This window comes from Salinactinospora qingdaonensis (genome assembly GCF_039539445.1).
GTDB lineage: Bacteria > Actinomycetota > Actinomycetes > Streptosporangiales > Streptosporangiaceae > Salinactinospora > Salinactinospora qingdaonensis.
Window position 1 is genome coordinate 1 of sequence record NZ_BAABDD010000034.1, and the last position, 47,798, is coordinate 47,798.

Sequence of the window (47,798 nt, forward strand, 5' to 3'; positions counted from 1 at the left end):
CCCCCCTCGCGGGGCTGCTCCAGCAACTCCTGGACCGCCACCAACACCGCCCCCAACGGCATCCCCACCGCCACCGCCAACTCGACCACCGACACCCCCGGCCACGCCCGCTCCCACACCCCACGCACCACCGAGCCCACCCCTACCGGCCCCGGGTTCGCCTGGGAGGCCAGCGGGTCCACAAGGGAATGCACCAACACCGGCTCACGCGCAAACCCGCCCCCATACCGCGAAGCGGTTCGTGACCCGACACAACCAGGTGAGGCCATAACTGGAATCTCCGTTTCCGTCAACAACACGCAAGAAAAAGAAGCAGGACTACAACCGTCGAGCGCGAGCGCCCCCTCGCAGCCGGGTGACGTCTCGCGCCCCCATATCCGTCCGCCGTTGTCTCCGCGAAGCGTTCCGAGGCTCACCTCCCCGCCCCCGAGCCCCCGGCTTCGGTTCGCTGCCGCAGGTGCTCACGCACCTGCGGTGTCAGGGCGTGCCCCGCGTCTTCGACCAGCCGCATCATCTGATAAGCCACAACCTTCAAATCAGCCTGCACGCCGGCCAGCACCGCCAGATGGGAGCCGTCGCTGATGCCCATCACCACCAGATGACCCCCGCCCATGCGCACGATCACCTGCTCACAGCCGCCCTTGCCGAACAACCGGGCCGCCCCCGCGGCCAGGCTGTGCAGCCCACTGACGATCGCGCTCAACCGCTCAGCAGCCTCACGCGCAAACCCGTGAGAACCGGTCAACAACAACCCATCGCTGGAAACCACCACCGCATGCTCAACCCCCGACACCCCACCCACGAAGTTCGAGACAAGCCAGGCGAGTTCTTCGCTTTCAACGGCTGCCGATGACGTGGTCACCCTCGCCTCCTCACCTTGCGCGGCTGTTCTGTGTTTCCGTGCGAAGGGGGCGCGTGGTCTTGTCCGGGCCTGTGATCTCGCATGCCAACGAGTCTCGTGCTCGTCCTGGTTACGGTGCGAGACAATGGCTTGAGGAATTGGCGTTCAAACAGTTGAAAGTCGTGGCTGAGGAGATTGAGGAGTGGTGTGTCGAAATTGCGGGCGTGACCGGCCACGGTGTGGCTGCATCCCGGAGGGGTTTTGGCAGTCCCCTGAGGCCATCGCGGCACTGACGCGGCTCGACATGGCCGCGCTCATCGGGCTGCTGCGTCGCTACAGTGACCTCTCCCAAAGCGCGCTTGCCCGCCTGATGGGGCTTTCTCCCGGCATGGTGTCGATGCTGGAATCGGGACAAACCCAACTCACCAACATCACCAAAATCTGGTCCGCCCTGGAAGCGCTGCAAGCCCCACGCCTGGTCCCCGAGTCTGTGGCCGAAGCCCCCAACGTCAGCGAGGAAAACCAGGCTTCTTCCACTGACGACGATCCCACTTCAGTACTTTCTCGCCTGCTCCCCCCGGCAGATGCGCTCGAACCGCTGGCTGCCAAAACCGGTCGACGCCTTGGCGCAAGCACGGTCGAGGACCTCACCGCCCGAGTACACGGTCTACGGCTGGCCGACGACGTGCTGGCCGGAGGCGATTTGATCCAGCCCGCCCGCCGAGAACTCAACACCGCCCTGCACCTTTACAACCACAGCACCCACACTGAAGAGGTCGGCCAAGCACTCCTGTCCGCGATCGCCGAGCTAGCCCAAATCGTGGGCTGGATCCTCAGCGACGCTGGCGGCCATACCGAAGCCGAGCGCATCTACCGCCTCGGACTCACCGCCGCCCGCCAAGCCGGAAACAGCACGCTCGCAGGAAACATTGCGGGGTCACTGGCCTACCAGTGGAGCAATACAGGCCAGCCTCAACAGGCAGTGGAATTAGCAACCGCCGCCCTCACCGAAGCCGGATCCCACGTCCATCCCACAGCGCGCGCCCTGTTTTTCGACCGTCTGGCCTGGAGCCACGCCCAAGCCGGTGACGCCCAAGCAGCCATCCGTGCCCTCAGTCACGCCCACGAAGCCCTTGCCGCCGACGCTTCCGATCAGGCGCCGGAGTGGGCCTACTGGGTTAACGATGCCGAACTGAAGGTCATGGACGCTCGCGTCTACACCGAACTGCGCCGCCCTTTGCGCGCCGTGCCTTTGCTCTCGGAAGCCCTCGACCGCTACGACGCCACTCACGCCCGCGAACTCGCGTTGTATCTGTCGTGGCTGGCCGTGGCCTATGCCGACGCTAATGAACCCGAACAGGCCGTGGCCGTCGCCGATCACATGCTCACCCTTTCCGCCGATCTCGCTAGCGACCGGATCAGCCAACGCGCCCGCGTCGTCCTCGACCGCCTCGTCCGGTTTAGCCAGATAAGTGAGGTGCATAATTTTCTCGAACGCGCATCCGCATCTTCATCGGTACGATCAGCGGAGTCATAGCCTTGGAAACACTCTCCTTGGTGGCTGGCCGAGACGGTCGAATGCTTCAAGCGGAGTCAGGGAGCGTTGCCTATGAGGCGACGTTTCGTGCTTAGGAACCTGGAGTGGTCATTGGATTCGGGGGAGGTTCCCAAGCGCGAAACGGACAAGGAGTGATGAAATGCTGCTGGGTCAGGGGGCTTTGTGCTCAGAGGACCGGTGTTTTCCCTGCTCAGTCAGCTGGCAGTCACCCTCCGGGGTGGCTGAGGATCGCAACGTAAAGTTCCCGGATCGCCGCCTTAGCTGCGGGAGGGCAGTCACCCTCCGGGGTGGCTGAGGATCGCAACGGGGATCTCGTCTTCGGCGTAGCGCTCGGTCAGCCGTGGCAGTCACCCTCCGGGGTGGCTGAGGATCGCGATCAAGAGATGGGTGTGCCTCGGTTTGTGGGGTTGGCTTGCTGGGTTTCAGACGTCCCCTATCGATAGGGGGACCAGCGGGTGTGGGTGTCGTTGGCGCGTAGGGTGCGGTAGCGGTGTTCCCATTGTTTGCGAATCCTCGGGGTGGCTTCTGCGAGGTTGGGCAGGACCGAGGTCACGAGTTGGAGTTCGCGCAGTCGTCGTAGGCTGGCGAAGCCGGGCCAGGTGAGGACGTCGAAGCCGTAGCTTTTGGCCAGGGGAGTGTGGGCGTCGGTGGCGTAGTCCATGCGGAGTTTGCCCACTGCGGCCGGGGTTAGGTCCCATTCGCGGGGGCCGTGGCTGACGCCGTCGAAGTCGCAGATGACCGGGCCGCTGGGGCCGGGGATGAGGTTGCCCAGGAACGGATCGCCGTGGATGACCCCCGCGGGGAGGGCGTAGTCCAGTTCAGCGAGTTCGTCTTCCAGTTCCTCGCAGCGGGTTCGGAGCCAGTCCAGGTCGCCTGCGGGGACACCGGTCGCGTCGTCGATGCGGGTGTGGATCTTGCCGAGAAGGTTCCACCGGGGGAGGTCGAACGGTGGTTCCGGGAGGGCGTGGATGCTTCGGATGATGGCGCCCAGGTCCTGGCCGGTGGGTGCTGGTCCGGTGGCGGGGACGTGGTGCCACAGGGTGGCCGCGTGCTCGTCTACGCACACGGGCTGGTCGACGCCTTCCAGCAGGCGCACCGCGGGAATGTCGTGGTCGGCGAACCAGCGGGCGGCGTGGACGACGGTGGTGATGCGTTCTCGTACGGTTCGCGATCCGGCGATGCGCACCACGACCGGGTGGTGGGGGAGGCGGAAGGCGGCGTTGTTGGTGAACTTGATCAGCTCGGCGCCCGTGGGGTCCAGGTTCGCCTGCTCGCAGATGGCCGCGAGGATGTTTTGGAGCCGTTGTTCGGTGAGCGCTTTGCCGGCGGTCGGCGCGGCGGAGGATTCACTCATGTCGGGCGAATGTTAGCAACGCGCTCGGCAAGATCTTGTGCTTCGCCTCCTGGGGTTGCTACGGCGGCCGTGCGGATGGGTTCGAGTCGGTCTACGACTCGGCCTGACCGCAGGGACAATGCCAGATCGACGGCCTGGTGCCCCGTCGTGACTCCGATGTCGGTGTCGCCGTTGCGGAGGTGGGCGGTGGCCAGGGCGGAGAGTTCGAAGGCCCGGCTTCGACTCATGTCATCGTCGCGGCGTGATAGTGCACGGTGCAGGTTGTCCGTGGAGCGGGTGTAGGAGCGCGGAGACTGGGTGGGCAGGGAGGCGCTGGCCACCCCCGTCATGGCGAGCAGGTCGGCCTCGCCGAAGAACTGGACCCAGTGTGGGGCGTGGTTGTGGTCGGCTCGGGCGAAGCTGTCCTGGGCGCGGTCGAGGCAATGCTGGGAGCGTGTCTCCTCGTCGAGTAGGGCATGGGCCCACGCTTCGTTGGCGCACAGCAGTGCAACGGTCAGGTGGCAGGTGGAAGCTTGTGCCTCCAGTTGTCCAAGCTGGAAGAACTTCAGGGCGTCCTCGGTGAGGCCAAGGTGGAGGTGCAGCCGTCCCATGCGGTAGAGGATGGTGGCCGAAAGCGACGGAGCGTTGGCTTGCTTGGCGGCCCGTAGGGCGAGGGCGAAGTGGTGGCGGGCGGTGGGGTGGGAGCCGATGTCGAAATCGACCCATCCTGCCAGGTTGTGCAGGTCCGCGAGCGTCATCCGCAGCCGACGGGCGACGTCGCTGGCGTGGTCTTGCTGTAGGTAGTGGTGGGCTCGTTGCACGTAGGCATCCACCGCGTCTTTCGTGACACCGCCGCCGAAACGGTAGTCGGAGGCGCGCAGGGTAGCGATCATGGCGTCTAGATGGTCGACGTCGACGTGGGTGACCTGGGCGGGGATGGGCACCGCCGCCGGTTGCCAACCGGCGCTTTGGTCGGCTGATTCGGCGGTGTCGAGGATGCCGACGGTGATGTGGGCAGCCTCGGCCAGCAGCCAGCGTCCCTGGCTGTCCTTCTCGGCCTCGCCACTGTGGCCGAGGGGGAAGGGCGAGTCCACGACTCCCGCCGGCTGCTTGCCTTTTCGTGGGGGGAGGTGAGCCCTCGCGGTGCCCTCTTGGCTGACTCCGAGTCCTTCGAGGCCGCGCCGCACCTTGCTGAGGTTTTGCAGCGGATGGCCGGATTCGAGCTTGGACACGCTTGCCTGGGAGATGTCCATCAGTCGCGCGATGGACTCTTGTGTCAGACGGGCGCGAGACCGCAGCAACTGCACGATGGTGACCAGGTCCAAGTTGCTGGCTGCCCGAGCTGTGTCCGGCTGTTGCCAGAAGTCCTGGGGGATGCACACGCAGGTGCGTATACGCCTGATTGTCCCCTCACGGGAACGACCGCAGTTTCTGCAGGTCACTATGGCCACCACCCTTCAGCGGCGTGATTATTCCGCTTGTAATAGCCCCCGCTGTCCCACCGGTGAACACTTGGGACCACGACATGGTCGCTGTGGGCAAGGAAGATCAATACGTCTGCAGGTTGGGGTTTCCGAAGCGGGACGGATGCCGACGATCGTCTCGGATCGGGGCGCCCAACAGGGTCGCATGCTTTGCCGTTGCTCGCGCGCCGTGTATCGAAACGGACGATCCGAAAAAATCAGGAAAGGAAGAACGTGAATACAGCGCACGGTTCTGACACCCGTGCTGACGAAGCGGCTGCCGAAAATTCTCCCGTATCTGAGTTGCGCGAGGCGATGATCACGGAGTTGCGTGATCTTTCCGCGCTCACTGACGCCAGGGTTGAAGGCGCGTTCCGCTCGGTGGAGCGGCATCGGTTCACTCCTGGGGTGTCCCTGGAGGTCGCTTACGCGGCCAACAGTCCGGTGATCACCGACTACGACGACCAGGGCCAGGCCCGCAGCGCGATCTCGGCGGCCAGCATCCAGGCGACGATGCTGGAACAAGCCGATATCCGGCCGGGCATGCGGGTGCTGGAGATCGGCTCGGGCGGCTACAACGCGGCCTTGATCCGCGAACTGGTCGGCCCCACCGGGCGGGTCGTCACCCTTGACATCGACCCGGCGGTGGTCGAACGCGCCCGGGCCTGCCTGCACCAGACCGGCTACGACGACGTGTCCGTGCGCCTTGGCGACGCCGAGGAGGGAGTCGCCGACACGGCGCCCTATGACCGCATCCTCGTCACCGTGGGCGCCTGGGACATTCCACCCGCCTGGATCGACCAGCTCGCCGCCGATGGCAGGATCGTCGTTGCGTTGCGCATGCGAGGCGCGACGCGCTCGGTGGTGTTCGAACGCGAGGACGATCATCTGGTCAGCCGGCAGCACCACCTGTGCGGCTTCGTCCCCATCCAGGGCATCGGCGCCCACACCGAACGTCGGGTCGCCATCGACGGCGACGAGGTCGTGCTGCGCACCGACGATGACGCCCCGATCGACGCCGACCGACTCCGGGCAGCGCTGGGTATGCCCCGTCTGGAGCAGTGGACGGGGGTGGAGCTCACCAACATCGGCGACCTCGACCTGTACCTGGCCACCATGATCCCGACCTTCGGGCTGTTGACGGCCTCGCACAGTGCGGTGCAACGTGACGTGGTCTCGGCGACGACGCTGCGGGGGGCGCCGACGTCTGTTTCCGACGATGGGTTCGCCTACCGGATCAAACGCCGCAGCGGCGGTGACCACTTCGAACTCGGGGTACATGCCTACGGCCCCGATGCCGCCCACCTCGCAGAGGAGTATACGGAGCTGATCCGCGCCTGGTACCGCGACCACTGCCACGGCCCGGGGGCGCGTATCCGGGTCTATCCCGCCGGAACCACACCGCTCGATCTCGACGCCGATCGCCTCATCCCCAAAAAGCACACCCACGTCCACGTTTCCTGGAATTGACAGAAACGGAGCCACACCATATGGAAACACCGACTGATGGGCCGCTGGGCGAATTCGATCTCGATGTGAGCACCATCGAACGCGGAGTGACCGCTGATGAACTCCTGCAAGTAACCGGCGACGGCTGCGGGCACACCTGCGAGAGCGCCTGTAATACCTGCCCCTGACTTTCCGGAATCCTCTCTGTATAGCGCGAAAAACCCGGTGGCCGAATCGTGTGTTCGGCCACCGGCGGCGGTTCTTGGGACAGCAAGTTGGTGGTGTGAATGTACCGTTGCGTCGACGCCGCGATCGTGCGGGCGAGCGCGCATTCCCCGGACCTATGGGGGGTCGAGGGCCCGGATTTGGAACAGGCCGGCGTGGAGGAGCGGCGGCAGTGGTTGGGCCGCGTGTGGTCGCAGGCCGACTTCGCTGCGGCCGTCGAGCACACAAGCCCCGTGCTGGGCCGGCAGGTCGGCAAAGTGGTGCGAGGAGAGCGGCAGGAACCGCGGCGTGTGCGTCGAGTGACGCTGTCCGTGCTGCGCTACCTGCTGCGTGCCACCGCCCGTCCCACGCCGGTCGGTCTTTTTGCCGGCGTGGCACCGGCACACCTGGGCACCGAGGTTCCGCCGCGCTGGGAGGGTGACCATCGCGTGCTGGCGCGTGCGGAAACCTCTGAGGTGGACGATGTCATCGCACGCTTGGAGGACGAGCCCCGACTGCGCAGCCACCTGATGGTGGTCACCAACAACACCGCCGTCGTGCGTGACGAACGGATTGTCCTGCCGCTGCAGCGTCCCCTCCGGCGTAGCGCGGGTGAGGCGCCGCAGGAGGTCACGGTCCGTTACACGCACGCGGTCGCCACCGCTTTGCGCACCGCCGCCACTCCCGTGACATTCGGGCACGTGACAGCCACAGTCGCCGCCGAATTCCCCGCGGTCTCCGAAACGGTGATCACTGGCATGCTGACCGACCTGGTCGAACGCGGCCTGCTGCTGACGAACGTGCGGCCCCCGATGACGGTGACAAACCCGCTCGCCCACGTCGCTGGTGAGGCGGCCAACGTCGGGGCGGCGGCGTTGCCCGAGGTATCGCCGCTGCTGAGCGAGTTGGGTCGCCGCCACCGCCCCAGCCGAAGCGACGACCCCCCGGTGCGGTTCAGGGAGCGAAAACCGGCGCCCGGGCCACAAAGCCGCACCACCCTGCCGCCGGCCACCAGCCCAGTGGATCTCGCCCTGAACTGCACCGTCGACGTCCCCCGCGCTGTCGTCACCGAAATCGAGCACGCAGCTACGACACTGGCTCGCCTCACTCCGCAGCCCCACGGGGCGCCCACCTGGCGCGATTACCATCGTCGCTTTCTGGAACGCTACGGGCTCGGCGCCGTGGTCGACCTGCGGGAGCTCACAAACCCGGACACTGGTCTGGGATATCCCGCCGGCTATCTGGGGTCGTGCCTGCCCGAACCACCGGCCCCACCTCGGTCTGCCCGGGAGGAACACCTCCTGCGTCTGGCCCAAGAGGCCACCGCCGACCGCTGCACGGAGATCGTCGTAGACGACGACCGCCTGAGCCAGATGGCCGCGACGCAGCCAGACATCTCTTTCCCACCGCAGTTGGAACTGACGTTCAGGCTGCACGCATCGACATACGGCCAACTGACCCGCGGCGACTTCACCTTAGCGATCACCGGCGTTTCCCCGACCGCGGGCACCATGACCGGACGGTTTCTGGACCTCTTGCCGAGTCGGGACCGAGCCCGTATGGCAGCCGCCTACAGAAGCATGCCCACGGTGACGCACGGCGCCCTCCCGGTACAGGTCTCGGCCGCTCCGCTGTACCCCCGGGCTGAGAACGTGGCACGCAGCCCCCAAGTCCTGCCGCGTGTGGTGTCCGTAGCCGAGCACCGCACGGCTGGCAGCGACGTCGTCGGCCCGGACGACTTGGCGGTTACGGCCACCCGCGACCGCCTCGTGCTCCTCTCCCGTGCCTGGGACCGGGTCGTCGAACCGATCACCTTCAACGCCGTGGAACCCACGCGCACCACCCACCCGCTCGTGCGGTTTTTGACCGAGCTGCCCACTGGTGGCAGCGCCACCTGCCCCCCGTTCTCTTGGGGTGTCGCCGACGAGCTGGTTCACCTCCCTCGCCTGCGGTACCGCCGCACCGTCCTGGCCCCTGCCCGATGGCGCCTGTCCAGCACCGACCTGCCCCCGCCAGAGATTGCCAACGACGCATGGGAAGCTGCCCTGGAATCCTGGCGCAGCAGGTGGGACGTTCCTTCGACGGTGCATCTGGGCGCCGGCGACCGCCGGCTCCGCCTGAACCTCGACACCCCCGCCCACCGGCACCTGCTGCGCACCGAACTCGACCGCAACGGGCAGGCGACCCTACGCGAAGCACCCACCCGCCAAGACCTCGGCTGGTTCGGCGGGCGCCCACACGAGATCGTCGTCCCCCTGGCCACCACCCGAGCACCGCGCCCCGAACCTCCAGCGCACACCATCACGCGAGCCAAAACCGCCACCCGCCACGTGGCTCACCTGCCCGGGGGCGGCGACTGGCTCTACGCCAAGCTGTACATGACAGAGGAGCGCCAAGACCAGATCCTGCCCCGCCATCTGCCGCGTCTGCTCGCGCAATGGCCCCACAATCCGCAGTGGTGGTACGTGCGCTACCGCGACCCGAGCCCGCACCTACGGGTGCGGGTGGCGTTGTCCAACTCAGCCGACTTCGGCGCTCTCGCACGTGACATCGCCGCCTGGTTCGACGGCCTGCGCCGTCGAGGACTGGTCCAGGACCTCCAGTTCGCCACCTACCACCCCGAGCACGGCCGGTTCGGCAACGGCGCCGCCATGGCCGCCGCCGAACGGGTCTTCGCGGAAGACTCGGCCGCTGCCCTGGCCCAACTGGCCACAACCGGCCCGGTCGAACGCCATGCCCTCACCGCCGCGAGCATGATCGACATCGCCCGCCAAGCCACCGGCGACACCGAGACCGCACTGCAATGGCTGATCGACCACCCGGTGCACACCCCGCCGGCCCCACCCGACCGGGAGCTTCGGGAGAGAGCCTTGAGGCTGGCCGATCCCCACACGGGATGGCACGAGGTCGGCGCTCTCGACAACGGGGCAGCCGTCCAACGCGCGTGGCACCGGCGCAGCCAAGCGCTGGCCGACTACGCCATCACCATCCCCGACCTCACTGAACTCCTGCCCGACCTCCTGCACCTGCACCACGTCCGGATGGCGGGAGTCGATCCCGCGGCTGAACGCGCCAGTACCCACCTCGCGCGCGCCGTGGCCCTTGGGTGGACGAGCCGGCTGCAAGGAGCATCGTGACCATCGGAACCACCGTCGATCTACACACCCGGTTGGCAACAACCTTGGAGATCCCGCCACCCGGCCAGGCGGAGGCACGCCTGGCCCAGTCACTGGCCTACGGAGCCGCCGGCGTCGCCCTGCTGCACATCGAACGCGCCCGAGCCGGGGACGCCGATTGGGCGCCCGCCCACGCATGGCTCACCGCGGCCACCCAGAACAGCCTCAGTGCAGGGGCCAGCGCTGGCCTCTCCTATGGCGTGCCCGCCGTGGCGTTTGCGACCCGGGCCGCCGCGGACCGCCCGGGCAAGCTCCATCGAGCGCTGACCAGTCTCGACACGAGCGTCACCACCCTGACACGCCAACGCCTCGCCACAGCCCACGCCCGCATCGACCGAGGCGCCCTGCCCTGGGTCGGCGAGTTCGACGCCATCCACGGCCTGTGCGGCATCGGCGTCTACCTGCTCAACCGTGATCCCCACGCCGCCATCACCCGCCAGGTGCTTGCCTACCTGGTCCGGTTGAGCGAACCCGTCACCCATGACGGGGAGGTACTGCCCGGCTGGTGGGCCGCCGGCAGCCCGCGCGGCCGTCTATCGCCCGGCTTCGTCCAAGGCCACGCCAACACCGGCATGGCTCACGGCGTCGGCGGGGTTCTGGCGCTGCTCTCCCTCGCGCTACGTGAGGGAGTCGCGGTGTGCGGGCACCGGGAAGCCATCGACCGGATCTGCGGATGGTTGGACCGGTGGCGTCAAGACGACCCAGTCGGCCCGTGGTGGCCCTACTGGATCACCCGAGGCCAGCTCCGCGGCGAGGACCCGTTGCCGACGACGCCGGCCCGCCCCTCCTGGTGCTACGGGACGGCCGGCATCGCCCGCGCCCAGCAGCTCGCCGCCCTGGCAACCGGCGACCGCCAACGCCAACGCATCGCCGAAAAGGCCCTGGTGGGCTGTTTCACCGACCTGCGGCAACACCACGCCCTGTCCGATGTGGGGCTGTGCCACGGGAAAGCCGGCGTGGCCCACATCGCCGCCGTCGCCGCGCGGGATGCCGACTCCGACGAACAACTCGCCCACCACGCACGGGAACTATTCGCCGCCCTCGCCCGCGACGCTGTGCGCAAGCTACCGGAACCTCCCGGCGGGGCGGGGCTGCTCGACGGACGTGCCGGCATTGCTCTTGCCCTGCGGTCGGCCCATGCCTCCCACCGCAGTATCAGCGGCTGGGACACCTGCCTTCTGATCGACTGACCCCACGAGGAGTCCACTGATGAGCCATCCCCTCGGCGAGTGGCCGCAAGCGCTGATCACGTTTCCCAACCGGGAGATCGCCGAGAGCGTGGCAGCCCGATCCCTGCTTCCGGCACTCGATCAGGAGCAATCAGAAGGGCGCATCGAGCAGTGGTTCCTCACCCGCAAGTCACCCCAGTGGCGCCTGCGCTATCACGGCCCCGGCGCCGACCGTCGACTCCTCGGTGCCCTTCTCGACGACCTCACCAGCCGGGGGGCGATCACCGCCTGGGTGGAGGGTACCTACGAACCCGAGACCATGGCCTTCGGCGGCCCCGCAGCCATGCGCATCGCTCACGCGCTCTTTCACACCGACAGCCGCCACATCCTCCACTACCTCACAGAAGCAGGGGCCGGCTCCACCTCCGACCGCCGGCTCGGGCGGCGCGAACTCGCCCTGCTGCTGACCACCGCCCTGATGCGAGCGGCGAACCAGGACATCTACGAACAGGCCGACGTGTGGAAACGAGTGGCCGACCACCGCCCCGTTCCCACAGCCACCATGGCCACCGCCCTCCACAACGCCAGCGGGACTGTGCACCGCCTGCTGACCGTCGATACCGGCTCAAGCACAGAGCTGGCTACCGCCGGAGCCCTACGCCCCCATGCCCCATGGCTGCGCGCATTCGAAGAAGCTGGCTACGCCTTAGGTGCCCTCGTCAACACCGGAGAGATCGAGCGTGGTCTTCGAGGGGTGCTGGCCCATCACGTGCTGTTCCACTTCAACCGCATCGGGCTGCCCACCTCAACCCAAGGAGGACTCGCCCACACCGCCGCCACGGTCGTCTTCGGTCCGCCACCTTCGTCCACGTCCGTCTCGTGAAGGAGGCCTGTGCTCCATACCCGCATCCACTCCACAGCACCGCATTCGGCTGACCGAGCCTCCGAGTGGTTTCCCCTCCTGCCCAGGCACAAACCCGCCTGCCGTGCGCTGGCCGAACGCATAGGCGAACTGCGCGACCTGACCCAGACGACCGCAGGCGCGACGACCTACCGCCACATCGCCCAGGCGGCCGAAGCCCACAACAAGGCGGCGCTCATCGCCAGCGACTGTGGCCTGCCCACCCTCGCTCACCGCCTGTGCTGGCGCCAGTTCACCCTATTCCAGCGATCAGCACCCCTGGCCGGGGACACGGCACGACTCGCGCTCCAACCCCTCATCAACCTCGCCCGACTCGCGATCCGCGCCGGAGACGGCATGCGTGCCCACCACATTCTCCGCCAGATCCACAGCGGCGTCACAAGCCAGAACACCCGCACTATCGACAATCGCACCGTCGACTTTCACACGTTCCTCCGCGACCCAGCCGACCTACCGGAAATCCACCGGTTTCTATGGACCGTCCTACTCGCCGACGGCACCCGCGCTCTGACCCGTGCGGGTCGGTGGAACGAGGTCAAACAGCACCTGGAACGCCACAAAGGCATCGGTAGCCGCATGCTCGACGGCCGCCAAGTCGCCATCCTGTGCCGCGCCACCTCCGGCGCCCACGAAGCCGCCCTAGCACTGATCGACAGCAGCACAACTTCTGAGGCGTGGGAGAGGGCCGTCGCCGCATGCCTGCGCACCCTGTGTCTGCACAAGGCCAACCGCGAGAGCAACCAGGCCGCCGTCGCGATGGTCGACACCTACCTTGACCTGCCAGCCGACACCCCCATCGCCTTCCATACACGCCTCGGGCTGTGTGTCCTGGACTTGACCGACACGCGCACCCAGCGGCGAGCAGACATCGCAAGCCGTGTCCTTCGCCGAGTACTCGCCTACGGTGACGCCGACAGCGCCGCGCACCTGCTCGACCACCCGGCCTGCGAAACCGCAACGGACCAGACAGAACGCGCCGCTCTGGCCAGCATCATCGCCCGATCGGGCCTACGGCAGGGCTGGATCGCCGAGGACTTGGCCAAGGACCTCTTTTCCGCGGTGACTACAAGCGAAGAAAACCTGGCCCGTGGTCTCCAACAGCAGGCACATGAACGTTGAGATCAGTCGACTTCCGCGAGAAGTCCGAGGTACACAACCGCGCTGTTCGTAATCACCATAAGCCCGCCCGCATCGATAATCTGGCCATGTGGAAGCCGCCGTCCCGTGCTTCGGCCAACGCGGATATAACTCCTGGGTGGGCCTCCCCGCATCCCCAGACACAGCGTGGAGATCAAGGACATACGTACAGTCAAAACCTCCAGCCAACCCTGGTACGAACCAATGTTCCAGAACCTTTACCTCCAGACAAAGCGAAGGAGGGACGTGGGGTAGCTTCGGAGAAGCGTTTCCCATAGGGCGGCGTTTGTGCTTAGGAACCTGGAGCGATCATCGGTTCCCCGGGAGGTTCCCAAGCGCAAAACGGACAAGGAGGCAGGAAATGCTGCTGGGTAGGGGTTCTCTGTACTCTGGGCACAGGAGTTTTCCCTGTTCAGTCAGCGTGGCAGCCACCCTCCGGGGTGACTGAGGATCGCAACGAGTCGCGGTGGGACATGGCCCGTGCCCGTCAGGGTGGCAGCCACCCTCCGGGGTGACTGAGGATCGCAACCCTGCTGTCCAGCGGCGGTGACAACGACGGCGCATGGTGGCAGCCACCCTCCGGGGTGACTGAGGATCGCAACCGCGCAAGCGGAGCTCGACCGCAAAACGAAGTGACCCGTGGCAGCCACCCTCCGGGGTGACTGAGGATCGCAACGTCGCACATCAGATCGTGGACGCCGACCGCGCCGGCTGTGGCAGCCACCCTCCGGGGTGACTGAGGATCGCAACGGCGCCACTTCAGGCGCCACCCCGCTCCTCGTAGCCGTGGCAGCCACCCTCCGGGGTGACTGAGGATCGCAACACCGGCTCCTGGCGGAAGCGGAAAAGGCCCGCGCGGTGGCAGCCACCCTCCGGGGTGACTGAGGATCGCAACTTCGGCGGCTGAGGAGATCATGCCGAACATCTGATGTGGCAGCCACCCTCCGGGGTGACTGAGGATCGCAACTCTCGCGGTGGCGCAACGGTTTCGGGGCCGTCGGTGGTGGCAGCCACCCTCCGGGGTGACTGAGGATCGCAACATCTGCTATGCGGCGAGGTTTGCGAGGCTGCTGTGGTGGCAGCCACCCTCCGGGGTGACTGAGGATCGCAACGGCGAGGTGGTGTGGTCGCGCCAGTGGGGCCGCTAGTGGCAGCCACCCTCCGGGGTGACTGAGGATCGCAACCGCTGGTCTCGGTGTCGCCGGTGCCCCAGAACGCATGTGGCAGCCACCCTCCGGGGTGACTGAGGATCGCAACGTCATGTCAGGGCAGGGTCAGGCTGCTGGTGTGGCGGTGGCAGCCACCCTCCGGGGTGACTGAGGATCGCAACCCTCGGCACCGCCGCCCACAAACTCGTCCTCGACGTGGCAGCCACCCTCCGGGGTGACTGAGGATCGCAACGTCTGCGCTGAGGTGCTGCCGGACGGTCGCGACCGGTGGCAGCCACCCTCCGGGGTGACTGAGGATCGCAACCGCTGGTCTCGGTGTCGCCGGTGCCCCAGAACGCATGTGGCAGCCACCCTCCGGGGTGACTGAGGATCGCAACTCCGCGCCCCTGTCCTACGACGTGGGGTGGCGCGACGTGGCAGCCACCCTCCGGGGTGACTGAGGATCGCAACCTGCGCGGATGGCGCGGCCTCCAGCCCACACCAAGTGGCAGCCACCCTCCGGGGTGACTGAGGATCGCAACGTCCTCGGCGCCGCGGGCGACGGCGCGCACCTGGTGTGGCAGCCACCCTCCGGGGTGACTGAGGATCGCAACCAACTCGGCGGCGTACTGCTGGGCGGCCTCGGTCGCCTGTGGCAGCCACCCTCCGGGGCTGAGGAGCGCAACCATTGAGGACGCCAACCGAACGATGCGCCAGTTCGGAAGTAGGACAGGCTGAGGCCATCGGTGCGTGTGCTGTTGATAGCCGGCGCTGAAGGCCCTGCCTCAAATTCCGCCTATTTCTGGATATCACTAAGCCGCTTTTGGCATGTATCCGCATTTTGTTCCATGGCAGCGTTTTCAGCATGTCATCCCTCGGTTTCTCCTGTTGGGGGTGGGTTTCAAGCACTTGAATGGCGATCTTCAAACCATTGCATGGAACACAGGTGAGGTTACGGAGAGACTCGTTGTCGAAAGCAGGGAAGAACATCCCTAAGGGCTTCTTTACTGCGGGCTCAGAAAGATCAGCCGACTTGGGATGCCGTAGCTCTCAGGGGCGGGGCTCCCGGTGAGAAGGTGAGATGACGACGGTCGTAATCCTTGACTGTTACACGGTGGAGCCGAGCGGGCTGGGTGTTCCGCCGTACCTCTCGTCGTATGCCCGCTTGGCGTTCAGTGCTGTAAGCAGGGCATATCCCAAGGCCAAGGTTCGGTATCTGACCATTGACGATGTGCGTTGGTGCCTTCAAGAAGAGGAGAGCACCTTGGAGGCACCGCTGACCGACGCTCGAACATACTCGGCGACCGTCAACCGCGAGCAGTCACTGAAGCTGCTGAGGGATGCGGCCATGGTGGTGGTGATCGCAGGGGACGCGGTGCCTTCGGTGCACCTACATGCGGTGAACGGTTCCCCGGAAGAGATCATCAGGGCACTGTCATGCGCGCGCGGACGCCGAGTTTTACTCGGGCCGCTGGCCTCCCACCTCGCCCAGGAGCCACACCGTTTCGCCGGGCTATTCGATGCGATTCACACCCACACCGTCACTTCCGGGGATGTAGTCATGGGAAGCCGCTCTCCGGCGGACTACACACGGCTCGCTGAAGACCGGGCCGGGTTCACCGGCTTGATGGAACAAATTGCCTGGACCCCGATAGCCGAGATCGAACTGTACCGGGGGTGCACTCGACGCCAGTTTTGTTCATTTTGCAACGAGCCGGCCAAGAGCGCAGCGGTGGTTTTCCGGACCGTTGACGACGTCGTGGCAGAAGTGGAGGAGCTTTACTCCGCGGGAGTGCGCCACTTCCGCTTGGGCCAGCAAACCTGCTTCTTCTCCTACTTCAACCGTGACGCCGAGCAGATCGAGCGCCTGCTTGCGGGAATTCGCGAAAGGTGTCCCGACCTGGAGGTTCTGCACATCGACAACGCTGATCCACTGGCAGTGGCCAGCCCCTCGGGCGCCAGAATCGCCCGTTTGGTCGCTCGATACTGCACCGAGGGCAACTGCGCTCCGATGGGAATCGAGTCCTTCGACCCAGTGGTGATCGAACGCAATGCTTTGACCTGTACCCCGCAGGTGCTGATGCGCGCAGTGGAGCACGTTAACGAGGCCGGTGCCCGACCAGGGCCAGACGGGTTTCCGATCCTGCTTCCTGGGCTGAACATCATCTACGGGCTCCCTGGAGAGACCCATCGCACGCACCTGCATAACCTGACCGGGCTCGACCAAATCCTCCAAGAGGGGATGCTGTGCCATAGGCTCAACGTCCGGCAGGCCCGCGTCTACCCCAACACCCCGTTGGCAGCGTTGAGCGAAGCTGAGCCCCCTCCGTCAGCAGAGCATTTCGCCACGTGGAAGGCCGACCTTGACGAGGTTTACGACCGGCCAATGAAAGAACGTGTCTACCCTCGTGGCCGCATCCTCCACGGGCTGCACTCCTTCTTCGTGACCTCACGTGGAACATGGCATCGCAGGCTCGGTTCGTATCCGATCCAGGTAATCGAGCGTGGACAGACTCGCCCCTTGTTTAGCTCTGCCGACATGCGCGTGGCCGAGCACGCCCCTCGTGTCATCTACGGCGAACGGGTCACCGATGCCGCATGAAAGGCATGGGACGCTCCGTGCCGGGCTCCTGGTGCCGTGGGCGAACACGGCAGTGGAGGAAGAACTCCCCCGTCTGGCCACTGACGTTGTCTGGCACACCGCGCGTTTGATGCCGGCTGGGCGACAGACCGCGCTGGACACCGGCTTCCTCGACGGGCTGCGTGAGGCTCTCCCTGATGCTTTGGACCAGCTCAGCCCTCTTCCGCTGCGGCACGTGTATTTGGCCTGCACATCAGCCGGGTTCACCGCGCAGCAGCCACGACCGGTGCCCACCGCAAGTACCATCACTGCCTTCGATGCTGTTCTTGACGCCTTGAAGCAGCAGCGGGCATCCAGGATCGTTCTCGCGACCCCCTACCCTCATGAGATTGCCGACATCGAGGTGGCGGCATTTGCCGAACAGGGAGTCACGGTTCTGGCGCACGTGAGTCTAGGCGTCGAGGATGGCTATGGCGGACTTGCCGCCGAGCAGATCGCCGCTTTGGTCGCCCGCCTGCCGCAACGGGCCATGGAAGAGGCCCACCAAGTGGTGCTGTCGTGCACCGGATGGCACACACTGTCCCTCATCCCCGCCTTGTGCCAGCAGTACCGGCGCGCTGTACTGTCGTCCAACCTCGCCATCGCTTCCCACGCCCGTCGCAGTCTGGAAGAGCAGAATGCCCGCGCCCTCTGACTCCACGGAGATCACCGACCGGATCGCGCGACTCGTGCGGGTAGCCGCCGCGCAGCCCGCAGTCAAGGCGATGGTCGAAGACAACCACGACGACAACCGATGGTGGCCTCGCAGCGTGGCGGATTGGCGCGTGCGCATGGCCGCGGCCGGTTGGAGTTCCCGTATCTCGTATTCGATGGTCTCGACCTACAGCACTGTGGTCCACAAAGCCGCGGAGTTGGGGTGGGATCGCCTTACCGGCCTGCCTGATGAGCAACTCAGCTCCATAGTTGCCTCTTTGGGGCTGGTACGCGCTCGTGTGGATTACCTACGTTCGCTACGAACCTTTCTGGACAGCCGTACGGCAAGCGGTCATAATCTTCTGACCACAGACGCCACCAGTTTGATCGGTGACTTCGCTCGTAACGTCCGTGGCGCCTCCTACAAGGTCGCGCAATGTGCCGTCCTCTACTCCCGCGACTACCACTGCGGGATTATTCCGGTGGATTCAGGCATGGTCACCCACCTGGCCCCTTGCTTAGGTCTGTCGCTTTCCCGTGGTTCGATCGCGCACGAGGAGATGCGCCTTGTTCTCCAGCAAGCCACTGTGCGTCACGGTGTAGCTATCCGGAAAGTGGCTGATGAGCTGGGCTATGCCGTCACGATTCCCTCGGATACACCACCCACTTGGTTCACCCATTTGGTTCTGATCTATTTCAAACGGGCTTTCCTTAACCGGGCGAATTCACGACTGTGTCCCCGACGCCCTCTGTGCCCGACAGCAGTGGATTGCTCCTGTTCTCGCACGTGAGGAGAACTGTGCGTGGTCGGTGTCATCGGCAACATCTCCCGCGACCGTGTCACCTACCCAAACCAAAGCCGACTTCTTCTCGGCGGCTCCGCGTTATATATCGCCGCTGCCGCCACTACCGCCGGAGTCCCAGCAGCCCCGATATCTGTCATCGGCAGTGACCTTGCTGACCTTCCCCACGACCCTCGGTTCAACGGAATCGACTGGAGCCTGCTTCACATCGCCCCAGGCCTGTCCTGTTCCTTCACCCTCACCTACGACAGCAGCGGGACACTTCGACAAACCACAACCTATCCCGGCGTGGCCGAGGCGCTGACCGAACACGCCCTACAGAACCTGAACGCCCGCGGTTTCCACCATGTGAGCTGCCGTCGTCCCCTCGACGCGGGACAGGTCTTACAGCAACTCGTATGGACAGCAACACCGTTCTCCGTCGACTTCCACATCGCCAGCGCACGCCGGATTATACCTGCAACCGCCACGTTCCTGCCCCATGCCGACACCATCTTCGTCAACGCCGACGAGTTCGCCATCCTGCGCGCCTACGTCAATCTGCACACTTTGCCCCGGCTTCTCGTGACCGATGGGCCGCGGCACGTGGTGCTCCTGCGCCACGGCCGCACCGCAGCACGAGAACTCCCTCCTCCTACCACAGATCCGGCTGAAGTCACCGGAGCAGGAGACACACTCGCCGGGACCTTCCTCGCCCACCGCCTCAACAGCGCTGACGATGGCACCGCATTAGAGCAGGCAGTCAACGCAGCCACCGCATCGCTCACCACCACATACCCTCTCGCACAGCCGTAAGGAGGCGCCCCGGTGCCGCTGTATTACCTGGCTCATCGGTTATTCGCAGCCCACGACCGCGCACTGGCCGCCCGTATCGCCGACCATCTAGCCCAATACGTCGGTAGTGACACGGTCTTTCTCCCTTTCTGCGACACCGACGAAGACGCGCTCGTTGCCGATACCAAAGGACAACTGCTCTACGATCTCGACCGCCAACGTCTCGACCGCGCCGACGGCCTGCTGGCTCTGCTCCACGGCCCAAGCCTGGATGACGGGGTCTGCATGGAAATCGGCTACGCTGCCGCTCGCGCGGTTCCCATCGTCGTGGCCACCACCGATTTCCAAACCTACGGACCGACCGCTCACAATTCGGTCTCCACGTTCCCCGACCCCCTCATCGACGTTGTGGCACAACAGATTGTTCGCGCCCACCGCCTCCCCGCCGGGAACTACCACACAGCGAAAAACCGGCTAACCGCCTTCGCCCAGCAAAACCACGACCTCATCGACCGACTGGGCCCGCGCGCAACCGCCGCACTCCTCGACACCGCCTCTCCCGCCCCGTTGGCCTCACCGCCGACTACGCCCCCGCGGCTCTACATCGAACCCTCCCCCTACATTCATGACCCGAGATGGCAGGAAAGCGTGCGCGCACTTCAGCAGCACGGATGGTCCACCTACACCGCAGCCCGTCTACAGGTCACCACTGATGTGCCCGCAGCCGCCCGCACCGATTGGAGTGAGGCGCAACGCTGCCACGCGGCCCTGGTCGATGTGCGCGGGCCAGAGACACCGCCCGGAGCCGCCCTCATCGCAGGGATGTACACGGCGCTGAAACGCCCCGTCTACACCATGAATCCTCCCGGCTGGTGGACCTTTGCCCACGGGCGCGAACCCAACACTCGCAACCTGATGGTCCACTACGCGATCCAACGCATCGCCGGCCCGGCAGAACTCGCCACCGAGATGCCGTCACGATGACCGGCCCGACCTTGACATGGGCAGCACACCATCGGCTGATCATCCTCGAAGGTTGTGACGGTGTCGGCAAGAGCACCCTCGCCCGCAGAATCGCCCATATGCACGGCCACCGAATTCTCCACAGCGGAGTTTCTCCCGAGGGAACCGACCTCGTAATCCACTACACCCACGCCATCCAAGCGCTAGAACACAGTGTGATGGACCGCTCCTTCATCAGCGAGCTCGTCTACGGCCCCCTCTTCCGTGGGCACACACGCATCAGCACCGATGACGCGATCAACCTCTGCCACCAACTCGTCAAACGTGGCGGACTACTCGTCCACCTCACCGCGCCGCCACACACGATCGCTGCTCGCCTCCATAACCGCGACGGCACCCACCCCAAGACCGAACATCTCCAGGCCATCGTGCACGCCTATCAAGCCGTCTTCAGCACGTTCGCCCGCGCTGGCATTCCTGTCACCACACAGGAGACAACTTGACCGGTGATTCAGTCCACCCTGCCCCGCTCGTCACGCTAGGCTCACCAACCAAGCACTTTTTCGTGACCGTCCGCGTGAGCCGCGAGCCATGCCACGACACCATTGGGGGCAGGGGTGGATATCCGATCACTGCAAAAGACCATCGTGGAGAACAAACGGGAGAAAGGCTTCAACACCACCGATATCGCCTTGGAGTTTTCTCTGCTGCACGGCGAGGTCTCCGAAGCGTTCGACTCATGGCGCAAGCAGCAAGACGATGTCGGCGAGGAACTCGCTGACATCGCGATCTACTTGCTCGGGCTCGCCGAACTTCTCAACATTGATGTGGAAAGTGAGGTTGATGCCAAGATCGCCAAGAACGATACTCGTACCTACCGGCGTCTTCCCAACGGCACTCCAGTTAAAGCCGAATAATTCTCTCCTGCGCTTCAAACAGTGCCAACACCACGATCCATAGCACGTTCCTAGCCATGCTCACGGAACCTATGGCGACCGCTTCGACTCTCGATAGGCATCGAGCTGTGTCATGCATGTCCAACCGTATGCAAGGTTTTCGGGGCAGCTACGCCAAGATGGTCAACCCTAGCCTGGGGCCTCTGTAGTTCGCCTCATCAGCTTGGTGAATTCGTTCTCAAGCACGTGAGCCCCGGGAACAGGCAGAGGGGAAACGGATGGTGTGCCGAAACTGTGGTCGCAACCGCAAGCTGAAACAGTGCCGGTGTGTGCCCCAGGACTTTTGGCGCCTTCCCGAAACGCGCGAGGCACTGACGCGGCTGGACATGGCAGCGATTGTCGCGCTGCTGCGCCGCCATAGCGACCTGACGCTGAAGGCGATCGCCCGCTTGACCGGGCTGTCCGACGGAATGGTCTCCATGTTGGAGTCCGGTCGCTCCCAGCTACGCGACCTCGTCAAGATCCGTGCCGCTCTGCAAGCGCTGGAGGCACCTCCACTGGCGCCGCAACCGCTGCCTGCTCCTCGGCCGGAAGAGGGGCCGCTGCTGCAAACGGAACGAACCCCGCGCTCGGCTACCGCTCCCGAGATCTCCCCTGACGACTGGCCGGCTGGCCTCGACACCGTGCGCACATGGGCGCCGTGGAACGACATTTTCAGTACGTCAACGACCACCGAGGAGAGACAGTTCGCCGAGATCGCTTTTCGATGGCTGGTAACTCCTCCTGACACTACTGTTGCGCATTCGGCAGGGGCGCATGTGGGGGACAGTGACGTGCAACGCCTTCGTGCCGTTGGCCGTCAGTTAAAAACCCTCGACAACACTTACGGTGGAGGAACGGCTTTTCCGTTACTCGCGACGTTTCTGTGTCACGAGGTGGCCCCACTGCTCAACGGCAGCTATGACGAGGCAGTCGGCCGGTCATTGATGCGGACCACCGCCGAGCTGGCCTTGGATACTGGGTGGGCCGCCTACGATCAAGGCGAGCACCTCCAGGCTCGCGGATACATGGTGTATGCTCTGCGGCTCTCCCACGCTGGCGATGATCGCCTGTTCGGAGGGCGGGTCTTGGCCGCCTTGAGTCATCAAGCCCTCCATCTCGGCCAGGTGCCAGTGGCCATCGATATGGCCAGGGCAGCCCGCACGGGCACCCAGGCCATATCCACTGCGAAAATGACGGCGATGCTGGCTGCCATGGAAGCCTGCGCCCACGCCGCCCACGCAGATCGCCCCTCCTGTTTGCACGCACTGTCGACCGCGGAAACAGCCTTAGCGGCCGCTAAGAGCGACGACGCCCCGTCATGGCTGGATTTCGACGAAGGGGGCCTGTGGGGCCACGCTGCCCGCGCGTTCCGTGATCTGGGGGAGCCCACGACGGCACAACGCTACGCCGAAAACGCTGTGCGCTCATGCCACATTGACCATGGCCGTACGCGCGCCCAGCGCACCGCCATCTTGGCCAACGCTCACCTACAGCACGGCGACGTCGAGCAGGCCGCAGCTCTGGGGACACGCATCGTGAATCAAGCTCACGGGCTACGTTCCCACCACGTTCGTCAAGACATCGCTACCCTCGCACGAGATATCCAAGTCGCCGGAGCAGCCACCATTGTTGAGGTGGATACATTCCTCCGACAGGCGAAGCCGGTTCTTGTCTCCAGCGATGGTGTGTCGGCCTCTAGCGGTTGAACACCACCTGGAACGCCTCGGCGAGTTCTCCCGGCTCCAGTCCGGCAGCGGCCGTGTTGGGTTCGATCCGGGCGCGGAGCTCGGCGGCCAAGTCCGAACGGTTGCCCACCTGGCTCTCGTGGGCGCGCACCGCGGCCACCTTATGTTCGAAGGTGGAGGTGACATTGACGTAGTGGTTGGGCTCTGGAGCGTTGATTAGCCAGATCTCCTCGACGTTCCACGCCTCCAGGCCCTGTTCTCGCAGGTCAGTGTGGGCAAAGCGGTTGCCGGCGTCGGGATAGATCGCCGAAAGGGTCGCCTCCCCGGTGGCTCGATGGTTGGGATGGCTAGAGCGAAAGCGCTGCCAGTTCCACTCCGGACTCCACGTGAGTATGCGGCGCGGGCGCAGCTCACGGATGAGAGCAACCAGACTCCGCTTCAACCGCGGAGTGGGGTGCAAATCTTCCTCGGTCAGCCCCAAGAACCGCACATCACCTATGCCTTGGACCTCGGCTGCCGCCTGTTGCTCCGCGCGCCGGATGCGGGGGATCTGTGAGCGTGGGGTGGTGCTATCGAAGCCGCCCTGTTCACCATCAGTGAGCACGCAGATAGTGACGGCTATGCCGGTCTCAGCCCACCCAGCGAGCGTTCCACCAGCCCAAAACTCCGCATCATCGGGGTGGGCCACGATCACCAGCGCACGCTCCACCTCAGTAGCGGCCAAAACGTCCATTGTGGGGGCTTCTCCTCGCTGCTTGGCGTCTGCGGCTTTACCCAGAATGAGGCATACAGGGGGTAGCGCTGCCACGACAGGTGTTGTTGGTGAGAAACACAGGGCTCGGGCACGCATTCGCACAGACGGTCGGACTTGCTGTAGCTCATCAGTGAGAGTGGACGACCAGCTCTGGGAGTTGAGCAAGGGAGTTGATCACCCAGTCCGTGGTGGCCTGCACGGTGAGGCTTCGGCTCACAGGTGCCCCCAAGGGCCGCGTCGGATGAGGGCGGTGCACAGGCCCGCAGCGTGAGCGGGGATGATGTCGTAGTCGCGGTGATCACAGACGTAGACGATCTCCTGAGATTCGCCTGAGGTGAGTTCGATGCCCCTGAGAAAGATGCCCCTGAGAAAAAGGCGGGATCGGGTTTGACGATGCCCCACTCACCGGAGGTCGCGATCGCATCGGCGGATAGCTCCATCGTGCGCAACAGTTCAGCCACGCGCGCGGTTTGGTTACCGGTGATTCCACCCACATCCCAGTCGGCCCGTCGTCCCCGTTCTCGGGTGTCTTCAAGTGGGGGCTTGCCAATGTCGAGGACCGCGCAACGAATCGGCACCGAGTGTTTTCCTTCTAGACCAGCTCGCTGTCGCCAGTCCTTCACCGTAACCGCTCTCTCTCACGCCGCTTTCTCGGAGCTTTGCTCCGGACGAAGTGGGAGAGGTGCGTGGGGTAGCTTCGAGAAAGCGTTACCCGCAGGGGCGCGTTGTGCTTAGGAACCTGGAGTGGTCATTGGATCCCGGGGAGGTTCCCAAGCACGAAACGGACAAGGAGGCATGAAATGCTGCTGGGCGGGAGGGTTTTGCACTCGGAGTGCGGACGTTTTCCCTGCTCAGTCAGGGGGTGGCAGCCACCCTCCGGGGTGGCTGAGGATCGCACCGCACTACCAGGCCAGACTGTTGTTGCGTGTGATGGGGTGGCAGCCACCCTCCGGGGTGGCTGAGGATCGCACCGCCAAAGTCGACCGACTCGTATGGATCGACCTCACGGGGTGGCAGCCACCCTCCGGGGTGGCTGAGGATCGCACCTCGGACCCGCGCAGGCGGGCCGCGATGACGCCGATGGGGTGGCAGCCACCCTCCGGGGTGGCTGAGGATCGCAACCCCCGCAGGGCATGGTGCATGTAGGTGAGACGCCACAGTGGCAGTCATCTTCCGGGGACTGTAGCGGCACGGTAGCCGGTTCGGGTGGGGTGGGTGGTGGGCTGGTGGTAGCTGCTTCTTTGGGTGGCTGCCAGCGGGTGTAGGGGCGGGCGAGAAATTTTTTTTGGATTGTTTTGGGTGGGGTGTGCGGTGTGGTGTGGGTGGCTGGATGTGGGGGTGTTCCGGTGGGGGTGAGTAAGGCGTTTTTGCAGCTCAGGGGGTGAACATGGGGTTGGCAGGTGTTGGGGTGGTGGTGTTGGTCGAGGTGTGTGGCGGGCGGGGTGGGATCAAGTTGTGGTGGCGGTGTGTGGGTGGGGTGTTTGCTGGTTGATCGTGGTGTGGGGGCGGGTGGGTGGTGGGATGTCGGTGAGGTGATTGTGGGCCTGTTTTTCGTGGTGGGCGTTGGTCAACGTCGGCCCGAGAAAGGGGTTCGCTGTGGGGTTTGGTTCGTCGCCGTTGGTGGTTGCTGAGCGGGAGTTCATGCGGCTGGTGCCCGATCCGTTGGCGTTGCCCGGGCGTGAGGTGGATGCGGGGTGGGCTGACCGTGATTTCGGGTTGGTCGAGGTGCGCGAGCTGTTGATGCGCCGCTCGACACCGCAGGAGGTGCGCGATGTGGTGTGGCGCCGCGTGATCGCAACGGCGCGGGTGTCGCAGGCGTGGATGGTGGGCGCGATCGGGTTGGGCATGCCCGGGTTGAAGGGGGTGGCCCGGCGGGTGGCGCGGGGCTTGGAGGCTGATGCGGTCGATGAGGTCGAAGCTGAGGTGCTGGCCGGGTTCGTGGCCACGGTGCGCTCGATCAACACCGATTATGCGCGTCTGGCGTGGTTTGTGCGCTGTCGTACCCAGCGGGCCGGGTTGCGCGCTCGGCGTCGGGAGATGGCCCGGCCCGCAGCTACCGAAGAGATCGGGGAGGCACAGGTGTCTGAGCAGCCCGAGGGGCATCCGGATCTGGTGCTGGTTGAGGCGGTGCGTGCCGGGGTGATCTCGGCAGGCGAGGCGGAGTTGATCGGCCAGTCGCGGCTGGGCCAGCGGTGCCTGGCCGAGATCGCCCAGCGGTGGGGCGTGAGCTACAAGGCGGTGGCCAAGCGGCGTGAGCGGGCCGAGGCGCGGCTGGTACAAGCCCTGCGCGAGGGGCGGGTGGCTACCCGGGCCGTGTGCTCCCAGCTTGAAGGCGAGGCGTTGGGTTCGGAGAAGGCGTCGGATGCAGGGGGTGAGGTGGTGCGGTTGCAGGTTGGCGATGCTGCCGTGTCGCATTCGGGTCGGCGGTGGGCTTGTTGAGGGGGTGAGTTTCGGTGCCGCCCTCGTGGCGGAGGGTGTGATCGCTCGTCATTCGCCCCGACGTTGTGATCGTTGATCGTCACCTGTGTGTGGAGAGGGGGAGGCCCGCCCGCTCGCCGGGGCGGCGCCGAGGATCGCGTCGCAGGGGGTCGTGAGCAGGCGAGAGGGGTGGGCCGGTGTCGGCATCGCGAAGCAGGCCCGAGGTGATGGTGGGGTGTGGGCGCTGGGGGGTGCGGCTGGCCGTAGCCATCGTGGTGGCGGTGGCCGTGCTTGTCGGAGGGTGGCTGGCCACTGCGGGGGGTGAGCCCGTGTGGGCTCACCCCGAGCCCACCCCCTCTCCAGACACCCCAGAGGGGGCTGAGGGGGTTACCAGCGAGCTGGAGCAGGTGGTGGCGCGGCTGCGTAACGTCATCGTCGGGTTGGCCTCGGCGATCGGGACGCTGTTTTTGACCATCGCCGGGCTGCGGTGGATGCTGGCCGGCGGCGATCCCGGCGAGATCGACAAGGCCAAGCGCGCGCTCTCGGGAGCGGGCGTGGGCTATGCGATCGCGATCTTGGCCACCGTGCTGATGACCGTGCTGGACTATGTCGTCCAGGGCAGCGGTGGGTGAGGCCCGTGCTGTGGCTGGCCACCTACGGCTTACCGGCGCCGGGGGGTGCGACGCCCTTCCTGTGGTCCATTCCGCTGTCGCGTCTTGTCGCAGAACGTGCGGCCAGGCTGGTGCCGAGACAGCCGGCGCTACCCGAGCCGCATCCGCAGCCCGGCCCGCCGGCCCCCACCCCAGTTCCGGGACCAGAGCCTGAAGCGGCCCAGCCGGGGCGGCCCGAGCCCAGTCCCCAGCCTGGCCCGGCGGTGGAAACACCAGAGCCGGAGCACAACCCCGCCCCAGCGCCTTCAGAGGGGCCGCCGCAGGCTCCTGCCCAGGGTGGGGAGGAGCCGTTTGCCGATTGCGGCGCCATCGAGGTGTCGTGTCATGTCTCCAACTGGTTCCACGATCTGGTCAAGGATGCGCTGAATCCGCTGTTCGGCTGGATCGGCCAGATCGCTTTCCACACGCCTGTGCCCACCTCGGGGGTGGAGGGGCTGTGGTCGGGGGTGCTGGCTGTCTCGAATGCGCTGTATGTGCTGTTGGTGGTGGCCGGCGGGCTGGTGGTGATGAGCCACGAGAGTGTGCAGACGCGCTATGGCGCCGGTGAGGTGTTGCCGCGGTTGGCGTTTGCCTTCGTTGCCTCGAACTGTTCGCTGTGGCTGGCTACGCAGATGATCACGGGGGCTAACGCGGTTTCGGCGGCGGTCGCTTCGATGAGTGTCGATGCCGAGGAGGCCGCGCGCAATCTGCGTGAGCGCATGGAGTACGTGCTCATGGAAGCAATCGTGTTCGTGCTGTTGCTGCTCGTGGTCGTGGTGGTGCTGGTGGTGGTGTGGTGCGTCATGGATCTGGTGCGCATCGTCATGTCGATCACGTTGGTGATCGCCGCGCCGCTGCTGTTGATGTTTCACGCGCTGCCCCAGACCAACCGGCTGGCGGAGTTGTGGTGGCGGGCGATGGCGGGCCTGCTGGCGGTGCCCATTGCCCAGGCCGTGGCGTTCGGGGCGTTCATGCGGTTGTTTTTCCAGGGGGAGCTGTCCTACTTCGGCAACATCGAGACTTCCGCTACAGGTGGGCTCGCCCCAGGGCCGGGCACGGTGATGGTGGCCTCGAAGCTGGTGACTGCGGCTACCGATCCGGGCGGCACGCAGGGGCTGGTGGGCAACGTGTTGTTGTTTTTGGTGCTGCTCTACATCCAGATCCGGGTGCCGTTTTGGGTATTCAAGCTGGTGTGGTCGCCGCATCCGGGCCGTTCCCCGCTGGTGATGCTGGGCAAGTCGCTGGCGATGATCCTGCTGTATCGCACGGTCAAGGGCGTCAAGCTCGGCCAGGGCGCCTCGGCGCCGGCTGGCGGTGGGGCGGCGATGATGCGGCCGGTGGGAGCCGCGCGCTATGCCCGTGCCGGGGGTGGGCCGGGCCAACGGGGGCCTCGTCCGCAGGGGGCTGCGGCGGGGGCAGGGCGGGGGGTGCAGCCGGTGCAGCCCTCGATCTGGTGGTATCGGCCCCGCTATGAGCCGCCTACCCCGGCCGGGGATCTGGGCGGGGGCAGGCGTCGTCGTGAGTTGCCCGCAGCCCAGGAGCCAGGCGCTTCGCCGCCTCAGTTGCCGGGCCCACCCAGCCCGCCGGCTCCACCGAGTCCGCGGGGGCCGCGTCCGGGGTCGCCGAGCTTTCCGGGGTCGCAACCAGGGGAAACGCCGGCTTGGGGGCCGCGCTGGCGCCCGGTTGTCCCACCCGCTCGGCCGCGACCGGCCTCGCCCTCGCAAGCCCCGCAGCAGCCGGTGCGGCCTCGGCAGTTGGAGCTCTTTGAGCTACCCCAGCCAGCCGCGCGTCCTTCGTCGCCGTCTTCGCCGTCGCGGCCGGGCCAGCAAAGCGGGCCGGCGTCGGGTGAGGCGGGGCGGGCCCCTAAGCGGCGATGGCGCCAGGGGGTGTTGCCCACCCCGCCGCCGCAGCGGATACCGGGTCGGCGCGCCACGCTGCGCCTGGGCGAGGTATGGGACGCCCCGCCGTCGCCGCCGGCGCGCAAGCCGCGCCAGGCCAAGGGGCAGGTGGCGCTGTCTGCCAATCCGAAGCCGCGCTGGGTGCAGCGCCGGCTGCCGTTTCCGCGCTCGTGAGATGTGCGGGCCGCTATCAGTGAGCCGACGATTGTGGGGGAGGCGATGGGCTCGGGCCAGGAGCAAGGGCCGCACCGGAACCGTCGGGCTCCCATCGGGCCGGAGAAACCAAAGGGCGCTCTCCCGAAGGGGAGAACGCCCAGGTAGTGGAGCTATCAGACGGTGGGCCACCAGGGGATCGAACCCTGAACCCGCGGATTAAAAGTCCGCTGCTCTGCCAGTTGAGCTAATGGCCCATGGCGAACCTTGTGTGACCAGGGGTTACGCCGCTCTGGTTGATTTTACCCGAGTACCACGACGGTTGCACAGCAGAGGATTTCAGTGCCGAAACATCCTCGCCTGGCATATGGGTTCGTGGCGTTCGACTTCGATCCCGTGGCAGGAGCGAACACGTCGTCAGGCGCCACCACCTCACTACCGCCCAGCTCGCCGAGTTTCAAACGCAAGAGAACGCAAGTCGCCGCTAAAGCCGTCGAGCCCCAGCACGTCAGGGAGCCCCGGCGTCATCGGTCAGGCTCAGACCAGCCCCGGCTCGGCAGCGGTCGACTGTCGCGGCCTGGAAGCCTTCTTCAACCACACCCGCGCACATCTCCGGAAAGAGGCCGGCATGAGCGAAGCGGACCTGACGGCGGTGCGTGGTCGAGAGGCCACCGCCGTGGCCAGGCGGTACGGTCCGGTCGGCCGCGGCGGCGCGCGTCCGGGCGGCGCATCGCAGGACGCGCCGGCGACATAGGGCGTGTAGCGGCGTGACCGCCTCCGGCCAGGCGGTTAGGCGGGGGCGCTCGCGCCGCTAAGGTCGAGCCTGTCTCCTCGTAGACCCCCTGTGAGGTACCCCATGTCACGTCTCCGCCGGAGCCTCCCCACCGCCCTGGTGCTCGCCGCCGCTGTCGGCTGCGTACCGGCGCCGGACGCGCCGGAGCAGCCGGCATCGGGGACCCCAGAGCAGCCGGCCCCCTCAACGGCGGACACCGAGCTGCCGCCACCGCCCGAGGTCCTCTCGGCGAGTGAACTTGTCGACGAGCTCAGCGAGCTGCACCCGATGGACGAAGCTCGGGACGCGACGTCGGCCTGCCAGTCCGACAGCGGAAGCGAGCACGATTGCATCACGATGGTCAAAACCGAGGAGATGTCTGTGTATGAGTTCCGCGACGTCGAATCCGCCGAGCACTGGGTAGAGCAGATGGGCCGGACCGGCGACGCGCGGCGCGTGGACAGATTCATGCTCTACTGGCCTGAGGGCTGGTTCCAGTCCGACCGGGAGCACGACGAACTCACCGCGCGTGCCCGTGAGATCGTTGACGGCCACAACGCCCCCTGACTTTCGTGGGTGCCCCTGGCCAAGGGCGGTTTTAGAGAGTGCCAGTCAAAAGTCCGCTGCTCTGCCAAGTGAGCTAACGGCCAGCCACGTCAGGTACTCCTAGGGGCGCGCGCACCAGCTCTAAGACGAACGGGTTTCCCCTGTATGGGCACTTGGGCATGGGGCGGACGCGCCGTCGTCGCTGGGGCGTGGCCGGTCGGTGATGGGGTGAGGGAGGCGGGGCGTTGCGACGTAGCCCTTGTGGTCCTCTTCCTTGCCTCGACTCGCGGGGATTCTCGGCGAGCGCGGTGATGGGGTGTGCCTCGCAGGGGCGACCGGAGGGGGTTTGTTCGCCGCTTGGTCGCAGCCGCGGATTTTCCACCCAAGGATGTCTTGTTCCCCACGGCTCCCATGAGGTTCCCACCCCCGTCTCGGGGGTGCGCCGCGCAACTCCACGCGCGGGTCTTTTGTAGTGGCGCGTCTGCTCGTGGTGGGGGCGGAGTGCGGCGGTGCCGCCGGGGGTGAAGCCGGCGGCACCGCCGTGTTGGTGGGGCTCGCCTTTTCCGTAGCTGCTCGGAGGGCGGCCCGTGGGGGAGAGGATCGGCGTTACGCCGCGTCCTCCGGGGTGGTGACGGTCCAGCGCTGGTTCGCGCCCGAGTTGGGCGACCACACCGACACGGCCGCGCCGTCGTGGGTGGCTTGGCCGGCGACGTCGATGAGCTGGCCGGTGGCCGCGTTCACGAACGTCCACGAGCCGTCGCCGGTCGTGGACATCGTCCACTGGGCGGCCTCGTCGTCGGGCCCCTGGTCGGGCTCCAGCACCAGCGCACCGTCGCGCACGGCCAGGCGCCCGTCAGTGCCCTCGTTGGTCACCACGTAGCGCTGCCGGTTGCTGAAGCGCTTCTCGAAGCCGAACCGCCAGTCGCCGTCAGGGGAGGCGATCACCTTGCTGAGGCGCCATAGTTGGGCCTCGTCGTCGGGGGCGGTGGTGCGGATGACCGTGGCGGTGCCGTCGTCGGAGGCGGCCAGCGACTTGTCGCTTTGCACCCCGGTCAGCCGGTACTCGTCGCCGCGCTGCACGGCGGCGGCGTCTTGGTCCACGCCGAAGGCGCGGTCGACCACGAAGGTGGTCACCGACTCGGCCGGCACGGTGAACGTGGCCCGGTCGTCGGTCACGCTGACGGCCTCGTGCTCGACCAGCGCGCCGTCGGCGTCGGTGACGATCGGCGTCATCGTGGCGTCGTGGTCGACGTGGCTGAAGTTCGACAGGTCCACGGTCACGGCGCGCGGCGCGTCGGAGTCGTTGACGTGGACGACGGTCGCGTCGCGCTCCGACGGCGAGACGGCCGCGACGCTGGAGGTGTCGCCGACCTTGACCAGCCGATCCCCGGGCTGGATGTAGTGGGTGAAGTTGCGCGCCGTGTCGAACTTGGTGTTGGTGCGGATGGGGCAGGTTTCCAGCGTGTCCTGGGCGGTGCAGTCGAAGGGCAGTTGGATGCTGCCCCAGTTGCCGCCTTCCGCCGACTCACCGCCGGGGGCCATGTTGTCGTAGTCCTCGACGGGTTGCCAGAACACCCAGGCCGAGGGTTCGAGTTCCCGCAGGTCGTCGGTGATGTGCTGGGCGAGCCCCAGGCCGGGGTCCATGCTCTCGAAGTTCTGACCATCGCCCCAGTCGCCGCCGACCTCGCTCATCCACAGTGGTTTCTCGGCTGCCTTGGCCAGGTCGCGCACGGTGGTGCGGCTGCCGGTGCCGTAGGTGTGGACGTTGAGCTGGTCGACGAGGTCGCGCACCTCCTGGGGGTAGGACAGCCAGTTGTCCGCGAACCGCCCGGGATTGGTCTCGTCCATCGCCGAGATGACGGCGTCGGTGTCGGCGCCGGTCAGCTCGCCGGCGAGGGCGCGGATCACGTCCTGCTGGAGCTGCGGCCCCATGTGGGCGCCCTCTTGCCGACCGCCGACGGGTTCCCCGTCGGAGTTCAGCCATGTGCTCCAGTAGTCGGTGTTGGGCTCGTTGAACGGGTCGATGGTGTCGACCTCGATACCGTGGGCGTCTTCGAGGCGTTCGGCGACGCCGACCAGGTAGCCGGCGAAGTCGGCCACGGATTCGTCTTTGAGCTGGTCGGTGTTGCCGTCGAAGCCACCGGAGACGTAGCCGCTTTCGGTCATGAACCACGGCGGGGAGTTGCTGAACGCCTCCCAGTGGTCGATGTCGTCCTTGAGGCGTTCCACCCACCAGCGCTGGGTCTGGTCGGCGTCGGCGTTCCAGTCGTCGGGGTCGTCGGCGCTCCACCAGTCGGTGTCGTCGCGGGTGGTGCCCTCGGGGGCGTTCCACCAGCCTTCGACGGCGGCGCCGGCCCGCAGGTAGTTGGTGACGTCGGGGGCGTTGCCGCCGCCGACGTTGTAGCGGGCGATGTTGAGGTTGAGCCCGTCCTCGTCGAAGAGGAGGCCGGCCAGCTCTTCGCGGATGCTGTCGGGGTAGTCGCCGGTGGCGTTGGCGAACCACACCAGGCTGGTGCCCCAGCCTTCAAACCGCTGGCCCTGGTAGGAGGGGTCGGGTGTGATCGTCACCGAGCTTTCGGCGCCGGCGGGGGGAGCCGCTATGACGGTCAAGGCGCAGCTCGTCGTCACCGTCAGCAGCGCGGCCAGCAGGGGAGTCAGGCGGGGGGATGAGCGGGGGGCGCTGGTCATAGACTGTCCTTGCTGTGCGTTGTGTGTCGAACATGCCGTGAGTAACGGGTTAGTGCGGCGGCCGGTCACCTGTTGTCCGCCGCACCACAGTCACGCCGCGCGCAGCGAGGACGAGCGGCTCCTCGGAGCCCTCGTCCTCTCGGGCCAACACCTGGCCCGAGATCTCCGGCAGCGCGACTGGCTCTTGGGTCCGGTTCACGAGGAACCAGTAATCGGTGTCGCCGTGGCCGCGGATGGTCAGTTCTACCCGCCCGTGGGCCTGCGGGGGCAGTTCGCTGGTCACGCCTGTGGTTTCCAGCAGCCGTGCCAGGATGTCGGGTAGGCCGTGCGCGCCGAGCCGGGTCGACACGTAGGCGGCCGAGCCGCTGCCGGCCTGGCGGCGGGTGATTGCGGGCCGGCCGGCGTGCGCGCCGGTGGTGTAGGAGGCGAGTACCGTCACGGCGGGGTCGGTGACGGTGATCTCGTCGGTCCACAGGGTGCCGGTGCTGCCGTCGTCGAGGTGGACCGTCTCGCCGTCGAACAGTGGGGCGAACTCTTCGATGCGCAGGCCGAGCAGGTCGCGCAGCGGGCCGGGGTAGCCGCCCAGCCACGCATGGTCGTTCTCGTCGACGATGCCGGAGAAGTAGGTGGTGATGAGGTGCCCGCCGGCCTCGGTGTAGCTGGTCAGCTCCTTGGCCAGTTCTTCAGGCACCATGTGCAGGATGGGGGCGATGACTACCCGGTAGTCCTCCAGTGGGGCGCCGCGTGGTACGACGTCGGCGCGCACCCCCAGGCAGAGCAGCGCCGAGTACCAGTCGAGCGCTTCCTGGCGGTAGCGCAGCAGTGACGAGGGGTGGGAGTCCTGTTCACTGGCCCACCAGGACTCCCAGTCGAACAGGATCGCGACGGAGGCGCGCCGGCGGGGGGCTCCTGCGATCTCAGCCAGCTCGCCCAGGGTGCGTCCCAGCTCGACCACCGAGCGGAACACTTTGCTGTCGGCGCCGGCATGGGGAACCATCGCCGAGTGGTACTTTTCGGCGCCCGCCGCTGACTGGCGCCATTGGAAGAAGCAGACCGCGTCGGCGCCGTGGGCGACGTGCAGCAGCGAGTCGCGTGCCAGCTCGCCGGGTTCTTTGGCACGGTTGACCGGCTGCCAGTTGACGGCGCTGGTGGAGTGCTCCATCAAAAACCAGGGCAGGCCCCCGGCGATGTTGCCGGTGAGGTTGGCGGAGAACGACAGTTCGTCCAGGTCTTGGGGGCCGGGGTGGACGTAGTGGTCGTTGGAGACGAAGTCGACCTCGCCGGCCCAGTCGGTGTAGTGCATCCCCTTGGTTTCGCCCATGACCATGAAGTTGGTGGTCACCGGGATGTCGGGGGTGATGTTTCGCAGCACGTCGCGTTCGGCGCGCAGATGATCTTTGAGCGCGTCGGAGGAGAAGCGTTTGAAGTCCAGTTGCTGGGTGGGGTTGGGGTGGGAGGCGGCCAGCCGGGGCGGCAGGACCTGCTCCCAGGCGGTGTAGCGCTGCGACCAGAAGGCGGTGCCCCAGGCGGCGTTGAGCGCGTCGATCGTCGCATAGCGGCGGCGCAGCCAGTCCCGGAAGGCGGTGGCGGCGTCGTCGGAGTAGTCGTAGATGTTGTGGCAGCCCAGCTCGTTGGAGACGTGCCAGGCGGCCAGCGCCGGGTGGTCGGCATAGCGCTGCGCCATGGCGGTGACCAGCCGCAGCGCGTACTCGCGGAAGACCGGTGAGGTGGGCCGCCAGTGTTGCCGTGCTCCCGGCCACACGGTTTCTCCGTTCGCGGTGACCGGCAGGATCTCGGGGTGGGCGGTGGTGAGCCAGGGCGGTGGGGAGGCGGTGGCGGTGGCGAGGTCGACGGCGATGCCGTTGGCGTGTAGCAGGTCCATGATCTCGTCCAGCCACGCGAAGTCCCATTGGTCTTCGGCGGGTTGGATGCGTGCCCAGGAGAAGATCGCGAGTGAGACGATGTTGACCCCGGCCTCCCGCATCAGGTGGACGTCCTCGTCCCAGGTCTCGCGTGGCCACTGGTCCGGGTTGTAGTCGGCACCGTAGGCCAGGCGTGGGGCCGGGCCGTGGGGGCGGTCGGAGGGCCAGCGCAGCCAGGAGCGCGGGTGGGCAGGGGACATCGTTTTCCTTCCAGGGTGTGGTGGTGGGAGGGGCGAGAGGGCCCCTCCCGTGCTGTGGGCTTACTGGTTGACGGTGAAGCCCTGTTCGTTGCCGTAGGACACGGAGGCCTCCTGCCAGGCCGCCAACCCTTCGGTCAGGGTCGTGTCGGAGACGTAGGCTTGGCCGGCTGTGTCGTTGAAGATCGAGTTGGCGTAGACCTGGTACGGCAGGTAAGACCAGCCTTCGACGACGTTTTCGGCGGACTCGGCGAAGATCTTGTTGGCCTGCTGGCCGCCGAAGTAGTCGAACTCGGTGCTCAAGAACTCCTCGGACTCCAGGTGGGCGGTGGTGGCGGGGAACGCGCCGTTGTCGACGCGGGTGTCGGCGCCCTCTCCAGCGGTCACGTATTCGACGAAGGCGTAGGCCAGCTCCTTGTAGCCGCTGGCTTCCGGGATCGCCAGCGAGCTGCCGCCGTTTTCGGCGCTGGCGTTTTGGCCTTCCTCCCACTGCGGCAGCGGTGCCACGCGCCAGGAGCCGGCGCCGTCGGGCACGCCGGAGGCGAAGTTGGCGGGCATCCAGGCGCCGAGGGTGAGCGTGGCGATGGTGCCGTCGCCCAGTCCCTGGTACCACTCGTCGCTCCAGCTACCGATGGGGGCGAGGAGGTCGTCGTCGAGCAGTTCCTGCCAGGTTTGGGCGAAGGTGGTGGAGCCCTCGTCGGTGAAGTCGATGGTCACGTCGGTGCCGTCCACGGTGTAGGGCCGGCCGCCGGCCTGCCAGATGAGGCTGGTGGTCAGTCCCGCGTCGCCGGTGTCGTTGGCGATGTAGATTTCCGGGTCGGCCTCGTGCAGGGCGCGGGCGGCGGCCACGTACTCGTCCCAGGTGCTGGGCACTTCGACGTCGTGGGTGTCGAAGACGTCTTTGTTGTAGAACATCGCCATGGGCCCGGAGTCCATCGGCAGGCCGTAGATGCCGCCGTCGAGCTGCACGGAGTTCCACGGGCCGGGGGAGAAGGTGCCATCCAGGTCGCCGGCGCCCAGGGAGGACAGGTCGGCGATGGACTCGCCGACCGCGAATTGGCCCAGCGCGTAGTACTCGATCTGGGCTACGTCGGGCACGCCCGAGCCCGCCTGGATGGCGTTTTGCAGCGCGGTGTACTGGTCGGTGTTGGTGCCGGCGTTGACCAGTTCCACGTCGACTTCGGGGTGGGCGGCCTCGAAATCCTCGACGGCTTGCTCCAGGGTGGGTTCCCACGCCCACACGGTGAGCGAGCCGCCCTCCTGTAGCGCCGAGTCCGTGTCGCCGGCAGCGGAGTTTTCGCCGTCCTCACCGGTACAGGCGGTGAGGCTCATCGCGAGTACGCAGACCATCCCGATACCGCGGGTGAGGGTGCGTGTTGGCAGAGTCATGGTGATCATCTCGCTTTGTTCGAGGAAATGCGGGGTTGGGGTGGGGCAGTGCCGGGGCCGGGAGCTACTCCTTGACGCTTCCGGCGGCCAGGCCCGATTGCCAGTACCGCTGCAACAGCAGGAACACGGCGATCAGCGGGAGGATGCTGAGCATGGAACCGGTGATGACGAGGTTGAAGACGGCCTCGCCGCCGGCAGTGGCGGCTTGGGCGTTCCAAGCGTCGAGTCCCAGAGTCAGCGGGTACCAGTCGGGGTTTTTGATCATGATCAGCGGCAGGAAGTAGTTGTTCCAGGTGGCGACCATGGTGAACAGCGTGACTGTCACGATGCCGGGCCCCAGCAACGGCAGGGAGATGCGGAAGAAGGTCCGCAGCTCGCCCGAGCCGTCGATACGCGCGGCTTCGAGCAGGTCGGTGGGGATCGCCTCAAGGGTGAAGACCCACATCAGGTAGAGCCCGAACGGTGAGATCAGCGACGGGATGATCACCGCCCACGGGGTGTTGGTCAGCCCGATCGCGCTGAACATCAAGAAGGTGGGCACGGCCAGCGCCGTTCCCGGCACGGCGACGGCGCCGATGACGATGGCGAACACGGCGCGCTTGCCTGGAAAATCGAACTTGGCCAGCGCGTAGCCGCCCAGGACGGCCAGGAAGGTCGCGCCGCCGGCGCCGAGCACCACGTAGAGCACCGTGTTGGCCAGCCAGCGGCCGAAGATGCCGCCATCGTAGGTCAGGGTGGCCACGATGTTGTCGATCAGGGAGAAGTCGCCGCCGAACCAGAGGCCGAAGGAGGTGAACAGGCTCTCTTGGGACTTGGTGGCGTTGATGAGCAGCCACGCCAGGGGGACCAGCGAGTAGAGCAGGACCAAGCTCGTGAGCAGGGTAAGCAGCACGCTGCCGCGGGCGCGCCGCCGCGGCGCGGTCTCGTGGTGGGGACGGCGTCGGGTGCGCAGTCGGATGGCGGCGGAGGGGGCGCCGCCGTCGCGTGCGGTGGTCATGGCCGGTGCGCTCATCGCTCACACGTCCTTTCGCATGCCACGCAGTTGGACGACGTAGGCGATGACCATCGTGAGCAGGCCCATGATGATCGCGACCGTTGCCGCGTAGTTGTGCTGCTGGCCGGAGAACGACAGGGAGTAGGTGAACAGGTTGGGGGTGAAGTAGGTCGTGATGGCGTTGGGCGCCAGGCTTTGCAGGATGCTGGGCTCGTTGAAGAGTTGGAAGCTGCCGATGATCGAGAAGATCGTGGCGATGACCAGCGCACCGCGGATGGCCGGGAGCTTGATCGCGGTGATGACGCGCACCTGGCCGGCGCCGTCGATCTGGGCCGCCTCGTAGAGCGAGTGCGGGATGACCCGCAGCGCCGAGTAGAAGATCAGCATGTTGTAGCCCACGAATTCCCAGGTCACAATGTTGCCGATGGAGGCGAGTACCAGAGCGGGGGACAGGGGGTCGGGCAGGGAGACGCCGAAAGCGTCGTTGATGTTGCCGACGAGGCCGAAGCGGGTGCCGTACATGAACCCCCACATCAAAGTCGCGACGACCGCGGGGACGGCGTAGGGCATGAAGATGGTGATCCGGAAGAAGTTCTTGCCGTAGAGGCGTCCGCTGTCGATGGCGAGGGCGACCAGCAGCGCGAGGAACAGCATGATCGGCACCTGGACCACCAGGAACAGCGAGACCCGTCCCAGGGCGGACCAGAACTGTTCGTCCTGGAGTGCCTGCTGGTAGTTGGCCAGTCCCACGAAGGACGTGCCGCCGATGAGCTGGTCGCGAAACAGGCTCAGGTAGATCGAGTAGCCGATGGGCGCCAGGAAGACGAGGGTGAAGACGGCCATGAACGGCCCGACGAAGGTCCAGCCGACCCAAGAGCGTTTCGGGCGGCGCGTTCGAGGTGGAGTGTCGGGCTCCACCGTCGTTGGGGGTGACGATGTCGTCATACGGGGTCCTCGGAAAGGGTCGGCTGGCAGGATGTTTACGTAAACATCATGTTGCGAGAAATGTGCCCCTCTTCACTGGCCTGCGTCAAGGGTTCGGCGGTGGCGATTGCCCTGGACCGGGCGGGTCGGCGGTGGCCGAGGGGCAGGGTGGCGGCGCTCGGCAGCTTCCTGCCGGCGGGTCGGCCGCTCGGGCAGGGGCGCCGCTGAGGCGAGGTGCCGGGGGGTGCCGTCGGTTGTGGTGACGGTCTCGTCATAGGGGGTCCTCGGAAGTGGCCGGCGGGCGCTATGTTTACGTAAACATCACATTGCGGGATACTTACACTGCTCGCTATCGAGCGTCAAGAGAGGCAGAGGAGACGACGGATGGATGACAGCTCGGTGGCCAGGCAGCCGAAGCGGCAGGCACGGCGGGTGTCGATGGCCGATGTCGCTCGGCTGGCGGGAGTGTCGTCCCAGACGGTCTCCCGGGTCTCCAACGGCCACCCCGGCGTCGTGATGGAGACCCGCCAGCAGGTGCTGTCGGCTATGGCCGAGCTCGGTTACCGCCCCAACAGCGCGGCCCGCGCGCTCAAATGGGGCGAATTCCGTACCCTCGGCGTCATCCTGTTCACCCTCTCGACCACCGGAAACGTGCGCACCTTGGAGGCCATCTCCACCTCCGCCGCCCAGCATGGCTACGCCACCACACTGTTGCCGGTGGCCGCCCCCACCCAAGACGAGGTGCACGGCGCCTTCACCCGGTTGGGGGAGTTGGCGGTCGACGCCTTCATCGTGATCATGGAAGTGCACCTCCTCGACGCCGCGACGGTGTCTTTGCCGCCCAACGTGCAGGTCGTGGTGGCCGACTCCAACGCTGGCGACCGCTACAGCGTCGTCGACACCGATCAGGCAGGCGGCTCGGGCGTCGCCGTTCGCCACCTGCTCGACCTCGGGCACCGCACGGTGTGGCACCTTGCCGGGCCGGAAGAGTCCTTCGCCGCGCAACGGCGGGCCGACGCTTGGGAAGCCACGCTCCTCGACGCCGGCTGCGAGGTTCCCCCGCTGGTCCGGGGAGACTGGTCGGCAGAATCGGGGTACCGTGCGGGGTTAGCGCTGGCCGAGGAGCCCGACTGCACGGCGGTCTTCACGGCCAACGACCAGATGGCGCTGGGGCTGCTGCGCGCACTGCACGAGAAGGGCAAGTCCGTACCGCGCGACGTCAGCGTGGTCGGCTTCGACGACATCCCCGAGGCCAACTCGTTCCTGCCGCCGCTGACCACCGTCCATCAGGACTTCGCCGAAGTCGGCCGGCTGCTGGTCGAAGGGGTGCTGCGCCAACTGCACAACGATTCGCCCGAGCGGGGCACGACCCTGGTGCCCACCCGGTTGGTCGAACGCGCCAGCACCGCCCCGCCGCCCGCCTAGCGGCCTGGCGGGCGCAGCAGCCGCGCGGGAACGGCTCCTACCGGATGCGCTGGGGCGCGCGGTAAGCGCTCAGCCGCGGCCCTGAGGCGACATCAATAATTGACTTTTCATTCTAGAAATGCCTATCTTGGTCCTATGGCCAGGACCAAGGAATTCGACCCCGACACAGCGCTACTGGCGGCCCTGGAGGTGTTCTGGGAGCGGGGGTTCGAGGCGACCTCGATGTCCGATCTCGTGGAGCGTTTAGGGGTGGCCCGGGCCAGCATCTACGCCACCTTCGGCGACAAGCACGAGCTCTACCTCAAGGCTCTGGACCGCTACGGCGAGTCGATCGTCCCTGAGCTGCTAGGGCGCCTCTCCCAGCCAGGGCCGGCCCTTCCCTTGGTGCGTGCCGTGATTCAGGACTACGTCGACCAGGCGGCCGACCCCACCGATTGTCGGGGCTGCTTCGTCGTCAATACCGCCGTCGAGCTCGCCCCCCACGACCCCGACGCCGCCCGCCGGGTGGCGTCCAGTTGGACCCTGTTGGAGACCGCTCTGACCTCGGCGCTGTTGCGGGCCCAAGCGCAGGGTGAGTTGGGTCGGGAGCGGGACGCTCGTGGGTTGGCCCGTCTCATCCTGGTCCTGATCCAGGGGATTCAGGTGATGGGCAAGGCCACCGACGAGCCCGCGCGCCTGCGCGACGCCGCCGCGCAGGCTTTGGCCCTGCTCGACTGAGCGCGTTCTTTCCCTCCGGTGTCGCCGGCGACGGGAGGACATATATGCTCAATAAAGACCAACCGTTCTAGAATGGTTTTGACGGGAAGCCTCCTATGGCCGCCACCCAGCCCGCCCCATCAGCCGATACCGCCGGGACACCGGCTTCCCCGAGAGCCAGGGGCGCCTTCCTGCTTCTCGGCGCCCTCCAAGTCACGCTCATCTTCACGATCACCCTGATCTCGGTCCCCCTGCCCCAGATCGGCCGGGAACTCCACCTCAGCACCAGCGAGCTGGTCCTCACCAGCACCGCTTACGGCCTCGCCTTCAGTGGGCTGCTGCTGTTCGGAGGCCGCCTCACCGACCGCTTCGAGGGACGCGGGTTGCTCTTAGGCGGCTTGACCGTCTTCGCGGTGGCCGCCATAGCCGCGGCGCTGGCGCCCGGGCTGTTCTCGCTGGTCGCGGCGCGGTTCCTCCAGGGAGCTTCGGCCGCGGTCATCGCGCCCGCCGCCTTGGCGGTCCTGCGCGCCCTCCTTGCGGGGCAGGCCACGCAGGACACAGCGATGGCGCTCTGGGGCGGGTTATCGATCGCCGGCGCGATGGCCGGCACCGTGGTGTCGGGGGTCGTCGTCACGTGGCTGTCGTGGCGCTGGATGTTCGCTGTACCGCTGCTCGTGGCGCTACTCGGCCTGGCCTTGGCGCGGCCACTACTGCCACGCGCGGTCCCGACGAGCCGCCCCACCCTCGACCTGCCGGGAGCGGCGCTGGCCACGGCCGGTATCACCCTGTCCAGCTACGGCCTGGTGATGAGCGGCGAGACCACGTGGACGTCGGCGCCGGTCCTTCTGCCCCTCCTCGCCGGCGTGGCGCTGCTTGGGGGCTTCGTGGCGGTGGAGAGGGGCCGTAGCCACCCGCTGCTGCCGCTGTCCTTCCTCGCCGTGCCCCGGCGCGCCCTCGCCCTCCTGGTGATCGCGCTGGCCTCCTCCGGAGCCGCCCTGGTGACCCTGCTCGTCGTGCTGTACCTGCAAGGAGTCCACGGCTGGTCGCCTTTGCTCACCTCCGTGGCGTTCCTGCCTTACGCAGCCACGATCGTCACCGCCGGTTGGGTCGCGCCGCGCGCCGTCGAGCGGTTCGGTCCCGTCGCCGTGGTGGGCCTCGGGCTCGCCGGCGCTGCCCTAGGCACGTTCCTGCTGGCGGGGCTGCCGCCCACCACCGGCTTTGTGCCCCTGCTGGGGACTGGGCTCGTCGCGCTGCCCCTGGGGTTGTCGCTGTGCTTCTCCGGGGCGGCCGTACTGGTCATGGAGTGGGTGCCCGCCCAACACACGGGGTTGGCGGGGGGCTTGATGAACACCGCCATGGAGATCGGGCCGGCCTCCGGGCTGGCCCTGCTGACCGCGGTCGCCTCCGCGCGCACCGCGCACCTCGCCGAAACCGGCGTTTCCCAAGCCACGGCGATCACCGGAGGTCACTCCTGGGCCTTCGCCGCAGCCGGTAGCGCTTTCGCGCTGCTGGCCGTGTCGGTCGCCGTCATTGCCCGCAGGGGCCCAGGAGAGCACGAGAATCACACATCCAGAGGAGATACCCCATGAATAGGCGTTTCACCGACATGGTCGCCCTGGTCACCGGCAGTGGCAGCGGCATCGGCCGACATGTGGCCCTGGCGTTGGCGCGCGAGGGCGCCGCCGTCGTGGTGGCCGGCCGCAGGCATGACCGGGTCGCGGAAACCGTGGCGATGATCGAGAAAGAAGGCGGCGATGCGCTGGCCATCGCCACTGATGTGACGGATTCGGCGTCGGTGGCGGCTATGGTGGCGCGGACGGTCGAGCACTACGGTGGGCTGCATGTCGCGGTCAACAACGCCGGCGTGCTCACCGCGACCGGTCCGGTCGGCGATGTGGACCCCGGCGAGTGGGAGACCATGCTCGCCACCAACCTCACCGGAATGCTGCTGTCGCTCCAGCATGAGATCGCTCACATGCGGAGCAACGGCGGCGGCACCATCGTCAACATCGCTTCCAACGTCGGAGCCAGCACCACCGTCCCCGGGATCGGGGCCTATGGTGCGACCAAAGCCGCCGTCAGCGCGTTGACCCGCGCCGCCGCGCTCGACCACATCAGGGAGGGCGTCAGGATCAACGCGGTCAGCCCCGGCGTTTCCGACACCCCCATGTCGCTGCTTCCCGGCGAGACCGACGCCGACCGTGCGCAACGACTGCGAGAGCAGTCCCCGATCGGCCGTGTCGGCTCCCTCGACGAGATCGCCGCCGGCGTCCTGTACCTGGCTTCTGCCGAGTCCGGGTACGCGGTGGGCACCGATCTGCTCCTCGACGGAGGCGCCGCCGCCTAGCGCCGGCCCAGCGGGTGAGGGGATGGGGCGCGATTGCGAGGAGAGCGTCCCGCCCCCTCACCCGGGGAGACTCCCTTGGGGGTCGGGAGATATGCTCCCGCGCCGGGAGGCCCGGCGTGAACGTGGTCAGGGGCGGGTTTCAGGGCAGAGCCAGGGGCCTTCCCTATGGGAGTTGGCGCCGATCTGGGGCAGTGTGGGGGTATGAGCGATTACTTCGGTAAGAAAGAGCTGCGGCGTAGTAGCGAGCGGCGGGTGCTGGCCGGTGTCTGCGGCGGCCTCGGGGATTTCCTCGGCATCGATCCCAACTTCGTACGGTTGGCTTTTGCCGTGATCACGCTGTTCATGGTGGGTGGAGGCGTGTTCCTCTACGTCCTCGCCTGGCTGATCATGCCCGAGGAGGGCGCTGAGGGCTCGGTGCTGGAGCACATCATCCGCAACTTCCAAGGCAAGCGTTCCGACTACTGAGAGTTGTGGCGAGAGAGCCCGGTCATGGTGCGCCTTCCGAGGCGTACATCAGCTCGATGGTCCCGTGGTAGAGCCGTGACCAGGGCAGGGTCAGCGCCACGGCACCGAGGGTGCCGCACAGAGCGGCGATCGTGATCACGATGTTGAGGCTGACGACCTCGGCGAGGAGGCCGGCGAGTACGATCCCGACCCCTTGGGCGGCTTGCAGCCCCGCGGCGACCAGCCCAAAGGCCAGCCCACGGCCATCGGGGGGCACGCACAGCACAAAGGTGGCGTTGGCGACGAACTGGTACGAGGCGCAGGCGCCGGAAACCACGAGCAGCGCCACCATCACCCACAGCGGTGGCTGTGCCAGCCACCCTAGGAGGGGCAGTGAGGCCGCGATCGCCAGCGGGCCGATCAGGCGCATCCGCGGGGCGGGGCTGATCAAGCGCGTCAGCACGAACCCGCCCAGCACCGCGCCCATCGCAGGGCCGGCCATGATCAGGCCGGCCGCCGCCGCGCCGCGGTCGAGTTGGGCGGCCAGCGGGTTGGCCAGCCCGTAGGGGACCATGTAGAAGCCGGCTAGCCAGGCGAACAGGCCGAGGGTGCGCAGGCGCGGATCGCCGAAGACCAGGCGGGCCCCGCCAGCGGTGACTTCCCACAGCCGCAGCCGGCCCGACCCCTCCGAGGTCGACTCCTGGATGGGGGCGGGGCGGGCGCGCACCCCTACGAAGATGATGATCGCGGAGGCCACGTAGGTCAGCGCGTTGCACAGCACTGTGGTGTGGGCGTCGAGCAGGGTGACGATGGCCCCGCCCACCACGAGCCCGACCAGGGTTCCGACGTGCGAGGTCAGGTTGATGATGGCCGAGCCCGCAACGTAGCGCTCACCCTGGACGATTTCCGACATCAGCGCCGCCCGTGCCGCGCTGAAGGGGACCATGGGCAGGATCGAGCAGAACAGCAGTATCCAGGTGAGCCACAGCGGTAGGCCGGGGATACTGATCATCGCCACCAATACCGCGCGCACCACATCGCTGATGAGGATCACGCGCCGTCGGGGGAACAGGTCGGCCAGGCCCGACAGCAGCGGCCCGCCGATCACGTGAGGTAAAAACGTCAATCCGAGAGTGAACCCGGCGGCCAGGGCCGATTCGGTCTGTTGGAAGACCAGCACCGAGACGGCGAGGTTCAGCAGGTAGTTTCCGACCATCGACAGGGCGTGGGCGAGCCACAGTGCCCTGAACTCGCCAACCGCGATCACATCGCGGTAGCCGGTGCGCCAGTCAGATCCGCCGTTCGCGTCCTGCCCGGCCGCTTCCGTGCCTTGGTTTTCCTGGTCGGTGTAGCCGTTCTGGGGCGTTTCGGGTATTTCCGCTGGTTCGACACTTTCCCGAGGCGGGCCGATATCACGGCTCCCCGTGTGTGGATTCCCCACCCGGTGGCTCCCTTGCACCCTATGTGTGACTCTAGGTCGCTACTCGATAACCTACCGTCCCTGATTGGTGTAGTAGTTCGCAAGCTGTTCAGTGCGCCTTGTGTCTGTTTCGTTGCTATTAGTGCTTCTTCTTGGCTGCTTTCGGCCACCGGAGAGAGTAAAAATCACGGCCCTCAGCGGTTGCGGGAAGCCCGCGCTCGCCCCCGCTCTCGGTTACGCCCAGCCGAGTTCGTGGAGCCGATCGTCATCAATCCCGAAGAAGTGGGCTATTTCGTGCACTACCGTGATTCTTACCTGCTCAACCACCTCTTCAGGGGTGTCGCAGATAGCGCAGATGTCGCTGTGGTAAATCGAGATCCGGTCGGGGAGAGCGCCGGCATAGCCTTCGTCTCGCTCGGTGATGGGGATTCCTTCGTATAACCCCAGCAGCCCGTCTTCGGGGGCCTCGTCCTCGACCGTGATCACCACATTGTCGAGATGGCGCATCAGCTCTTCGGGGATGGTGTCCAAGGCGTCGGCTACAAGTTCCTCGAAGCGGGAACGGGACAGTTCGACCACGTCTCGTATTCTGCGTCACGCGGTGGGGCCGCCGCGAGCGGCAGGGGGCTGGGCAGCGCGAGGTACGACATAGGCCCGGGGGATGATGCAGGAGTGTTCTCGCGGTTCACAGCGGCCCTGCGGCCGGCGCGGCTGAGAGAGTTCGCGGCGCGGATCGCTCGGTTACGGCACGGCCGTACCTGGCGGGTGGCCACAGTGATCGTCGCCACTTTGCTTGGTGGCTGGTTCGGGATGTCGCTGGGGGCACACGTCCTCACCCCGATCGGTCCCGCCGACGTCATCTTGCGGGTGACACCGGCCTGGCACGGCGAAACGGTCGTCAGCGTGGCGCCGTTGGGCAAACTGGGGTTTGAAACCCACGATGCCCCGCTGCGTTTCGATGTGGAGATCTCCGAGATCCGCCTGGCGGCGGCCCAAGAGTTGTTCGAGAACCCGGACGCCATCAACCGGCTCGCCGAGACCATCGGCTCCGATCTGCGCCAAGGCGTCATCGAGCTTTTCGTGCGCGCCGTGACCTCGGCGGTGGGCGGGGCGGGGCTGACGGCCCTGGTGCTCTTCCGAGACTGGCGGCGGGTGGGCTGGAGCGCCTTGACGGCGCTGCTGACGCTCGCGGCGGCCGGGGGGCTCACTTATGGCACGTTCAGCCCCAGCGCCGTCTCAGAGCCGCGTTACACGGGGCTGCTCGCCGGCGCTCCGCAAGTGGTCGGTAGCGCCGAGAGCGTCATCAACAGGTTCTCCGAGTACAGCGAACAACTGGCGAGCCTCGTCAGCAACGTGTCCCGGCTCTACGAGGTGACGTCTGCGCTCCCGGTGTACGAAAACGACGAATCCACGATCCGGGTGCTGCACGTCTCCGATATCCACCTGAACCCGGCGGCCTGGAACGTGATCACCTCGCTTAAGGACCAGTTCCAGGTGGACTTCATCATCGACTCCGGAGACATCTCCGACCGCGGTAGCGCTGCCGAGGACGTGTTCATGGACGACATTTCCCAGTTGGGTGTGCCCTATGTGTGGGTGCGCGGCAACCACGACTCCATGGGCACCCAACGCGCCGTCGAGGCCCAGGAGAACGCGATCGTTTTGGACGACGAGATCACCGAGGTCGGTGGGCTACGCATCTACGGCGCCGGCGACCCCCGGTTCACGCCGGACAAGGCCAGGGACAACCCCACCCAGGAGGAGGTGGCGGCCATCGGTGCGCAGCAGGCCGCTTCGGTCGCCGACGCCGAGCCCCCCGTGGACGTGACGGTCATGCACGACCCGTTGCAGGCTCGGGCGTTCAACGGTGAGGTTCCTCTCGTCTTGGCCGGCCACGGGCACAACCGCTGGACTGAATTGCGCGACACCGGAACCCGCTACTTCGTGCAGGGCTCGACCGGAGGGGCCGGTCTGCGGGGGCTTAACAGAGGCTCCGACCAGCCCACTCCTTACGAAGCCTCCGTGCTCTACTTCGATGCCGAGACCAAACGGCTCCAGGCGTGGGACGACGTGACCCTTGGCGGGCTCGGGCTGACATCGGCGCGGATCGACCGCCAGGTCGAGGAAGATCCCGACCGGCCGATCACCCCACCGTCGCAGTCGCCCACCCCACCGGCGTCGGGCTCGCCTTCCGCGACCTCGGCTTCCCCTTCGCCCAGCCGTTCGCCGAGCGGTTCAGTGAGCGGTTCGCCCAGTGCATCGCCCCAGTAGCCGTCGCGATGCCCTCGAAGCGTGGCCGGGCCGCGAAACCACTTTGGCACTCGGGTGCCATCTGCTCTATGCTTTAACCCGTGCCCGACGGCAGGCGAAGGCGGGATCAAGGCGACTCGTTCGTCGTCGAGGCCCCCATCGTCTAGTGGCCTAGGACGCCGCCCTTTCAAGGCGGTAACGCGGGTTCGAATCCCGTTGGGGGTACAGGCTCAGTCCGAAGCACTGTCGAAGGTCTGGCAGAATAGAGGACGTGAGCGCGGGCGCGAAATACCGGGTAAAATCGGTACAGAGCGCAAGCAAAACAAAATAAGGTCCTGTGGAGCAGTTTGGAGTGCTCGCCACCCTGTCAAGGTGGAGGCCGCGGGTTCAAATCCCGTCAGGACCGCTCACCGCACCTCACAAGGTGACCGGGGCCAGGTAGCTCAGTTGGTACGAGCGTCCGCCTGAAAAGCGGAAGGTCGGCGGTTCGACCCCGCCCCTGGCCACCCACGAAGACCAGAAGAAACACCCCGCGGCCCGATACCGAAGGCTATGGGGTGTTTTTCTTTGTCGATTGCCCTTAGGCAATGGTCAAGGCCAATACACGGCCACGGGTGGGGCCTGACTCCGAAATGAGTGTTGCGGCGCTTCTGCGATTCGCTTCACAGCGCGCTTTTATCGGTTACCGCGATGGCGGCTGGTGTCGACGATCCGCCCTTTAGCCGAGATCTCCTTCCGGTCTGCCACATCGAAGAAGTCCACCTGGTGGAGGCCAGGAGCGCCCCGCGCTCTGTCGGGAGGCGAAGTGGGGCTTCTTCCTAGACGGTGGAAGGCTCTGGGCCATGTAAAAGCGCCCGAAGTCGCTGTGACTTCGGGCGCTTCGTGCTCGGTGGCCAGGGCCGACCTCAAGGGCATGCCCCGGAGTGCTCTCCTAGCCGGTGGAGATCAGATGTTTCCGGGGCCGGCGTTGTTGGTGACGATGCTGGGGATGTTGTTGGGGTTGTCGGTGGTGTAGGAGTAGGGGATCGGGTTGACGTTGCCGGAGGTTTCGGGACTTCCGGAGTTGTCGTAGAC

General features: G+C 66.5%; 38 protein-coding genes, 4 tRNA genes and 1 CRISPR repeat array. Of the genes, 29 read left to right on the forward strand and 13 right to left on the reverse strand.

The window, feature by feature from the left end:
* Both ABD848_RS21870 and ABD848_RS21875 read right to left on the reverse strand, forming a co-directional pair.
* On the reverse strand, positions 1-194 hold a 194-nt coding region (locus tag ABD848_RS21870; protein WP_344975945.1), incomplete at its 3' end, for a hypothetical protein.
* Between the two features lie 218 nt (positions 195-412).
* Positions 413-862: a roadblock/LC7 domain-containing protein gene (locus tag ABD848_RS21875; RefSeq protein WP_344975948.1), complete on the reverse strand. Its 450-nt coding sequence runs from the start codon at positions 860-862 to the stop codon at positions 413-415.
* Positions 863-1,043: 181 nt separating this feature from the next.
* On the opposite strand from ABD848_RS21875, the gene ABD848_RS21880 reads away from it, so the two are divergent.
* Entirely contained in the window at positions 1,044-2,378 is a 1,335-nt protein-coding gene (locus tag ABD848_RS21880; protein WP_344975951.1) for a helix-turn-helix transcriptional regulator, read from the forward strand.
* Between the two features lie 454 nt (positions 2,379-2,832).
* Here ABD848_RS21880 and ABD848_RS21885 read toward each other — a convergent pair whose 3' ends face one another.
* Together ABD848_RS21885 and ABD848_RS21890 are read right to left on the reverse strand one after the other, a co-directional pair.
* Positions 2,833-3,753, reverse strand: coding sequence for a phosphotransferase enzyme family protein (locus ABD848_RS21885; RefSeq protein WP_344975954.1), 921 nt, complete (start codon positions 3,751-3,753; stop codon positions 2,833-2,835).
* Complete coding sequence (locus ABD848_RS21890; protein WP_344975957.1) at positions 3,750-5,114, reverse strand: helix-turn-helix domain-containing protein; 1,365 nt, start codon at positions 5,112-5,114, stop codon at positions 3,750-3,752. The genes ABD848_RS21885 and ABD848_RS21890 overlap by 4 nt, the downstream gene beginning before the upstream one ends.
* Positions 5,115-5,429: 315 nt before the next feature.
* Here ABD848_RS21890 and fxlM point away from each other — a divergent pair, with 315 nt between their 5' ends.
* The 14 genes from fxlM to ABD848_RS21960 all read left to right on the forward strand — a co-directional run bounded on the left by fxlM (position 5,430) and on the right by ABD848_RS21960 (position 22,858).
* The gene (fxlM, locus tag ABD848_RS21895) at positions 5,430-6,665 is read left to right on the forward strand and encodes a methyltransferase, FxLD system (RefSeq protein ID WP_344975960.1); all 1,236 of its coding nucleotides are present in this window, start codon (positions 5,430-5,432) and stop codon (positions 6,663-6,665) included.
* A gap of 20 nt (positions 6,666-6,685) precedes the next feature.
* Positions 6,686-6,832, forward strand: coding sequence for an FxLD family lanthipeptide (locus ABD848_RS21900; RefSeq protein WP_344975963.1), 147 nt, complete (start codon positions 6,686-6,688; stop codon positions 6,830-6,832).
* Positions 6,833-6,931: 99 nt separating this feature from the next.
* Positions 6,932-9,985: a lantibiotic dehydratase gene (locus ABD848_RS21905; protein WP_344975966.1), complete on the forward strand. Its 3,054-nt coding sequence runs from the start codon at positions 6,932-6,934 to the stop codon at positions 9,983-9,985.
* Positions 9,982-11,214, forward strand: coding sequence for a lanthionine synthetase C family protein (locus ABD848_RS21910; RefSeq protein WP_344975969.1), 1,233 nt, complete (start codon positions 9,982-9,984; stop codon positions 11,212-11,214). The genes ABD848_RS21905 and ABD848_RS21910 overlap by 4 nt, the downstream gene beginning before the upstream one ends.
* A 19-nt stretch (positions 11,215-11,233) precedes the next feature.
* Positions 11,234-12,076, forward strand: a complete 843-nt coding sequence (locus ABD848_RS21915; protein WP_344975972.1) for a thiopeptide-type bacteriocin biosynthesis protein — start codon at positions 11,234-11,236, stop codon at positions 12,074-12,076.
* A 9-nt stretch (positions 12,077-12,085) separates the two neighbouring features.
* Positions 12,086-13,234 carry a hypothetical protein gene (locus ABD848_RS21920; protein WP_344975975.1) on the forward strand — a complete coding sequence of 383 codons (1,149 nt, stop codon included), beginning with the start codon at positions 12,086-12,088 and terminating at the stop codon, positions 13,232-13,234.
* A gap of 439 nt (positions 13,235-13,673) precedes the next feature.
* Positions 13,674-15,014: a CRISPR direct-repeat array (repeat unit 37 nt; unit sequence GTGGCAGCCACCCTCCGGGGTGACTGAGGATCGCAAC).
* A 467-nt stretch (positions 15,015-15,481) separates the two neighbouring features.
* Complete coding sequence (locus ABD848_RS21925; RefSeq protein ID WP_344975978.1) at positions 15,482-17,002, forward strand: radical SAM protein; 1,521 nt, start codon at positions 15,482-15,484, stop codon at positions 17,000-17,002.
* 109 nt (positions 17,003-17,111) lie between these two features.
* The gene (locus ABD848_RS21930) at positions 17,112-17,675 is read left to right on the forward strand and encodes an aspartate racemase/maleate isomerase family protein (protein WP_344975981.1); all 564 of its coding nucleotides are present in this window, start codon (positions 17,112-17,114) and stop codon (positions 17,673-17,675) included.
* On the forward strand, positions 17,659-18,465 hold the full coding sequence (locus ABD848_RS21935) for a hypothetical protein (RefSeq protein ID WP_344975984.1): 807 nt from the start codon (positions 17,659-17,661) through the stop codon (positions 18,463-18,465). The genes ABD848_RS21930 and ABD848_RS21935 overlap by 17 nt, the downstream gene beginning before the upstream one ends.
* 12 nt (positions 18,466-18,477) lie before the next feature.
* Positions 18,478-19,272 (forward strand): carbohydrate kinase family protein, encoded by a 795-nt coding sequence (locus ABD848_RS21940; RefSeq protein ID WP_344975987.1) that lies wholly within the window; start codon positions 18,478-18,480, stop codon positions 19,270-19,272.
* Between the two features lie 12 nt (positions 19,273-19,284).
* Positions 19,285-20,235 carry a nucleoside 2-deoxyribosyltransferase gene (locus tag ABD848_RS21945; RefSeq protein ID WP_344975990.1) on the forward strand — a complete coding sequence of 317 codons (951 nt, stop codon included), beginning with the start codon at positions 19,285-19,287 and terminating at the stop codon, positions 20,233-20,235.
* Positions 20,232-20,717: a hypothetical protein gene (locus ABD848_RS21950; protein ID WP_344975993.1), complete on the forward strand. Its 486-nt coding sequence runs from the start codon at positions 20,232-20,234 to the stop codon at positions 20,715-20,717. The genes ABD848_RS21945 and ABD848_RS21950 overlap by 4 nt, the downstream gene beginning before the upstream one ends.
* 114 nt (positions 20,718-20,831) lie before the next feature.
* Positions 20,832-21,131: a MazG-like family protein gene (locus ABD848_RS21955; RefSeq protein ID WP_344975996.1), complete on the forward strand. Its 300-nt coding sequence runs from the start codon at positions 20,832-20,834 to the stop codon at positions 21,129-21,131.
* A 308-nt stretch (positions 21,132-21,439) separates the two neighbouring features.
* Positions 21,440-22,858, forward strand: coding sequence for a helix-turn-helix domain-containing protein (locus ABD848_RS21960; RefSeq protein ID WP_344975999.1), 1,419 nt, complete (start codon positions 21,440-21,442; stop codon positions 22,856-22,858).
* Here the strand turns inward: ABD848_RS21960 and ABD848_RS21965 are convergent.
* The gene (locus tag ABD848_RS21965) at positions 22,848-23,561 is read right to left on the reverse strand and encodes a PIG-L deacetylase family protein (protein ID WP_344976003.1); all 714 of its coding nucleotides are present in this window, start codon (positions 23,559-23,561) and stop codon (positions 22,848-22,850) included. The two genes, ABD848_RS21960 and ABD848_RS21965, sit on opposite strands and share 11 nt — an antisense overlap.
* A 957-nt stretch (positions 23,562-24,518) precedes the next feature.
* Between ABD848_RS21965 and ABD848_RS25125 the strand changes: the two genes are divergently transcribed.
* From ABD848_RS25125 to ABD848_RS21980, 4 genes are all read left to right on the forward strand, one after another.
* Positions 24,519-24,737, forward strand: coding sequence for a hypothetical protein (locus ABD848_RS25125; protein ID WP_425567649.1), 219 nt, complete (start codon positions 24,519-24,521; stop codon positions 24,735-24,737).
* Between the two features lie 450 nt (positions 24,738-25,187).
* Positions 25,188-26,030, forward strand: a complete 843-nt coding sequence (locus ABD848_RS21970; protein ID WP_344976006.1) for an RNA polymerase sigma factor — start codon at positions 25,188-25,190, stop codon at positions 26,028-26,030.
* Between the two features lie 176 nt (positions 26,031-26,206).
* Positions 26,207-26,641 (forward strand): pilin, encoded by a 435-nt coding sequence (locus ABD848_RS21975; protein ID WP_344976009.1) that lies wholly within the window; start codon positions 26,207-26,209, stop codon positions 26,639-26,641.
* A 242-nt stretch (positions 26,642-26,883) separates the two neighbouring features.
* Positions 26,884-28,731 carry a type IV secretion system protein gene (locus ABD848_RS21980; RefSeq protein WP_344976011.1) on the forward strand — a complete coding sequence of 616 codons (1,848 nt, stop codon included), beginning with the start codon at positions 26,884-26,886 and terminating at the stop codon, positions 28,729-28,731.
* Positions 28,732-28,894: 163 nt separating this feature from the next.
* Here ABD848_RS21980 and ABD848_RS21985 read toward each other — a convergent pair.
* Positions 28,895-28,967 (reverse strand) — tRNA-Lys (locus ABD848_RS21985).
* 599 nt (positions 28,968-29,566) lie between these two features.
* Between ABD848_RS21985 and ABD848_RS21990 the strand changes: the two genes are divergently transcribed.
* Positions 29,567-30,049 carry a hypothetical protein gene (locus ABD848_RS21990; protein ID WP_344976014.1) on the forward strand — a complete coding sequence of 161 codons (483 nt, stop codon included), beginning with the start codon at positions 29,567-29,569 and terminating at the stop codon, positions 30,047-30,049.
* A 585-nt stretch (positions 30,050-30,634) separates the two neighbouring features.
* Here the strand turns inward: ABD848_RS21990 and ABD848_RS21995 are convergent.
* From ABD848_RS21995 to ABD848_RS22015, 5 genes are all read right to left on the reverse strand, one after another.
* Positions 30,635-32,716, reverse strand: coding sequence for an RICIN domain-containing protein (locus ABD848_RS21995; protein WP_344976017.1), 2,082 nt, complete (start codon positions 32,714-32,716; stop codon positions 30,635-30,637).
* A gap of 49 nt (positions 32,717-32,765) precedes the next feature.
* A complete protein-coding gene (locus tag ABD848_RS22000; RefSeq protein WP_344976020.1) occupies positions 32,766-34,838 on the reverse strand; it encodes a beta-galactosidase in 2,073 nt (690 codons plus the stop codon).
* A 60-nt stretch (positions 34,839-34,898) separates the two neighbouring features.
* On the reverse strand, positions 34,899-36,224 hold the full coding sequence (locus ABD848_RS22005; RefSeq protein ID WP_344976022.1) for an ABC transporter substrate-binding protein: 1,326 nt from the start codon (positions 36,222-36,224) through the stop codon (positions 34,899-34,901).
* 64 nt (positions 36,225-36,288) lie between these two features.
* Positions 36,289-37,236, reverse strand: coding sequence for a carbohydrate ABC transporter permease (locus ABD848_RS22010; RefSeq protein WP_344976025.1), 948 nt, complete (start codon positions 37,234-37,236; stop codon positions 36,289-36,291).
* A gap of 3 nt (positions 37,237-37,239) precedes the next feature.
* Complete coding sequence (locus ABD848_RS22015; protein WP_344976029.1) at positions 37,240-38,163, reverse strand: carbohydrate ABC transporter permease; 924 nt, start codon at positions 38,161-38,163, stop codon at positions 37,240-37,242.
* A 363-nt stretch (positions 38,164-38,526) separates the two neighbouring features.
* On the opposite strand from ABD848_RS22015, the gene ABD848_RS22020 reads away from it, so the two are divergent.
* The 5 genes from ABD848_RS22020 to ABD848_RS22040 all read left to right on the forward strand — a co-directional run bounded on the left by ABD848_RS22020 (position 38,527) and on the right by ABD848_RS22040 (position 43,075).
* Positions 38,527-39,567, forward strand: coding sequence for a LacI family DNA-binding transcriptional regulator (locus ABD848_RS22020; protein ID WP_344976032.1), 1,041 nt, complete (start codon positions 38,527-38,529; stop codon positions 39,565-39,567).
* A gap of 135 nt (positions 39,568-39,702) precedes the next feature.
* Entirely contained in the window at positions 39,703-40,284 is a 582-nt protein-coding gene (locus ABD848_RS22025) for a TetR/AcrR family transcriptional regulator (RefSeq protein ID WP_344976035.1), read from the forward strand.
* A gap of 95 nt (positions 40,285-40,379) precedes the next feature.
* Complete coding sequence (locus ABD848_RS22030) at positions 40,380-41,852, forward strand: MFS transporter (protein ID WP_344976038.1); 1,473 nt, start codon at positions 40,380-40,382, stop codon at positions 41,850-41,852.
* Positions 41,849-42,610: an SDR family NAD(P)-dependent oxidoreductase gene (locus tag ABD848_RS22035; protein ID WP_344976040.1), complete on the forward strand. Its 762-nt coding sequence runs from the start codon at positions 41,849-41,851 to the stop codon at positions 42,608-42,610. Before ABD848_RS22030 ends, ABD848_RS22035 begins: the two co-directional genes overlap by 4 nt.
* A gap of 201 nt (positions 42,611-42,811) precedes the next feature.
* Positions 42,812-43,075: a PspC domain-containing protein gene (locus ABD848_RS22040; RefSeq protein WP_344976043.1), complete on the forward strand. Its 264-nt coding sequence runs from the start codon at positions 42,812-42,814 to the stop codon at positions 43,073-43,075.
* 22 nt (positions 43,076-43,097) lie between these two features.
* On the opposite strand, the gene ABD848_RS22045 is transcribed toward ABD848_RS22040, so the two are convergent.
* Positions 43,098-44,495 (reverse strand): MFS transporter, encoded by a 1,398-nt coding sequence (locus ABD848_RS22045; RefSeq protein ID WP_344976046.1) that lies wholly within the window; start codon positions 44,493-44,495, stop codon positions 43,098-43,100.
* 213 nt (positions 44,496-44,708) lie between these two features.
* A complete protein-coding gene (locus ABD848_RS22050) occupies positions 44,709-45,053 on the reverse strand; it encodes a metallopeptidase family protein (RefSeq protein WP_344976048.1) in 345 nt (114 codons plus the stop codon).
* Positions 45,054-45,284: 231 nt separating this feature from the next.
* Between ABD848_RS22050 and ABD848_RS22055 the strand changes: the two genes are divergently transcribed.
* The 4 genes from ABD848_RS22055 (at position 45,285) to ABD848_RS22070 (ending at position 47,230) form a co-directional block, all read left to right on the forward strand.
* Positions 45,285-46,745 carry a metallophosphoesterase family protein gene (locus ABD848_RS22055; RefSeq protein WP_344976050.1) on the forward strand — a complete coding sequence of 487 codons (1,461 nt, stop codon included), beginning with the start codon at positions 45,285-45,287 and terminating at the stop codon, positions 46,743-46,745.
* A gap of 131 nt (positions 46,746-46,876) precedes the next feature.
* Positions 46,877-46,949 (forward strand) — tRNA-Glu (locus ABD848_RS22060).
* Between the two features lie 106 nt (positions 46,950-47,055).
* Positions 47,056-47,130, forward strand: a tRNA-Asp gene (locus ABD848_RS22065).
* 26 nt (positions 47,131-47,156) lie between these two features.
* Positions 47,157-47,230, forward strand: a tRNA-Phe gene (locus ABD848_RS22070).
* Positions 47,231-47,798: the final 568 nt, after the last annotated feature.

Coding starts and splice junctions, on each gene's coding strand:
- ABD848_RS21885 (WP_344975954.1), bottom strand. CDS start 3,753: ATGAGTGAATCCTCCGCCGCGCCGACCGCCGGCAAAGCGCTCACCGAA.
- ABD848_RS21900 (WP_344975963.1), top strand. CDS start 6,686: ATGGAAACACCGACTGATGGGCCGCTGGGCGAATTCGATCTCGATGTG.
- ABD848_RS21905 (WP_344975966.1), top strand. CDS start 6,932: ATGTACCGTTGCGTCGACGCCGCGATCGTGCGGGCGAGCGCGCATTCC.
- ABD848_RS21915 (WP_344975972.1), top strand. CDS start 11,234: ATGAGCCATCCCCTCGGCGAGTGGCCGCAAGCGCTGATCACGTTTCCC.
- ABD848_RS21925 (WP_344975978.1), top strand. CDS start 15,482: ATGACGACGGTCGTAATCCTTGACTGTTACACGGTGGAGCCGAGCGGG.
- ABD848_RS21930 (WP_344975981.1), top strand. CDS start 17,112: ATGCCGGCTGGGCGACAGACCGCGCTGGACACCGGCTTCCTCGACGGG.
- ABD848_RS21935 (WP_344975984.1), top strand. CDS start 17,659: ATGCCCGCGCCCTCTGACTCCACGGAGATCACCGACCGGATCGCGCGA.
- ABD848_RS21950 (WP_344975993.1), top strand. CDS start 20,232: ATGACCGGCCCGACCTTGACATGGGCAGCACACCATCGGCTGATCATC.
- ABD848_RS21990 (WP_344976014.1), top strand. CDS start 29,567: ATGTCACGTCTCCGCCGGAGCCTCCCCACCGCCCTGGTGCTCGCCGCC.
- ABD848_RS21995 (WP_344976017.1), bottom strand. CDS start 32,716: ATGACCAGCGCCCCCCGCTCATCCCCCCGCCTGACTCCCCTGCTGGCC.
- ABD848_RS22000 (WP_344976020.1), bottom strand. CDS start 34,838: ATGTCCCCTGCCCACCCGCGCTCCTGGCTGCGCTGGCCCTCCGACCGC.
- ABD848_RS22005 (WP_344976022.1), bottom strand. CDS start 36,224: ATGACTCTGCCAACACGCACCCTCACCCGCGGTATCGGGATGGTCTGC.
- ABD848_RS22010 (WP_344976025.1), bottom strand. CDS start 37,236: ATGAGCGCACCGGCCATGACCACCGCACGCGACGGCGGCGCCCCCTCC.
- ABD848_RS22015 (WP_344976029.1), bottom strand. CDS start 38,163: ATGACGACATCGTCACCCCCAACGACGGTGGAGCCCGACACTCCACCT.
- ABD848_RS22020 (WP_344976032.1), top strand. CDS start 38,527: ATGGATGACAGCTCGGTGGCCAGGCAGCCGAAGCGGCAGGCACGGCGG.
- ABD848_RS22025 (WP_344976035.1), top strand. CDS start 39,703: ATGGCCAGGACCAAGGAATTCGACCCCGACACAGCGCTACTGGCGGCC.
- ABD848_RS22030 (WP_344976038.1), top strand. CDS start 40,380: ATGGCCGCCACCCAGCCCGCCCCATCAGCCGATACCGCCGGGACACCG.
- ABD848_RS22035 (WP_344976040.1), top strand. CDS start 41,849: ATGAATAGGCGTTTCACCGACATGGTCGCCCTGGTCACCGGCAGTGGC.
- ABD848_RS22040 (WP_344976043.1), top strand. CDS start 42,812: ATGAGCGATTACTTCGGTAAGAAAGAGCTGCGGCGTAGTAGCGAGCGG.
- ABD848_RS22055 (WP_344976050.1), top strand. CDS start 45,285: ATGTCGCTGGGGGCACACGTCCTCACCCCGATCGGTCCCGCCGACGTC.